We start from the raw sequence: 56,663 nt of genomic DNA, 5'->3' as shown, positions 1-56,663 counted from the left end.
AGGCCCTCGCGGTGATCGCCCTCCTCAACGGCAAGCAGAAGCCGCCGTCGGCATCGGTGGCGCGGCTGGCCGGACTCCAGTGCGAGGACGGCGGCTTCACCAGCATCCTCATCCGCTCCGGCGAGTGGTGCGACAGCGAGCCCGGGATCACCGGCCTGATCCTGCTGGCCCTCCACCGCGCCGGCGGACACGACGCCGTGGTCGCCAAGGGCCGCGAATACCTGACGAAGACCCAGCTCGCGGACGGAGGCTGGCCCGCCTCCGCCTACAGCACCGCCGGCAGCGCCCACGGCACCGGCTGGGCCGCCCAGGCGCTGCGGGTTCTGGGCGACCGCACCCGCGCGGACGCCGGAACCGCCTGGCTGTCGCGACAGCAACTGCCCAGCGGGGCCTTCTCCTTCGAGGACGGCTCCACCGATCCACTGCTGTACGCCACCGTCCCGGCCGTCATCGCCGGCGCCGGCACGGACATCCTCGCCCTCACCACCGAACCGCCCCCCAAGCCCGGAGAACCCGAGGAGCCGCAGGGCCCCGGAGAGCCCGCAGGCAAAAGCCCCGACCTGCGCAAGGCCACTTCCTACCTCACTCACCCCACCCGGCTGGTCCAGGGCCGCTACTACGAGAACGCCCCCGGCAGCGGCTTCGCCGACTACGGCCTGACCATCGACGGAGCCTTCGCGCTCGCCGCCACCGGACACGACGACAACGCCCTGCGTACCGTCGTCGACTTCCTCGACGGCGTCGGCAAGGACGGCACCGGACGGACCCTGCACGACTGGACCAGGCTCGGTACGAAGTACGCCGGCGGCGGATCGATCGCCAAGGCGGCCCTGCTCGCCGAAACGGTGGGCCGCGATCCCAGGGACTTCGGCGGTCGCGACCTGGTCGCCGGCCTCGGCACGGCCGTCTGCGCAGCCAAGTCGCCCGCGCCCGACCGCTCCTGCGCGGCCAAGGGTGCCTATACCAACGCCACTTCGGTGTTCTCCCAGTCCCTGGGCGTCATCGCCCAACTCCGGGCCGACGACAAGAAGGCGGCCGCCGAGCCGATCGCCTATCTGAAGAGTCTTCAGGAATCCTCCGGCGCCTGGCCCAGCCTGATCGGCGAGGCGAGCGAGGCGGAGGTGGACTCCACGGCCATGGCCGCCATGGCCCTCGACCTCCTGCCCGACGCCGACTCGCAGGCCGCGGTCGACCGGGCGCTGACCTGGCTGGCGGGCCGCCAGCTCCCGGACGGCGGCTTCCCCGGCGCCTCCGGGAACTCGGTGAACTCGGCCGGTCTGGCCGTGCAGGCGCTCTCCCTGGACGCCACCGCCCACCGCACGCCGATCGGCAAGGCGCGCGCTTTCCTCGCCTCCCAGCAGAACGCCGACGGCGGATTCAACGTCGCCAAGGGCGGCCAGCCCGGCTCTGACGTCCGCGCCTCCACCCAGGCCGCCGGCGGCGCGACCGGCATCTCCTTCGGCACCCTCACCCGCGGCCTCGACGGCACCACGCCCCGCCCGCCGGGACCCGGTTCGCCCGGGGGCGACCCCGGTGACAACCCGACCCCGCCCCGCATCGTCACCCCCGGCGAAGCCGACGGTGGCCTGCTGCCCCAGGGCTCGGACAGCGGCACGGGCGGTGGAGGAGGCCAGGGCGGACCTCTCGCCTCGACCGGTGTCCCGGGCACCCTGCTCGCCGCGGCGGCGGCTGCGCTGACGGCCGCCGGATGCGTGGTGACCCTCCTCGTCCGCAGGTACCGGGCCAGGACCGCCGCCGGGGGACCGTCATGACGGCGCGTCTCCTCCGGGCCGCCGTCCGGGGCACCGCCGCGCTGGGGCTGGCCGCCGCCGGTCTCGGCGCCGGTGCCGCCCCAGCGGCGGCGGCCCCCCAGCCCATCGGACAGTGCACCACCACCTCGGGCGTCGTCCTCGCCGTCGACTTCAGCCGCTGGGGAGGGCCCGTCTACCGGTCCTGCGGCACCACCCCCACCACCGGTTACGAACTGCTCAACCAGGGAGGCTGGCGCACCACCGGAACCGGGCACGACGGACCCGCGTTCATCTGCCGGATCGGCTACAGCGGTCACCGGGGCGGCAAGCAGTTCCCGCCACCGGAACAGGAGGACTGCGTACTGACCCCGCCCGCGTCCGCCTACTGGTCGTACTGGCACGCCGACCCGGGCAAGAACACCTGGACCTACAGCCAGCTCGGCGCCATGCTGTACCGGCCCAAGCCCGGCAGCGTGGACCTGTGGATCTTCGGCGGCACCGACATCGGCGGCACCAAGGGCCGTCCCACCGTCACGCCCGACCAGCTCCGCGCGCACAACACCCGGCCCACCGGCGGAGGGAAACCCGCGCCGAGGGACACCCGGACCGCGGCCCCGCCGCCACCGCGCACCGACACCGGCCCGGCCCCGGTCACGTCGCCGACCCGCACCCCCTCCGGCAGATCCCGGGAACCCGCGCCCACGCGCACCACGGCCGCACCGAGTCCCCCCGCCTCCGCCTCACCGCAGGCGTCCGCCTCGCGGGCACCGGCGAGCGCGACCAGCGACAGAGCCGTGGCCGCCCCCGGACCCGCCGTCGTGGACGCCGCTCCGGCCGCGTCCCCGGAGCCGGACCGGGGCACCTATCTGCCCGCGGCGGTCACCGGCGTACTGGTCCTGCTCATCGGCGCGGGAGCGTACGCCGCCCACCGCCGCAGACGCGCGGGGTAAGGGGTGGCCCGTACCACGACCGCGGCGAAGACGCCCGTGTCCGGCCGCGCGCCGGACACGGGCGGACGCCGGCTGCCGCGCACCCTGCACCCCGTCGCCTGGTGGATCTGGGCGCTCGCCCTGGCCACCGCCGCCAGCCGCACCAACAACCCTCTTCTGCTCCTGCTCGTCCTGGCCGTCCTCGGATACGTCGTCACCGCCAGGCGCACCGAGGCCCCCTGGGCGCGCGGCTTCGTGTACTACCTGTACCTGGCGCTGGCGGTGATCACGATCCGGGTCTTCTTCCGGGCCGTGTTCGGCACCGGCATCTCCCCGGACGACCACTTCATCCTCCAACTGCCGGAAATCCCCACCCCCGACTGGTACGCGGGCATCAGCATCGGCGGACCCGTCTCCCTGGAGGCACTGCTGTCAGCGGCGACGGAAGGGCTGAGGCTGGCGTGCATGCTGTGCTGCATCGGCGCGGCCAACACCCTCGCCAACCCCAAGCGGGCGCTGCGCGTCCTGCCCGGCGCCCTGTACGAGCTGGGCGTCGCGGTCACCGTGTCGATCAGCGTGGCCCCCCAACTGGTGCAGAGCGTCCAGCGCGTCAACCGTGCCCGACGCCTGCGGGCAGGCCGTACCAAGGGGTTCCGGGCCCTGCGGAGCATCGTCGTCCCCGTCCTGGAGGACGCCCTCGAACGCTCCCTGCGGCTCGCCGCCGCCATGGACTCCCGGGGCTACGGGCGCGCGGGCACCGCGACCCGCGCCTCCCGGCGGCTGACGGGCGCCCTGATGCTGCTCGGTATGTGCGGCCTGTGCGCCGGGGCGTACGGGCTCCTCGACCCCACCGCCCCGAAGCTGCTCGGTCTGCCCGCGATGGGGCTCGGCGCGCTGCTGTGCCTGGCCGGACTGCGGCTCGGCGGGCGGCGCGTCACCCGCACCACCTACCGGCCCGACCCCTGGCGCCTCGCCGAATGGGCGGTCGCCGGCTGCGGGGTGCTCTCCGCGGTGATCCTCTTCGGCAACACGGGCTTCGACCCGGCCCAGCTCAACCCTTCGCTGTACCCGCTCGGCTGGCCCGCGCTGCCTGCCGTGCCCGCCGCGGCGATCCTGCTCGCCGGCGCCGCCGGCTTCCTCTCCCCGCCACCTGCCCCACGCCCGACCACCGCACCCGTCGCGAACCCCGAGGAAGCCACGTGATCACTTTCGACCGGGTCACCGTCCAGTACGACGACGGGACCGAGCCGGTGCTGCGGGACGTCGACCTGACCGTGGAGGAAGGCGAACTCTGCCTCGTCGTCGGCCACACCGGCACCGGCAAGTCCACCCTCCTCGGCACGGTCAACGGGCTGGTGCCCCATTTCACCGGCGGCACCCTCCACGGGCGGGTGCTCGTCGACGGCCGCGACACCGCGACCCACCCGCCCCGGGAACTCGCCGACGTCGTGGGCGTCGTCGGTCAGGACCCGCTCGACGGATTCGTCACCGACACCGTCGAGGAGGAACTCGCCTACGCCATGGAGCAGCTCGCCGTCCCGGCGGACGTCATGCGCAAACGCGTGGAGGAGACCCTCGACCTCCTCGGCCTCGCCGACCTGCGCCACCGCGCCCTGTACGAACTCTCCGGCGGCCAGCAGCAGCGGGTCGCCATCGGCTCCGTGCTGACCGCGCATCCCCGGGTGCTGGTACTGGACGAGCCCACCTCGGCACTCGACCCGACCGCCGCCGAGGAGGTCCTCGCCGCCGTCACCCGCCTGGTCCACGACCTCGGCGTCACCGTCCTCCTCGCCGAACACCGCCTCGAACGCGTCGTCCAGTACGCCGACCGCGTCGTCCACCTCCCCGGCGACGGCCGGGTACTCTCCGGACCGCCCGCCGAGACCTTCCGTACCACGACCGTCGCCCCGCCCGTCGTCGAACTCGGCCGCGCCGCCGGCTGGTCCCCGCTGCCCCTCTCGGTCCGCGACGCCCGCCGCGCCGCCGCCCCGCTGCGGGCCCGGCTGGCGGGACACGAGCCCGCACCCGCCCGGCCGGCACTGCCCGACGGCCTTCCCGCGCTGCTCACCGCCACCTCCGTCACCGTCACCTACGGCGGCATCCCCGCGGTGCGGGAGGTCGATCTGACCCTGCGCGGCGGCGAGGTCACCGCCCTGATGGGCCGGAACGGCTGCGGCAAATCGTCCCTGCTGTGGGCACTCCAAGGCTCCGGCACCCGCACCCGGGGCTCGGTGCGCGTCGCCGCGGGAACCGACGGCGGCGCTTCGGCGTCCGACCCCGGGAAAGCGACGGCGGGGCGCGCCCGGAGACTGGTCGGACTGGTCCCACAGACACCGGCCGACCTGCTGTACCTGGAGTCCGTCGCCCAGGAACTCGGCGAAGCCGACACCGAGTCCGCCCGGTACGGGAACGGCGTGGACGCCCGGACCCTGCTGGACCGGCTCGCACCCGGCATCCCGGACGACATCCATCCGCGCGACCTGTCGGAGGGGCAGAAACTGGCCCTGGTCCTCGCCATCCAGCTCTCCGCGGCCCCCGGTGTCCTGCTGCTGGACGAGCCCACCCGCGGGCTCGACTACCGGGCCAAGGAGCAGCTGATCGAAGCCGTCGACGCACTGGCGGCGGAAGGACGCGCGGTCGTGGTCTCCACCCACGACGTGGAGTTCGCCGCGCGGGCGGCGGACCGCGTGGTGGTCATGGCCGAGGGCGACATCGTCGCGGACGGCCCGACCGCCGACGTCATCACCGCCTCGCCCGTCTTCGCCCCGCAGACCGCCAAGATCCTCGCCCCCCACCGCTACCTGACGGTACGGCAGGTCCAAGCCGCCCTCGAAGCGACCACCGGAGCCGGAGAACCGGTGTCATGACCAGACCCACCCCCGCCATCCGCGTTGGCCACCGCGCCCGCGCCGTCGTCGCACTCGCCGCCCTGCTCGGCGTCGTCGCCTTCTTCTGGCCCTTCCTGGTGGCACCGGGGGCCTTCGGCTCGCGTTACGCCCCGCCCCTGATCTTCGGCGCCCTCCTGCTGATCATCCTGGGCGTCGTCGTCTCCGAGATCGCCGAAGGCGGCATCGACTCCAAGGCGCTCGCGATGCTCGGCGTGCTCTCGGCCGTCAACGCCGCCCTGCGCCCCCTCGGCGCCGGGACCGCGGGCATCGAGACGGTCTTCTTCCTGCTCGTACTGGCCGGCCGAGTGTACGGACCGGGGTTCGGCTTCACCCTCGGATGCACCTCTCTCTTCGCCTCCGCCCTGATCACCGGCGGAGTCGGCCCCTGGATGCCGTACCAGATGTTCGGCTGCGCCTTCGTCGGCATGCTCGCCGGACTGCTCCCGCGTGCCACCGGACGGCGCGAGGTGCTGATGCTCGCCGTGTACGGCTCCGTCTCCGGCTACCTCTTCGGCTTCCTGCTCAACCTCTCCTTCTGGCCCTTCTTCCTCGACCCGAACAGCTCCATCGCCTACCTCCCCGGGCTGCCCTTCACCGAGCAGTTCCAGCGCTACCTCGCCTTCGACCTCGCCACCTCCCTCGGCTGGGACACCGGCCGCGCCGTCACCAACCTCATCTGCATCACCGTCGCCGGCCCCGCAGTCCTCACCGTCCTGCGCCGCGCCGCCCGCCGCGCCCGCTTCGGCGCAACCGTCCGCTTCCGACCCGCACCCCGGACCGGTGACGGGGATCGCGCGGCCCGGCCGGTGAAGGACGACCGGAAGGCTCGCTGACCCTCCGGGTCCGTCCAGCCAACGGCCCTGTCTCACATGCGGTGGTGACGGTAGGCAGTCGCCGTGGCTTGCAGCAACGCTCCCAGACCAGCAAAGGTGCCGCGAACGTCGATACCGTGTGTGCAGGTAGTTCCCCCGACGCTCACTCCTGGGGGTCAAGGGGTCGCAGGTTCGAATCCTGCCGTCCCGACCAGCGTCTTCGCAGGTCGCAGGCGGTATCGGAGGAATCCGGTATCGCCTTTCGATGTGCCGGGACCGACGATTCCGTCGATCGGCCCTGCACCCGACTGCTCCCGCCCCCGCTCCGGGCGGTGTCCGGGGACGAGCTCAGGGCCTGCACGCACCCGTGCGATGACCCGGTGGTGTCACGGGCGCTCGGGCGCCGAGTTCACTGTCGGCTCCTGTCGTGCGGCGATCGATGGGGGTCGGTGTGTACGTGCGCTCGCATCCCTTGCGGGCCGAAGAGGATGAGAAGCTCGACCGCGCCTCCGTCGGCGCTGCCCAGCCAGTGGGGCAGGGAGGTGTCGAACTCGGCTGCCTCACCGGGCGGCAGTGTCAGGTCGCGTTCGCCTACCTCCGGACCTCGATCGCCGCGAAGGTCGACGGCGCCCCCGAACCGCAGGTGCGAACGGCCGCGGTGCCCTCGGGTACGAACCTGCTCGGCCTGCTCAACCACCTGACGTCCGTCGAACGCTCGATGTTTCTCGGGGCCACGTCACCGACTGGCAGGCGACGTTCCAGGCCGCACCGGCGGACAGCGTGGCCGATGTCGTCGCCCGCTACCGGGACGCGGTCAAGCGCGCCAACGACGTCCTCGACGGATGCCCCGATCCGGGCACACCCGTCCCCCGACCGCGTCCGGACAGCCCCGCCCCCAGCATCCGCTGGGCACTCACCCACATGATCGAGGAGACCGCCCGACACGCGGGCCACGCGGACATCCTCCGCGAACTCGCCGACGGCACGACCGGCCGCTGATCCACGACTGTGCGGCGCTGTCTTGTGCCGCTGGTCTTCCGGGCGGCCGGCCGGTCTGCTGCCGGGCCCGCTGAGGCGGCGGGCGGGGTGCGTTGTGCTCGGACTCGGTCGACGACGTGCACTCGCGACGTATGTGTGTGGCCCGGGGATTCTCTCGGCTCGCCTCATGTGGGTAGCGCTGCCGTGGGCTTGTCGGGTGTCCTTCGGGGCCGGGGAGTTGTCGGGTCCGGTTGTGGTGGGGCGGATTGTCAGAACGGGGGTGGATCGGGTTGGAGGGGCGTGCGGTTGGCGCCCTTCAGGAGACTGATGACGCGTTCGTGGGTGTCCCCAACCCGGTCGACGACGTGGATCCGGCAGAAGACGTCTTCGGCCTGCCTCATCGCCTCCGCCGTGAACCAGCCCAGGAACATCAGCTGTTGTCCGGGGATCGGCCGGCCTGGGCCTATGAGGTCGAGGGCGAAGTCGCTCCTGTCGAGCAGGCCGCAGCCTGCCAGCGAGGCCACAGCCTCTTGCTGAGTCACCCAGTTCGGCGAGTCGGTCGCTCCCCGTGCCCTGGCGGCGGCCGTGTAGGTGACCCGGTAGCTCACGTGCGCTGTCACCGCCACGTCCTGGCCGCCGTTGAACAAGTGACAGACCCAGGCCAGGCGATCGTCCGGAGCGATGCCTGCCATGACCCGTCCGAAGTAGCCGAGAGCGGGCCGAATGGTGCGCGCGTACTGAGCGCGGGCCAGGTATGCACCGCCTGTGGCGATGACGGCTGTCACAGCCCCTTGGAGGTCCAGGAGCTTGAGTTTCCACGGCCAGTCGCGGGTCACCGACTGCGGCAGGTTCTCCCGGACCAGTGCGTAGCACAGGAAGAACGTGGCCAACCCGACGAGCGTCAGCAGAAACCTTGAGAAGAGCCGGTCCCGGTGTATTACGCGCTGTGCGGTCTCCAAACCAGTGCCCCCGTCCCTCTGTTCCGTTGCTCAAACCTTAGGGATTGATCACGAAGGGAGACAGTGGGTGGGGAGACGAGATTTGGGTCCGCGCACTGCCGCCCTCGAGGCTCTGTGTGATCGGCGGGTAGCACTGACAGGCCGTTGCGACCGGGCCCCAGTACCGCGTACAGCCCGATCGCCCCGCACCCGCGTGCGACAGCCGTCCGTGCGGACCGATCTGACGTCCCCACAGCGGCGGCCCCCCCCGCACGGTCACCGCGACCGCACCGACGCGGGGCCTCGCACAGCCGCTCACGACCAGCTCAGGAACACCGTGTGCGAGTCCAGCTCCTTGTCGGTGAGATCGGTCGCTGTTCCTCCCCGTGTGGCCGGCACTACCCGGAGGTCGGGCGCTTGGTACCCATAGTCGGGGTCCTGCTCGGCATCGGGCCGGTGGACGGAGACGATGAACTCTGTCCCGTCGGGCGACACCAGCATCCCCTCCGCGACGGTGCCGTCCTGCGGGCCGGCCACGCGGCCGACGGCACCGGCGCGCACGACGACCTGCCCGGCCCAGAGGACCTGCTGCGCGCGGAGCTCGCCGAGCAGCGGGCGGTCCGGTTCGCCCGGGATCACGACCGCACCCGGGGCGTCGCCGAACTGGACCTGGCGGCTGAGCTGTTCGACCGGATCGGGATGCCCTGGCACGCGCTCTCCGCACGCTCCCGCGCCCTCTCATGGGCGGTCGTCCTCGACGACGCCGGAGACGGCGGTGCCGCACAGGACGTCCACGGCACAGAACCCGCCACCGGGCGGCCGGACCCGCCCGGCGTCATGTCCGGGCACGGACGGCACCACGCCAGGGCACGGACGGCGACCAGCGGAAGCCCCGCGGTCCGACCCGTACGCTTCACAACGCCCGGCGCGGTCCCGGCCCGGGTGGGCAACGCGTCGGCGATCACCACGACCGGTGTGCGGCTGCCCGCTGCCGTGGATGGGGAGCGAGTGTCACGGGCTGTGGTCGTGTCCGTCGCGTGGGGCGAAGGCGGCGAGGGCGTCGGCGTCGGTCGCGCGAGCGTGCGGGAAGTAGTCGGCCCACTCGGCGATGTCGGGGTAGGACGAGTCCTGGCTGAGCCGGGTGGCCGCGGCCTGGAGGTCGAGGTGTGTGGTGCGGAGTTCGACGCCCGGGCCCAGGAGGGCCCAGTGCGCTCCGGCGCGTCCGTAGGGCATACCGATGCTGCCGGGGTTGATGACGAGCCGGCCGTGAGCGAGGCGGACGAACGGCATGTGGGTATGGCCGCAGACCACGGTGCGGATGTCGGTATCGAGTCCGCTGAAGACCTCCTTCCAGCGGTCGAGGGGGGAGTCGACCAGGACGACCTCCTCGTCGTCGCGAGGGGTGGCATGGCAGAACAGCACCTTTCCCAGGCCGTTCACGGACAGGCAGAGCGATCGTGGCAGCGAGCCGAGAAGGTCGAGATGGTCCTCGCGGAGCTGTGCGGCCGCCCAGAGAGCCATCGGATCGGGGATCGTGTCGCGCTGCCCCCGGCGGTACTCGAGGAGTTCGCGGTCGGCGTTGCCGCTGATCCAGATGACGCGGTCACCGAGGCTGGTCAGCAGGTCGAGAACCCGGGTCGGTTGCGGGCCGGCGGCGATATCGCCGGTGAGCACGATGTGGTCGGCGGTGCCGACGTCCGGTTCGGCGAGCACTGCCTCCAGGGCCGGCAGGACTCCGTGGATGTCGGACAGGACGGCTACTCGGTTCGGCATGGTCACCACTGTGGGGCGCAGGCGACAGAGTGGTGGGATCCTTCGCCTGGCGCGTAGTTCAAGGGGCGCCGTTCGACGTCGGGAGCGATGGAGCGTTCACGGTGTCGTCAGAAGGTCGGTCATGTACGGAAGACCTGGTCGAGAACGCTGAACGGGGCCGCTTGGCCGAGAGCATCGAACGCGCCCTCTTCTGCGATGTCTTCAGCGGCACTGATGAAGGCGCTCCAGGCCACGCGGGCGAGGGAGGATCCCGTCGAAATCCGGCGGACTCCCAGATCGGCCAGACGGGCGGCAGGAAGCGCCGGATTGCTCGAGGCCAGGACGTTGACCGGCTTCGGAGCGACCGCTTTGACAATCGCCGCGATTTCCTCCCGTTTCTCGAGTCCTGGAGCGAAGAGGCAATCGGCTCCTGCTTCGGCGAAGGCGACCAGCCGTTCGATCGCCACTTGGGCGGCATCCGGGTACCCGACCAGCCCGGCCTCGCATCGCGCGGTCAGAACGACCGGAATCCCCGAGGAGTCGATCGCCTGGCGAGCGGCTCGAACACGTCTAACGGCCAGCTTGCTCTCATAGAGTGGCTTCGCCCTGTCGCCCGTTGCGTCCTCGATCGACAGACCGGCGATTCCCGTCTCGATACAGAGGCCGACATTCTCGGCCACATCTTCGGGCTCGTGCGCGTACCCTGACTGAAAGTCGGCGTTGACGGGCAGCGGTGTCGCCGCGACGATGTCCCGGATGTGGGAGAGCATCACATCCCGTGGCACGGCCCAGACCTCATCAGGCATCCCCTTCGTGAAGGCAAAGCCCGCGGAAGTGGTGGCAAGGGCACGGAATCCAAGGTGCTCCAAGTACACCGCCGACCCCTCGTCCCACGGGTTGGGCAGGATGAAGCACCCGGACTCGTGCAGTGCACGGAATTGGTTGACAGCAGCCGACTGAGGCGGGTCCGTATCTCTCATCAAGCCAATCTATCGAGTCGCCAACCCTGTACCAGGGCGACGGGCATCGAGTATCCGGCCACGGTGATCACCATCGCACTGCCTTCTCTGCCTCGTCATTGGCGGTAGGGAGGGTCGGCCGCACACGGGCGACGACCGCCACGGGCACCTCGTAGGTGATCCCGGCCGCGTCCAGCGGGTTGGGGCGGGACTTGATGGGCTTGTGGGGGCCTTGGCGGGGAGCCATGAGTGTTCCTTCGGGGATGGGGATGAGTCCGGGCTGACGCGTGGCTCAGGTCCAGGCGACGGGGGAGGTGGGAGTCGAACGCGGTCGGCGGGCGCTTCCACGCCTCGGGTCCTGCGGCGTACTCGGCACCGGCGGACAGACAGGACTCCAGGAGTCGTGCGAGCCCGTGGCGATCGAGTCCGGGCGAAGCGAGGGGCCGTCAGTTCGCCCCGCGTCGGCCGTAGCGGCGCTCGAACCGCTCGACCCGCCCGGCGGTGTCCAGTACGCGGGCGGTCCCCGTGTAGAAGGGGTGGCTCGCGTTCGAGATCTCGACGTCGACCACCGGGTAGGTGTTGCCGTCCTCCCAGTCGATCGTCTTGTCGCTGGTCATGGTGGAGCGTGTGAGGAACGCGTAGTTCGCGGCACGGTCGCGGAAGACGACGGGACCGTACGCGGGGTGGATTCCAGGCTTCATGGCGGGGTTCCTTCGGGTCGGGACGGGCCGGTGGCAGGAGGGTGTGGTCCGCGGGTCAGCGTTCCTTGCGGAAGTCGACGTGGCGCCGGGCGACGGGGTCGTACGTGCGCAGGACCAGGCGATCGGGGTTGTTGCGGCGGTTCTCGCGGGTGACGTACGTGTAGTCGGTTCCCGCGGTGGAGCGCAGCGTGATGATCGGGCGTACCTCGGTGCGAGCCATGCGAGTACTATATGGGAATGGTTTCCATTATCAATAAGTAGCGTCCGACGAGAGGCAGGTAAGACCTTGTCCGCCCACTGCCAACTGACCGGTGCTCGACCGGGCTTCGGCAACACCATCTCCCACTCGCACCGGCGCACATCGCGCCGTTTCGACCCCAACATCCAGCGCAAGCGCTACTGGCTGCCGAGTGAGGGCCGGTATGTCCGGCTGACGCTCAGCGCGAAGGCGATCAAGACCGTCGACAGCATCGGAATCGAGGCCGCCGTGGCCCGCATCCGCGCTCGGGGAGTGAAGGTCTGATGGCCAAGAAGAGCAAGGTCGCGCAGAACGAGAAGCGCAAGGCGATCGTCGAGAGGTACGCGGCCCGGCGGGCCGAGCTGAAGGAGATCATCCGTCGGCCGTCCTCCACCGACGCCGAACGCCGGGCCGCCGTGGAGGAACTCCGGCGGCAGCCTCGTGACGCCAGTGCGACCCGGGTGCGCAACCGGGACAGCGTGGACGGGCGGCCGCGAGGCCACCTGCGGAAGTTCGGCCTGTCACGTGTCCGCGTGCGTGAGCAGGCCCACGCCGGCTTCCTTCCCGGGGTCACCAAGTCGTCCTGGTAGCTCTGGCGCCCTCGCGGTGGACGGAGCGTCCGGCCGTGACCCGGCGGGGTCACGGCCGGGACCTCGTCCGGGGCGTGACCCTCTTCGGGTGTCAGGTCGGTGACGCCCTCGCGGGTCCGCCGGGCCACACGCCGGCTCATAACCCGACGGGGGCGCCGGGTCGCAGGGCGAAGGAAGCCTCGCCGTGGTGGGTGCGGGAGCCGGGTGGGCGGGTATCGGGTTCTCGATGCGGTCGAGCGGGCTGAACCATGTGCGGGCGGCGCGTAGTCCCGGCCCGCTGGCCGGGCTGGGTGCGGGCAGCCGTCAGATGGTGACGACGAGCTTGCCCCGGGGGTGGCCCTGCCGCAGGTGGCGGATGGCGGCGGGTGCCTCGGCGAGGGGGTAGGTGCGGTCGACGACCGGGGTGATCCGGTCCTTCTCGGCGAGGTCCTTCAGGGTCAGGAGGTCCTCGCGGCGGGTGAGGGAGACGAGGTTGCGGAGGTTCTGGGCGACGAAGGGGGAGAGCAGGACGGCTCGGAGATCACGGCTCATACCGCCGAGGAAGCCGCTCCCGCCCTCGCCGCCGACGATGACGAGCGTGCCGCGTGGTGTGAGGGCTCGGCGGAGTACGGGCAGTGGCCGAAGCCCCGCGTTGTCGACGATGACGTCATAGCGGTGCGGGCCGTCGGTGATGTCCCCGCGCGTGTAGTCGATGACGTGGGTGGCGCCCAGGGACCGGACGAGGTCCGCGCCTGCGGGACCGCAGACGCCGGTGACCTCGGCGCCGTACATCGTGGCGAGCTGGACGGCGTACGTTCCCACGCCGCCGGACGCGCCGATGACGAGGACCCGCTGACCGGGCTGGGGGCGGGACTTGCCGCTGAGGGCCTGGAGGGCGGTCATGCCGGAGACGGGGAGGGCGGCGGCCTGCTCGAACGTGAGGTTGGCGGGCTTGAGCACAACCCGGTCGGCCTTGGCGCGCGCATACTCGGCGAAGGACCCCTCGCAGTTGCCGAACACTTCGTCGCCCGGCTTGAAGTCGGTCACCTTCGCGCCGACGGCCTCGACCCGCCCGGCCCCGTCCCAGCCCCGGACGGGGTTCTTGGGCCTGCGAAGTCCGAGGGCGACCCGGGCCACGTACGGCTTGCCCGTCATCAGGTGCCACACTTCGGGCCCCACACCTGCGGCACGTACCTCGACGAGCACCTCGTCGTCGCCTGGTACGGGCCGGTCGATGTCCCGCAGGTTCAGCAGATCCTCCGACCCGTACGCATCCTGAACGATCGCCCTCATGGCCGTAGCCCCCCTTGACGGTCTCCGCCACCGTGACACCCCGGGTTGCGCTGAGCATCCCGCGTCCGAGTATCCCGACGGATCGCACGTCTGACCAGATTCCTGAGCATGCTCTGGGGGCCGGCCGAATCTCCAACGGCGGGAGTTTCCGGTCAACGTCCCTGTCTGACCTCCGGTGGTGACTGAGCGTCGTGAGATGTGTTGCCGCTCGGAGTGGTCGAGGGGGGACGAAGTGTCCACGGCTTCGGGCGTCGACCGGCCGACGGACTTTCGTACGCGGACGTCGGGTCCGGGCGGGAATCGGCTGGTCGAGGGGAGTTCAGGTGTAGGCGTCCTCGACAGCGACTCGTCGCACGGTACGCAGCGTCGACCGGAGACTGTCCAGATCGGCCGAGCCCAGAGCGAGGCGGATCGCCTGCGGCGTGTGCGTCGTGGTGGTGAACGGCTCCGCCGTGGTCACCGAGATGTGCAGGCGTGCGAGGGTGGCGGTCAGGCGATCGGCGCGTGCGTCGTCGGGCAGCGGCAGCCAGGCGAAGTAGGACGAGGGGTGGCTGATGAGTTGTAGGCCGGCCAGCTCTTGTCCGGCGAGTGCCTGGCGGGCCTTGGCGTCGTCTCGTTTCTGCGCCTCCAGGTGGTCCGCCGTGCCGTCGTCGAGCCAGCGGCAGGCGATCGCGGTGGTGAGGGCGGGGGTGTTCCACGTAGTCGCCCGGATCGCGCGTTCGAGTGAGGGCACCACAGCAGGCGGTGCGACGACTAAGCCGACCCGCAGGCCGGTGGCGACGCTCTTGGACAGCCCCGAGACGTAGACGGTCATGTCCGGCACGCTTGCGGCCAGAGGCGGTGGAGGGTCCTCGACCAGGTAGGCGTAGGAGGCGTCTTCGACGATGAGCGAACCGTGCTGTCGAGCGATCTCGATAAGGCGGGTTCGGTCGGTTGCCGACATGACCCAGCCCAGAGGGTTGTGCAAGGTGGGCATGGTGTAGATCGCGCGCACGGGGCGGGTCGCGCACAGCTTCTCCAAGGCATCGAGATTCGGGCCGTTGGTGGTTTTCGGTATGGGCTCCAGGTCGAGATGAAAGGCATGCGCGAGCACCTTGAAACCGGGGTAGGTGAGTGCGTCGACCGCGACGACGTCGCCGGCGTTGAGCGCGGCCATGACGGTGATGGCGAGGCCGTGCTGCGCGCCGTTGGTGATGAGGATCCGATCCGCGTCTGTGGTGATTCCTCGACGTCTCAGGTGTCGTGCGATCGAGGCTCTGTCCTGGGGACGTCCTCGATGTGGTTGGTAGCGCAGCAGTGAGTCGAGTTCACCGGAAGTGGCCACCTCTCGCAGGGCCTGCCGTAGGAGATCGGCTTGGCCGGGCAGCGACGGATAGTTGAAGTTGAGGTCGACCGCATCCGCCGCGACGACCTGCTGATCGATGCCGTGACCGGCGGGAACCGCGATGTCGCGTACGAATGTGCCGCGGCCCTGTTCCCGGCTCACCAGACCCATCGCTTCCAGCTCGGCGTACACCCGAGTCGCGGTCACCACGGCGATGCCCTCGCGGGCGGCGAGCCCGCGGTGTGTCGGCAGCCGCACACCTGCGGCGATCCGCCCGGTCCGGATGTCGGATGCGAGCGCGTCGACCAGGATTTTGTATCGCGAGGCCGCCATGCGCCGGATTGTACCCATGACAATTCTTTGACCGTCCTGTTCGCGGGTCCTTACCGTCGAGACCCGACTCATCCAGGAAGGACTGCCACCGTGCATATCGCCATCCTCACCTTCGAGGGCTACAACGAGCTCGACTCCCTGATCGCGCTCGGTGTGCTCAACCGCATCAAGACCGACGACTGGCGCGTCACCATCGCCACCCCCAGCCCCAAGGTGACGTCGATGAACGGGTTGGTCATCGAGCAGATGTCCACTCTTGAGGAGGCGTGCGCCGCTGACGCCGTCATCGTCGGCAGTGGCATCGCCACCCGCGAGGTCGTCGAGGACTCGGCGATCATGAACATCCTGCGGGGGCTGGACCCCTCGCGCCAGCTCATCGCGGCGCAGTGCTCCGGCGCGCTCGTGCTGGCCAAGCTCGGCCTGCTCGACGACATCCCCGCCTGCACCGACCTGATCAGCAAGCCGTGGGTCATCGCCGCCGGCGTCGAGGTGCTCAACCAGCCCTTCTACGCCAAGGGCAACATCGCCACCGCAGGCGGATGCCTGGCCTCGCACTACCTCGCCGCCTGGATCATCGCCCGCCTTGAGGGCAACGAAGCCGCCGCAGGCGCGCTGCACTATGTCGCCCCGGTCGGCGAGAAGGATGAGTACGTCGAGCGCGCCTGGCGCAACATCTCTCCCTACCTGCCCGCTCCCGCACCGGCGCTCGTCTGACCGACCAGTCGCGAGCAGCGACCGGCCAGGAAGCCGCGCCCCCTGTTCCACGAACACTTCGGCGACGGGATCACGACTCCGCCGCGCGGGGGAGGGGCGCGGTGCGGACGGGCGCGGATCGCGTTCCGCACAGCGAGGCCGGCCACCCTGGCGCGCTCGTACCGGGTGGCGGGCAGCCAGCCCCCTTTGCCTGCTGCCAGGCGTGGCCGAATACGCTGGAGTCCGGAACGAGGAGGTGCGGGCATTGGCGAGACCAATCGACTACGAGCGACGAGCGGAAGTGCTCGATCAGGTGATCGCGTACCTGGCGGCGAACGGGATCGCGAAGCTCTCGATCAGAAAGCTCGCCGAGGCGCTCGGGGTCAGCACATCGGTGATCACCCATCAGTTCGGGTCGAAGGAGACACTGATCCTCGAAGCCCTGAGGCGGGCACGCGAGGCCAACCTCTCCCGGTTTCAGAGCCTGCGTGAAGCGCGCCCGGACGCCAGCTTCGCGGACGCGTTCATGCAGATCTGGGACTGGTGGGTCGAAGACCCCGCCAGGATCGCGTTCAGCCGGTTCAACATCGAGGTGATGTTGATCGAGGGCCTGGTCGATGACGCCGCGCGCGACGACCTGACCACCTTCTGGCTCGACTACTGGAGCGAGTGGCTGGTGCGCGACGGCATGTCACCGGAGATTGCGCGCGTTCGGGCCACGCTGGCTATCTCTGTACTGAGCGGCGTGACAGTCGACCTGGTTTCGACCGGCCAGTTGGACCGTCTGAACGAGGCCGTCAAGGACTTCGCCCGGAACCTCCGGGTCTAGGTTCTGTGTGATGTGTTGTGATCAGTTACTGGCTTCTGCCTCCTTCGGGAGGTGGAGCCGGTAGGAACTGGTTGTGACGCGCGGGCAACTCGCCGGCGGTCAGTGGAAGTTCATCGAGCCGTACCTGCCGATCGGCGGGTACGGTCCGTACCCCGAGTGGCTGCGGGAACAGTTCGAGGGGTGATCTGGCGCCTTCCCCCTGGGTCTGGCGGCCCGAGAGGTACCCCCACCCTGGGTCTGGCGGCCCGGGGGTACCCCCACCCTGGGTCTGGCGGCCCGGGGGTACCCCCACCCTGGGCCTGACGGCCCGGGGGTACCCCCACCGCATGGACTCCCTCCTCCGCCTTGCGATCCACGGAACCAGACCCCCGCTCACCAACCCAGCCTGACCCATCGGAAACGACCTGGGCCGGGGCCGCGGGCCTGGCCGTTCCCTACCCTTCTCGGTAGGGCGCGATCAGGCGGTGGATGAGGGCGTTGATCTCCTCGTGCTTGTGGCCGATGCAGGAGGCGTGGCCGGCACCGGCGACGAGTGTGAAGTCGCTGTTCGGGGCGAGCCGGGCGACTTCCTCGCCCCACTTCGGCGGCGCCTGGACGTCCTGCTCGAACCCGACGACGTGCAGCGGAACGGTGCAGGTACGGAGGCTCTCCCTGCCGTCGTAGTCGTTGCACGCCTGCCACTGGCTGATGAGAGAGCCCTCAAGATCGCTCTCGTACTCGGGACTGGAGCTGTAGGCGAGCATCTCCTCGCAGAACCGGTCGTCGCTGAGCGCCGAAGCCGGGTAGAGCTGCGCGAGCGAGTGCGCGGCACCCATCGCTCCCGAGAGCCGGTTGCCGGCGCGCCGCCACTGGATCTCGGCGTCCATATAGGAGTAGACCCATCCGGTCGCCTTGGCGATCGTCCCCATGAGGACGGCGGCCCGGACCAGATCGGGGCGGCGCACGGCGAGTTCCTGAGTGATGATCGACCCCATGGACAGCCCGACGACGATCACGGGAGTCCGGCAGACGGCTTCGATCAGCGCCGCTGCGTCGTCCGCGAGTTGACCGATCGTCAGTGTTTCTTCGGCCGAGTCCGACGATGCTCCGACCCCGCGATTGTCGAAAGTGGTGTTCCGGTAGAGCGAGTCAAAGGCAGGGGTTTGGTAGAGCCGCCACTCGCTTCCGGGTGCGCCGCCGCCCGCGATCCAAACGAGGTCCGGGCCGCTGCCCGACTGCTCGTAGTGCATCGTTTTGCCGTTGATCCCGACCGAGGGCATGGCTGCTCCGTTCGTTGGTGGAAATCGGGGATTGCGCAATAGTGCAACGATCGTTACGGTAACCCTCCTGTCCGAGCCGGTGCAAGCCCCGGATGGTGGCGTGAAGGGGTTCGGGTAACGGTTTGAACTGCACGAAATCCGCTATGGACTCGTAGGGGGTGGTGCGGTAGCTTCCGTTAGTGAAACGAATGTTTTAGTAACGATTCGAGATTCGAGGGGGATTCTCCGATGTCCACTGAGGTCGACAAACCGAAGCTGTTCGCGGGACTTCCGCGCACGCTCTATCCTGTCGCGGGTCTCACCGTTTTCGACTCGACGACGTTTTTTGCGCTCCAATCTCTCCTTGTCTACTACATCTACTTCGCGACGGACGAGGGCGGGCTCGGTTTTTCCGTTGATCGTGCGATCAGCATCTCCGCCGCGTTCGGCGCCTGCGCCTATCTCGCCACGATCGTGCTGGGCTGGTTCGCCGACCGTGTGTTCGGTGCCGCCTTCGCGCTGCGCTGGGGCGCCTGGGTGGCGGCCCTCGGCTACTTCCTGCTCGCCGTCGTCCCCGGACCGGTCGGACTGGCGGTCGGTATCATCGTGGTGGTTCTCGGAGCCGCCTCCATGTGGGTCGGAGAATCCGCGACTGTCGGCGGCACTCTCGACGCCTTCCCCACGAAGCGGGAATCCGGATTCACGATCTACTACGTCGGAGGGGCGACGGGAGCGTTCGTCGGTGTCACGCTCGGCGGCGTGCTGGAGTCGAAGGTCGGGTTCAGCATCGGCTTCATCGTCTCCGCGCTCACGCTGGCCGTGGGACGTCTCCTGTACGGGCCGTTCCGGCGTGGCAGCGAAGCGACCGCTCCCAGAGTGGACCCGCAGAACCGCGCGACCCGGACGCAGATCCTCGGCGTGACCTCAGCCGTCCTCCTCTGCTTCGCCGTCCTGGTCGGGGCGGTCCTGCTCGGCTTCAATCCCGCGACGCTTCTCGGGGCCGCCGCCCTCGTCGTCGCCGTCGTCTTCTTCGTGCGACTGCTCAGAGACAAGTCGTTGACGCCGGAGGTGCGCAGAGGCGTGCTCGGATACCTGCCGTTCTTCGTCGCGACCATGGTGTTCAACGGCCTGTACCAGCAGCTGTACTCGACTGTGGCGGTGCACTCCGAGGAGTCGACGGATCGGGGCTTGTTCGGGTGGGAGGTCCCGCCTTCGACGCTTCTGGGAGCGGCGCCGCTGTGCTCGATCTTCCTCGCCCCGTTCCTTGCCACCTTGTGGGGAAAGCTCGGGGATCGACAGCCCCGACTCGGGACGAAGTTCGGCCTGTCTTTCTCGATCTGCTCGGTCGGGCTCCTGCTGCTCGCGGTGTTCTCGGCTGGGGACGCGCTGACTCCGATGTTCATCGTCGCGCTGATCGTATTCACTTTCGGAGCGGCAGACGTCGTGGTCACGCCGTCGGGGCTTGCCCTGGCGAGCCGGGTGGGTCCCGAGGGGTACAGCACTCGCATGATCGCGATCCAGTACCTCGGCATCGCGGGCGGGATCGCTCTCGCGGGCACGGCGGGCGAGTGGTTCGTTCCCGGCGAGAACGAGGCGCTCTACTTCGGCGCCTGCGCGGCCGTGGGTGCGGTGGTCGCGGTCGGCATGTTCGCGACCAAGGTCCTCGGGTCGAGGAATCAGCGCGGAGTTCAGAAAGAGCCGGCCGTCTTGTGACCTTGCCGGCGAGCGTAGAACGCCACCGGACCGTGCGGTCCTCTCCGCCTGGCGGAGTCCGGGCCCGGACGAGCCACCGGACTCCGCCGACGTGACGGAGCGCCTTCGAACGACACCACACACGGCATGCTCTGGGGTCGAGACAGCACCCGGATCACGATCTCCTGGAGCAACTGCGCCATCCCGGCAGTTCTCATGCTCGGACGGTCTCTCATGGATCGGGTCCGTCCAGCGGTAATCCAGAGCACCTCGCCGCCGGGGCCGACCGGGCCGGATCTCAGCCCGGTCCCGGCCGGCCCCGCACTTTGCGCGAACACCGCTTGTACGCGGTCCGGCCGGATCCGGGCGCACCCCGGTTCGGTACGGGCTCCGGCCCGTCGCCGGGCCGCCACAACGGCCCGGCGGATAGGCCGTATTCCGCGAGGATCCCCGCCTTGCACTCCGCGGTGCACCGGCGCGGACCTGTCGCGGTCTGCGGGCTCCGCAGTCGCAGGGGGCCGGTGTCGCCGCCGAGGCTGAGTCCGGAAGCCCGCCGACACTGCCCGTGTCGGCAAGCCTGGGAGGAGGCCGGCGTCATCCGGGAAAGCCGCGGTGTAGAAGACGACCCGGAGGAAGGCCGCGGCGGCAGAGACGCCCGGGAAGGCGGACGGAACGCCGCCGATGCGGGTCCGTGCTCGGTGATCTGATGCACAGTCATCTCACGGCCGGGCGGAGCCTCGTACGGCGCGGGAGATCGCACAGGCCGCTCGCGGAGGCCCACCCCGTCGCAACACGAGTGTCAGTCTGGTCCGTCACCGCAGCGTGGCACAGACTCCCGGAAGCCACCCGGCGGTCCCAGGTCCCGAGGCGGGCGCTCCTGGGGTGTGTATCGGAGTGGTCTAGGTTGGCTCATGTGGGTGTGCGGGGGCGGAGTTATCGATATGTCGGACCAGTCGAGCTGAAGACCGCGGTCCGGCTTGGCAGTGGCGGGCGCCGGATCAGCTCGGCGGCTGACTTCGAGGACTGGGTTGCCGAGCGATCGACGGCGGAGTTGGGCGAACCGTTCACCTTCGTGGTCGGCACGGACGGTGTGCTTCGGCTGGCACCGCGGCGAAGTGAGCATGTGGCATGTGCCGGTGGAGCCATGGTTCTGAGTGCCGGCGAGATCAGCTTCGTACGCGAGGCGGGCCGGTGGGCCGTGGGCGAGGTCAGCAATCAGTCCACCGGGTACTGCCCGGACGTCACCTCTTGGCCGGAAGTCGCTCGTGCTTTGGACGATGTAGGGCTCGGGCGGCCCTCCGGCTTCACCCATGAGGTGGTGTTTCGGCGGTGCCCCGGCTGCCAGGAGCACAACATCGTGCGCGAGGACGACTTCGTCTGCGTCTTCTGTGGTAGCGATCTGCCGGAGAGGTGGAATGTGGATCCCACCGTGTGATGGCCGCGGGTCACAGCCACTTGTCGATGGCCGCTACGAGGGCGGTCGCCACATAGCGGACCACCGGCGTTTGGTGGTCGACTCCGAAGCCGACTCCACGTATCGGTGGGGAGGTCGCGCCAAAGGTCTGCGGCGTAGGTGCGGCGATGCCGCCGGGGTAGAGCTGGGTGCCAGATCATCGCCTTCGTCCCCGCCGACAGCGCCGCCCCGGCCAGTCGCTCCCGCAGCTACCACCTGGCCGCCGACGGCCCCCCGGCCGCCAGGCCCCACACCCTCCTGCACCGCGCCCTCCAGAGCTCCTCCCACATGACGGGGGCCACGGCCCGGAACTCGCCAGCAGTGACCCCTGTGCTGTTTAATGAATGAACGAACATTTATTAATGAAGGGCGGCAGTGGTGGGACGTCCCCGAGGGGTCGAGGATGCGGTGATCCTGCGTGCGGCGGCGCAAGTGATGGGACGGGTGGGTCCCGCGGGTCTCACGCTGGCCGCCGTGGCGCGCGAGGTCGGGTTGGTGCCGGCAACTCTGGTGCAGCGATTCGGTTCCAAGCGTGGTCTGCTTCTGGCACTCGCCGACCTGTCCGAGAAGGACGCGAGCGAGACGGCTGGGCGAGTGCGTCTGTCGCACGATTCGGCGCTTGGGGCGTTGGCGGCGCTGACGGTGGGGTCGGCGGCCACGATGGCCACGCCGGAGAGCTTCGCCCATCATCTGGCGTTCTTGTGCATGGATCTTGGTGATCCGCAGCTCTACGAGCGTGCGCTGGCCATTCACCGTACTCAGAAGCGGGCGATCGAGGACCTGCTGACGGAGGCGACCGGTGCGGGCGAGCTCCGCGTCGGAACCGATGCCGCGGCGCTGGCCCGCACCGTACAGGCGATCACCGCCGGTGCGGGCCTGACCTGGGCACTCGAACGCGAAGGCACCCTTGAACAGCGGCTCCGGCAAGAACTCGACAACGTGCTGTCCCCGCACCGTCCGCCCCGACACAGCCACGACCCGGAGGAATCATGACGACTGACGCACGCCCGCTGGCCGGAAAGGTGGCTCTGGTCGCCGGCGGTACCCGGGGCGGCGGACGCGGCATCGCCGTCGAGCTCGGCGCCGCCGGCGCGACGGTGTACGTCACCGGACGCAGCAGCACCGGTGGGCGCTCCGAGCTGGACCGCCCGGAAACCATCGAGCAGACCGCCGAGAAGATCACCGCCGCAGGCGGCCTGGGCATTCCCGTCCGAACCGACCACGGCCGACCCGACGAGGTCCAGGCCCTCGTCGACAAGATCGCCGCAGAACAGGACGGACGGCTCGACATCCTGGTCAACTCCGTATGGGGCGGAGATCCGCTGACCGACTGGGAACACCCTTTGTGGGAGCAGGATCTGGACACCGGTCTACGGCTGCTGCGGCAGGCGGTGGAGACCCACATCATCACCAGCCGGTTCGCGCTTCCCCTCATGGTCGCCCGCAAGAGCGGCCTGGTCGTGGAGGTCACCGACGGCAACACCGCCCGCTACCGCGGCACATTCTTCTACGACCTGGCGAAGTCCGCGGTCATCCGCCTCGCCGTCGCCCAGGCCGCCGAGCTCAAGCCCCATGGCGTCGCGGCCGTGGCCATCACACCCGGCTTCCTACGCTCGGAGGCCATGCTGGAACACTTCGGTGTCACCGAGGCCAACTGGCGCGAGGGCGCGGCCCAAGACCCGAACTTCGCCCACTCCGAGACCCCGGCCTACCTCGGCCGGGCCGTCGCGGCGCTGGCCGCCGACCCCGAGATCATGGCCAAGACCGGACGGGCCCTGGCCACTTGGGGCCTGTACCAGGAGTACGGCTTCACCGATGCCGACGGCACACAACCGGACTTCGCCGCCCACTGGGCCAAGAACCTGGAAGAGCAGTACGGACCACTTGGAGACCCGCTGTAACCCTGGCCGGCAAGGGCAAGGGCAAGGGCAAGGGCAAGGGCAAAGGGCAAGGGACAGCTGCCGTATGCCGCCGGCGGCATACTCCTCTTCGGTGTCCTCCTCGTCGGAGACGTCCGGGTCGCGCAGCGGACCCTGGCCCGGGCCACCGGCCCTGATGTTGAACAGGTAGATGTTGAACAGGTAGTGGTCCAGGAAGTCGATGTGCCGGTCCTTCAGCGGGGAGAGGCGGCACCGGGCTGATCCTCACTGCCGGCAAGACACCTGACGGCTGCGCTACCGACCAGAACCGCCGCTGGTTCCAGCACAACCCGAACGGGCCGGCTGCGGTGTGTTCGGCTCGTCGGAGCCGGCAGGCAGTACGCAGCAGCCGGGTACTGGCCGTGGGTGCACACCCTGGCAGCCGCCCCCACCCCCACAGGACGCGTAACCGCCCTGGCCGGCTCGGCGTTACTGCGGCATGACCGACCTGTCAGACCTCCTCGACGTCCTGATCGACCAGCCCGGCGAGCGCCTCCCCATCCTCACCGCTGGTGAGGCGCGCGCCGTCGTGGTCCTGCTCGGGCTCCTCGCGCAGGCGGGGACGGATGAGGGCGAGGTGGCTGCTGAGCTGCGGGACCGGCTCGCGTCCAGGACGCCCGGCCCTTGACCCCAGGCGCGACAATGCCGCCCCCGCCAGGCGCAACCGCAGTCGGCGGGGCTCCCAGAGCCTCGCATGGCCGGTCAGGGCGAGCATCGGCGTCCCGAGCATCGGCATCCAGGCCGGCAGGAAGAGCGCGATCTTGGCGACCTCCAGCCAGACCTCCGGGTTCCGACGGTCGACGGAACCGGCCGGCCGGCCGATCGATGAGTTTCGGGTCGTGCGGAGGTCACAGCTTGCAGGACCGCTGGCAGACTGACGCGCTTGTACCCGAAGGAGACGCATGGCAAAGCTCATCTACTCGATGATTACCTCGCTCGACGGCTACGCCGAGGCGGCGGAGGGCGACCTCGGCACCGGGGCCGACGACCAGGAGGTGCATACCTTCGTCAACGACCTCTTCCGCCCCGTCGGCACGTACCTCTACGGCCGAAGGATGTACGAGACGATGGTCTTCTGGGAGACCGCGCACACCGAGCCCGACCATCCGCCGCATATCCTGCAATACGCCCGCGACTGGCAGGCCGCGGAGAAGATCGTGTACTCCACGACGCTCGAGTCGGTGTCCAGTGCGAAGACCAGGATCGAGCGGACCTTCGACCCGGACGCGGTGCGCAAGCTCAAGGCCGAGGCCGATCACGACCTCACGGTCGACGGCCCGAACCTCGCGGCCCAGGCGATCGCGGCCGGCCTGGTGGACGAGTACCACCTGTTCATCACCACCAGCGTGGTCGGCGGCGGCAAGCGGTTCTTCCCCGACGGAGTGCGCCTCGATCTCGAGCTGGTCGAGGAGCGTGCATTCGACAGCGGACTGATCTACGCGCGCTACCGGACCCGCTGAGCCGCACCGGTCGGTCTCCTGCCGCAGGGGAGCTGTCCGGCGTCGACCTCGCCCAGGTCGCCGCCACCACTCCCGCCGGTAACACGCAGCTTATGCAGAGCGAATTCCGGGCCCCGTAATCTGCAAGCATCTGGAGGGTGCTGTACCGGACAGGAGTTCACTTGCTACGACTTCACGCGGTGAGCAAGCGCTATGGTCGTGGCGATTGGATTCTGAGAGACGTCGACGTGGAGGCTCCGGCCGGCGAAGTCGTGGCGTTCACGGGCGGGAACGGGTCGGGTAAGTCGACCCTGCTGCGGATCGCGGTGGGCCTGTCCCGGCCGACGCGGGGCACGGTGGCCGCGCGGCCACCGGTCGTCGGCTACGTCCCCGACCGCTTTTCCCCGAACGAACGTATGTCGGCCGTGGCATACCTGACCCACATGGGCCGCATACGCGGGCTGCCCACCTCGGTCGCCTCGACTCGGGCCGGCCGACTGCTGGACCGGCTGGCCCTGAGAGGCGGCGAACAGACCCCCCTGCGGAACCTGTCGAAGGGCAACGCGCAGAAGGTCGCGTTGGCGCAGGCCCTGCTGGTCCAACCCGGTCTGCTCGTCCTGGACGAGCCGTGGTCCGGGCTGGACGCAGACGCCCACGACGTGCTGGCCGAGATCTTTACCGAGGTCGCCGACTCCGGAGGCACGGTCGTCTTCACCGACCACCGCGAGTCGGTGACCAGGGCCCGAGCCACCCGGACCTACACGGTCGGCAAGGGCCATGTGGCGTTGCGGACGCCGGAGCCCGGGGCCACCGAGTACCGGCTCTCGTCCGAGGTCGTCCTGACCATGCGCCAGGACGACCGCGTGCCGCGGGACCTGGCCTGGGAGAAACTGGACGGTGTGCTGGCGGTGAGCCGGCAGGCGTCCGGAATCAGGGTGAGAGTGGCCCGTGAGTCCACTGACGCCCTGCTGTTCACCGCGCTTCAGCACGGCTGGTCCGTCGAGCGGGTGACAGGGACGGTCATGGACCGCCGCCGTACGCCGGACGCCTCGACGAACGGAGACCGGGACCCGCGATGATCGCGCTCATCCGCTACACATTCGCCACCGTGCTCCACACACAGCGCTACCTCGCCCCACTGCTGCTGTTCATGGGCCTGATGGGCGTACTGACCGTCAACGGCAGCGGTCCGCTGCCCCCCGCCTACGCTTCCTCCGCCGGCGCGCTGTTCGTCTGCTCGACATGGCTGACCATCGCGCTGATGAGTCTGGACGACCCGTCGCAGCGGGCGATCGTCGTCGTCACCAGCGGCAGCCGGTCACTCACCGTCCTCCTCTCGGCGATCGGCACAGCTCTGCTGAGCTGTCTGGTCCTGATGGTTTTCGGCCTGCTCCTCCCGCTGTGGGTGGGCAACTACGCCGTCACAACGACCGATCTCCTGCTGGGACTCGAAGCACAGCTCACCTGCGCGCTCGTGGGCATCGCCATCGGTGTGCTGTGCTCACGGCTGGTCTTCAAACGACAGGGTTACGCACTGGTCGCCGCCCTCGTTCTGGTGATGAGCGCCCTCTTCGTCAAGGGCATGCCTCCGGTCAACCGGCTGTTCACCCTGATGGCCACAACCTCCGACGCGACGAAGCTGCTGGGGCCCACGAGCGGCATGCTGCTGCTCTCCGCTTTCATCCTGGCCGTGTTCACGGCCATCACGCAGTACATCGCCGGACGCAGGGAGTAGGCGCGCCGCTGCGAGCGTGCCCGCCACGAGCCGCTGGACAGGCCGGCCCCCCGGAAGACGGTCCAGGGTTGCGCAGTGCGTCCACCTCGCCGGACGGCGGCTTCGGGATCCGGAGCCGCTCAGTGGCTGTGTTCCACGTGTTCTTCCCGTCGGCGGCGAGGGCTGGGTCGGGGCGGGGTACGGGGCCGTAGTCGTCATCGGTGTGGGATTCCAGGCACAGGACGGCGTCGGCGTTCGCTGCGTGGCCCACGGCCCACCCGAGGAACTTGCCGCTGCAGAGAGCGGGGTCGGTCACCTCTGCATCGGGGTCCCGGAGGACTGCGGTATCGGCTTTGGCCAGGGCCGGGGGGAGTGCAGGCGTCCGAGGTGGATGACGCCGGCGTGGATCTGCTGATTGCTGATCTTCGAATCGGTCCTGCGCCGCTGGTGGGGCGAAGCGATGCTCGACACCGACCGTAGGCTGATCCCATGAGTTCTTCCCTGAGCCTCTACCTGCTCGACGTGGAAGCCACGCGCGCCCTGGTCGGATCCCGCGACGACCAATTGCTGAAGGTGATACGCGGGGAATTCGCGGACGACCTGGCCCGCGACGACGACTTTCACAGCTACGAGATCGAGCAGGGCGCCCCCACGGCGGAAGCGGCGCTGCACGCGGTCATTCACGGCGGGCCCTTCAGCAAGGACCCGAGCCACGCTTTCCAGTATGGCTACGCCTACGAGCGGTTGTGCTCGTTCACCGGCGCGTTCCTGCCCAACGACTGCTTTACACCGCACCGGGGCGACTGGCTGTCGGTCGTCGACGAGGGGCTCGGCGCGCTGGGCATCACCGCTGTGTCCGTGGAGACTTTCAGCCACGGCGGCCCGCCCGCTCCGCTGCCGTACACCTTCACACCGGGCTGTGGCGAGTGGACGCCCGATCGCATCGCCCAGGCTCTGGTGCAGTACGAGGTCACTACACGCAACGGCACCGAGCCGGAACGGACTCCGCCGCAGGAGCCGGAAGTCGTCCAGGCCGTCAAGCAGTGCCTCGACTGGATGCGGCGCGCGAAGGCGCTACCCGGCTTCGGCGTGATCGGCTTCCGTTCCTGAGCCCGAGGGCGAGGTGAGCGGAAAGCCGGTACGAACGCGGAATGACGCTCACCCGAGGTGGCTGCGTAGGTTCAAGTGAGAGCACTTGTCGGTGGATTTCGGCATCACGCAGCGACCGAAGGGCGCGTGAATGTTGGTGAGAAGTAGGAGCACCCCGGGCGCCGCGGGCTCGATCGTGCGTGCGGAGCGGGCTGCGGTCATGGCAGCATGACGGCATGTTGATCAGAAAGGGCGATGCCGCGTAGGCGCCCGAAGGCCGTCCGTGCCGAGCGCTGGCGGCCTCGCAGACACGTTGCAGTTCGGCGGATCCGGGGCGTATCAGCGAGGACTCGTGCAGCTGTTCGCCGCGTCGAGGACGAGCGGATGTGGCCTGGCGCAGTTGCTGACGCGCTCGCCCGTTTCGAGTGGGCGTTCAGGCAATCCGGCCGCTATCTGAACGCACCCCAGGTCTGGCAGCCCGGACTGGAGGTGGAGTATGCCCGCGATGATCTGGAAGAGGTCATGCTTCACCTCCCTCGCGGTGCCCGGCGCGATCTCGGCCGGCTGGTTGCTCGTATCGACGATGAGTTCGAGGGTCGCACTCTGCCGAATCCTGGGCCGGTGAACGCCTTCACGGTGGGCGGCTGGTGGTGGTCAAGGATCCGTGAGCGCTGAGGATGCTCACGAAGCCTCATGTGCTGCGAGTCGGCGACTGGAGCGGGCGGTGTCGACGGCTCGAGCCAGTCCAGTGCGGGGGTCCGCTTGCCTGCGGACGATTCCGAAGCCGGCTGTCAGCTACTCACTATCTGAGCCGACCTTGTCTGCACCGCCCTGACCTGGGACTTTACGCTGAACCGAATTCCTCTGCTTGAAGCCGTGAAGCAAGTCAAGCCTTACTTGCCGAGGTGCTTTCCTCTATGTTGGAGATCCGCGCGGCGCCCCCGGATCAATGTGACGGGCGGCTACCCAGTTTTCCGTAGCGGACTATTCCACGAGGCAGCGAGGGGAATTCGCCATGCGGCGGAACATCAGGGAAAATACGATCCAATGGCTACGGCATCTGGAAGCGTATGACTTCGACGGGATGCGCGCGATGTGTACCGAAACTGCCACCGTGTGGCACAACGACGGGAAGGGAGAGCAGTCGATCGACGAAAAGCTGGAGCAGCTCAAACCTCTTGTCTTCACAGTCGATTCGCTGCGGTATGAGATAGCCCGTCAGTTCCATAACCCGGACGAGGTCTTTCAGCAGCAGATCCTCCGTCTGACACTTGCCGACGGGTCCCACAGGGAGGTCCACGCCACTATGTACTTCCTGTTCGAGGGGGACCTCATCGACCGGGTGGAGGAGTATGTCTATGCCGTGCCGACCGACACGGAAATCCCCATGGACGGGCGGTAGCCGTGAGATCGGCCAACGTGAGGGAAGGCCGCGTCCCGGTGCCAGGAGGTAACGTCTGGTACCGCAGGAAGGGCAGCGGCGGCGTACCGCTCCTCCTGGTGCACGGTGGGCCCGGATATCCGAGTGACCTGCTGTTCGAGGCGTTTGAGCCGCTCGCCCGGGAGCGGGAAGTCATTTGGTACGACCAGCTCGGGGTGGGTCGTTCGGACCCGGTCGACGACATCTCGCTGCTGACGGTGGACCGATTCCTCGATGAACTCGGTGCGGTGGCCGAAGGTCTGGGCCTGGAACGGCCGCATGTCTACGGTCACTCCTGGGGAGCCATGCTCGGCCTGCAGTTCGCCGCGCAGCGCGCGCCGGAGTGGACGAGCCTCATCTGCGCCAATGGACTGGCGAGTGTGCCGCGGTTCGAGGAAGAGGTGCGGGACCTGTTGGCGAAGCTGCCCGGGAATGTGCTCGACCGCACCTATGGCCGCGAGCTGAGAGGTGAGACCGGCGATCCCGACTACATGGTCGCCCAAGGGGAATATCTGAGAGCGTGCGTGGTGCGTACCGCATCGGTGGCCCTCGACCCGGAACTCATGAGTGTGACGACCTTCCAGACGATGATCGGGCACGCTGACTATCATGTGACAGGAACTCTCAAGGACTGGGACATCTTCGCCGAACTCGAACGCATCCGAGTACCGACGCTCGTACTGGGCGGAGAGTTCGACGAATGCGTTCCCTCGCATCTCGCCGATATCGCCGCACACATTCCGGACTCCGAGCATGTCACGCAGCTCGGCGCGGCGCATATGGGCTATCTGGAGAAGGAACCGCTCCGCAGCGGGTACACCGAGATCATACGGGATTACATGGCCCGGATCGAAGCACGCCCATCTTGATCAGAAGCGCTTTGGGTTCTGGGTCTTGCATGGTGTGCGCGATTTGGTGGTGGGGAAATACGGAATCTGTCGTCGCCGACGCAGGAGGCCCTGCGGCAGTACCGGGCTGCCGTGTTCCCGGATTCGGAGGCGACCATCGCTTCAGCGGATGGTCGAATCGAGGTCCGGGGGAGTGCGCCCGTCATCCGAGCGGGACGGCTGGACCGGTCATGGCCGGAGGCGTACGGGCGAGGGACTGACCCGGGGGCGGATTCTCTGGTCGGAGTGCATGGGTCAGGGCCCGGCTTCGCCTTGGGCTGTGCCGGGCTCTGCCAGAGGCCGCAGGAGAGCGGGACGCCTGCCGTCCATGTACGGCCTCGGGACTGGTAGGCCCGCATGTTCAGGAGTCGCGTATTCGTCGAGGCTGTCGGCCGATCGTCACCCTGTGTCGGTGCTCTGCGGCATGATGATCGGCGTGGACACCGAGATACTGATAGACGTCTGGCAGCGGCTTCTCGCCGACCCTCGCAAGTCGTGGGTGTTGTTCGAGCATGGCACTTGTGTCGTGCTGACCGCTCCGGATGGTGAGCTTGCTGAAGAGGCAACCGACCTGCTGAAGAAGTTCGGCCCGGTGCATGCCGGATCTTCGGCAGGAGACTTTGGGGTCGTCGAGCCCAAGGACGTCGAGGGATGGGTCGTCACCGGGCATCACAACGACGTCCTTACCTATGTCGGCCCCGATGAGCCTCAGGATCAGTCGCAGTTTGCTGTCGGGCTGTTCGGACGTTCCAAGCGCCACCGGGACGGCACCGAGCTCCACGTCGTCCACGTTGAGGACAAGCGAGATTCAGCGGCCCCAGCGTAAGCAGCCGCGCTTCACCGCTGGTGGTCGCCTGGGGCGTTTCGGCTCCAGGTCCCGCCGGCTTCGGTGACCAGGCGGGTGGCGGTCTTGTCGTGGTAACCGAGCGCCTTCGCGATGACGGGAGCCGGGGCCTGGAGGACGAGCTGGCGAATGGCGGAGGTCCTGCCGCGCTGCGGAGGGACGCCGATCTCCCGCAGCTGGACTTGGAGGCTGACCGGGTTCATGGGCTGTCCCGGCTGGCGGCCGGGGAAGAGCCACTGTGAGCTCCTGCTGCTGGCGTAGGGCAGGTGTCGCCGGGACTGGATGTAGGCTCGGATCAGGTCGGCGACGGGCAGCGGCCTGATCGGGCGTGAGGTCCATGGCGGCAGTCCCCGGATGGTCGGGGAAACCGCGACCCAATAGAGCTGGGGCGACTTGACGGCTACAGGCCCGCCCGGGTCAGCAGCCACTCCATGCGGTCGACGGGGAGGGATGGAGAGGCGCCGGCGGCTTCCGCGACGCGCTCCGAGGAGTCAGCGAGGAGTCGGAACAGGGATGGGCGCGGGAGGTTGCGGTGGGGCGCGACCGCCCAACGGACGCGATCTTCCGGGTCTGAGGCCAGCTTTTCGGCGAGTTCCGAGGGCAGATTCGGATCGCGGGGTGCGAAGGAGCGGAGCCGGGGCTCAGAGTCGGTGGCGAAGCGGCGTAGGGTTTCTGGGGGGAACGTCAAGACCTTCTCCTTGTCCCACCAGAACGTGAACTTGTCCCGTCGGCGGTAGCGGCGCTCGATGCCCTCGGCGGTCGCGGGATCCACCAGGTGCGGGGCGGTACTTGCCATGGTGAGGCGAACCATCTCCTCTTCGTCGTCGAGCAGTCGGGCCACCGCGTTGGCGGGAAGGGCCTTGCTGGCGGCCGCTGAGACTCGGAAGCCGACGTAGGGCGAGTCGATGTGCGGCAGCGGATCGGCCGTGACCCATGGCAGCCGCAGGATCCGCAGTTCTGTGGGCGCGAATTCGTTCTGAAACCACTGCAGGACCGTTTCGTCGTCCGCGTCAGGGTCCGGATCGGCCGTCGAACGCGAAAGCTCGTGGACCGAGGCGTGGATCTGCGCCCGCACGTGCTCTGGCGTGTCAGGCCGGGCGAAGACCTTCACCCGGACGCTCAAGGCCGGATCGACGGCAAGGACGTCGCGAACCGGCGGTGGTAGGTCGGGATGCCGGGCGAGCTCTCCGCGCACCTGGCTGTCCGGATCTGCGGCGAGCCGCTGGAGAGTGTCCGCGTCGAGAACGGCGTGCATGACCGCACCCGCCCGAGTCACAGGGTCCGCCAGCAGCGTCGGCAGCAGGTCCGAGGGCGGTATCGGATGCGGCCGGTGCGCGTAGTAAGTCGAACAGGCCGCGGCGCGGACCTTGGCCTCGGGGTCGGTCAGGAGGATCCGGCGGATCGATTCCGGGGCCTGTACCCAGTGCTTCGCCAGCGCGGCGCGGATCGCGGGGTCGGAGTCGGTGGTGAGGCGCGCCCGGAGGTCGGACGGCGTGTGGTGGCCTTGTGCGAGGCGTTCGCGGACCTGTGGATCGGGATCGTCGATGAGTTGCTCCAGCATCTCCCTCGGTGCGGTCGCGGCGTGGATGACGAGCGCGGACCGCACCGCCTTGTCTCGGTGGGCGGCCAGTCGGATGCGGAATCGGCCCGGCAGTCGGTCGTTGAGCGCCAGGCTGTGCAGGAGCCAGTGGTCGTCGATCGCGATGATCTCGGTGAGCATGTCCTCGCTGAGGTCTGGACGTTTCGCCACCTTCCCCCCGCCTCGCCGCCATGCGAACAGTCGCCGGATCATGGGAGCGGGCAAGGCCGGATTCATCGCCAACCCGTCCATCACCTTGTCGAGGTGAACCGGAGTCAGGGCGTCAGTGTCCATGCGGCCAGGATGCCAGGGGGCTTCGATACGACGATGCCGGACTGCGGTCGGCACCGATCAAGACTCGCTCAACGGATGAGAGGCGGCGGTGTACCGACTAGGCAGAGCTATTTGCCACTTCGCGGTAGCTCCGGGAGTACACGGCCTCGAAACACGGACCAACGGCAACCGAACCTGAGACACCAGCCGGCAACCCCACCTGCGCGGCAACGAGAGGTGAGACCAGTAAGGCCACTCGGTGTCCCATCCGTTGCATCGGCCCAGTTCAGGCGCGCCCTGTGCACCAGCCGCGAGGCTCACACTGTCCGGGAGGTATCGGGCCGTCAGCGGTGCGCGTCAGACGCAAGGTCAGGGTGCGCGCCACCGTCGAGCCCTGGGGAGAGGTCTCGAAACCTACGGGGCCGACGGCGGCTGACGCGAGCGCTTCGTTCAGAGCAGGCCGTGGTCGCGGGCGTACAGGGCGGCCTGGGTGCGGTCGCGGAGGTTGAGGCGGCCGAGGATGCGGGAGATGTGGTTCTTGACGGTGCCTTCGCTGAGGAAGAGCCGGGAGGCGATCTCCCGGTTGGTCGAGCCGCGCGCGATCAGGCGCAGTACGTCCACCTCGCGTCCGGTCAGCGCCTCGTCCGGGCCCGCGCCCTGGGGGCCGGGTGACTGCTCCGGGGTGGGACCGGGAGCCGCCGGACCGGGGGCCGTCAGCGCGGTGGCGAGGCGGGCCACCACCGTGGCGTCGAGCGGGGCGACACCGGCGTGGACGAGGCGTACGGAGCGGGCGAGTTCGGCGGAGGGGAGGTTCTTGAGCAGGTAGCCGACGGCGCCGGCCGCGAGCGCGCGGGCGACGTAATCCTGGTCGTCGAAGGTGGTCAGCATGACGACCCGGCACGAGGGCACCCGGGTGGCGAGGACGGCGGTGGTGTCGATGCCGTCCATGCCCGGCATCCGGACGTCGACCAGGGCGACATCCGGCCGGTGGGTGACGGCGGCCTCGACGGCCCGCGGTCCGTCGCACGCGGTGGCGACGACGGCGATGCCCGGCTGGATGCCCAGCAGCGAGGCGATCCCCTCCCGTACGAGCTCCTGATCGTCGACGATCAGGACGCGGACCGGCTCACCGGGATCCTCGGGACCGTTCATCCGGCGCTCCCCGCGAGCAGCGGGCTGCGCGGGACGGTGACGGTGACCACCGCTCCGTCGGCTGCCCGGAGGTCCGAGCGGTCGTCGATGTCGACGCGTCCGCCGAGGAGTTCGACCCGCTCGCGCATACCGCGGATCCCGAAGCCGGTGCCACTCGGACGCGCGGCCGCGCCGGCGGTGAAGCCCCGCCCGTTGTCGGCGACGACCAGCCGGGCCGTGGACTCACCGTAGGCGGCTGTGACGTCGATGCGGGTCGCCCGCCCGTGCCGGTGGGCGTTGGTGAGCGCCTCCTGGGCGGCCCGGTACAGGGCGGTGAGCGACGCGGCGTCGTACCCGGCTTCGTCCCCGGTGACGTGGAGGGTCACGGTCAGCCGGTCGTCGCCGAGGTGGCGGACCAGGTCGGCGAGCGCACGGGTGAGGGAGAAGGGCCGGGCGTCGCGCAGCGCGCTCACGGACTCGCGGACCTCCGTGAGCGCACGCCCGGCGGACCAGCGGGCGTCCGACACCGCTTTGGCCGAGGCCCGCGGGTCGAGTTCCCGGAACGCCTCGGCCTTCTCCAACTGGATGGTGACGGCGGTGAGATGGTGCCCGAGACTGTCGTGGATCTCCCGGGCGACCCGGTTGCGTTCGTCGGCCGTGGACAGCTCCGCCACCCGCAGGGCGTACTGGGACAGCCGCTCGTGGGAGTTCTCCAGCTCGGCCAGGACGCCTTCCAGCCGCGACCGCCCCTGCTGCTCCCGTACGGCGACGGCTGCCATCGACACCGCCAGCGCCAGCCCCAGGCCGAACATCAGCAGGTCGGAGACGTACTCCGCCCGCACCCACCACCGGGGCACCCACAGCGTGTAGCCGGTGACCAGCAGGACGACGCAGCCCGCGCCGCAGGCCAGCCCCGCCCGTCGGCCGAAAGCGAGGCAGGCGGTGAACGGCACCAGGACGAACAGGGCCCGCGAGACACCCGAGCCGTCCAGCACGGCCACGGCCGAGAACAGCGCGAGGCGGGCGGCCAGCAGGGCCGCCGCCGGACGGACGGGGGTGCTCGGCGACCAGCGGCGTCGTTCGACGAGATCGAGGGCGATGAGCAGGACCAGCCCCGCCACGAAGCCCGCGGTGCGCCCGAGGTGCACGGGGTCGTCCGAAACGGCGGCGTGGTAGATGCCACCGGCCAGGACCGCCGTGTACAGCACGGGCGGTATCCACGGTACGGCGGTCGGCGGCGAGGCCATCCGTCCCCCCTCCAGGCAGCTCTTCACCGGGGACGATACGGGACCGCGGCCGCTGGGTGCGGGCCTTGCCCGAAGTGTGGCCACAGGTCATGTGCCGATGGGCACGGGGGCGGCCGCCGATGGGGTGCCGGATGCCGGGAGAAGTGGCCGTCCGGCACTCCTCGGCATCCGGCCGCGCGGCCTACGGTCCGTCTGTCCCTGTCACCGCACCACTCATCCCACGAAGGAGTGTTGGAATCATGTCCCGCCCGATGTACCGACGTCGGCGCCTCCTGGCCGCCCTCGTACCAGCCCTGCTGGCGGTCGGCCTCCTCCCCGCGGCCGGGGCGAACGCCGCCGGGGCGAGCGCCGCCGAACCGGCCTGCGAAGGGGAGCGGCTGCGCGTCCCCGGCGCGGAGCGCCTGGTCAGCCACTGCGTGGACGACCTGACCACGACCGGCACCCGTCCACTGGGCCTCACCAACCCGCAGGACTACGCCGGGCTTCAGGCCCTGAACACCGTCAACCCCTCGAACGTGCCCGGCATCCAGCTCGACGGCTACTTCCCGGACACCTCCCGCACCAACACCAACAATGGCTGGAACCACGACAGCCAGTTCGTGATCCGGCTGCCCGACAACTGGAACGGCGGCCTGGTCGTCGCCGGCCCGCCCGGCCTCCGGCGCCAGTACGCCAACGACCAGATCATCAGCGACCAGGTGCTGGCGAAGGGCTTCGCGTACGCCGCCACCGACAAGGGCAACACCGGCCCCGAGATGTACAAGGACGGCGCGAAACCGGGTGACGCGGTCATGGAGTGGCATATGCGGCTCACTCAGCTGACCGTCGCCGCCAAGCAGGTGGCCGCCAAGCATTACGGCAAGCAGCCCGCCCGGACGTACGCCGCCGGCCTCTCCGCCGCCGGCTACCTGGTGCGCTGGCAGCTCGAGCACTTCCCGCGGCTCTATTCGGGTGGCATCGACTGGAACGGCCTGCTGGTCACCCGGGACAAGCCCAACCTGCTGACCAACCTGCCCCCGGCACTGCGTGCCTTCCCCCGCTGGGAGCGGGGCGAGCCCGGCGCGGCCGAGGCCATGTACGCCGAGGGGTACCCCAAGGGCACCGAGCCTCTGTGGAAGGCCCACTACCTGAACCAGTGGGACTTGCTGCAGCGCGTCATCCGCGAGGAGTTCGACCCCGGCTACGACGGCGCCACCCAGGCCGGCACGCCGTTCTGCGCCGAGGGGACGGGCGTCGGCTGCGACACCGACTACGACTACGCCTCCAGGCCCGACAGCGTCCACGACGCGGTCGAGCGGGTCTCGCTGACCGGCCGTATCACCCGGCCGCTGATCACCATCCAGGGCACCTTGGACGTCCAGCTGCCGATCACCCGGACCGGCGACCTGTACGACCCGATGGTGAAGGACTCGGGCCGCGGCAAGCTGCACAGGTACTACCGGATCGACGGCGGCACCCACGCCGACGGCTTCCGCGACCTCGCGCCGAAGGTCGTCCGGCCGATGCAGCCGTGCTTCAACGCGGCCTTCGACGAACTGGTGGCGTGGACACAGAGCGGAGTCGCCCCGCCGCCCAGCCACACCGTGCCCCGGCCCACCGGCGACGACACCACCGGCTGCACCCTCTGAACCACCGGGCCGCGCGGGCAGCGGCCTGAACCCTGATGACGCGGCGTCACCCTGACAAGCCGAAGTCGGCAGTCGCCGTACGTGTGGTGATCCGGGCGGCGCGCACTCCTGGGGCTCAAGGGCTCAAGGGCTCAAGGGTCAAGGGGCCGCAGGGCAGGTTCGAATCGTGTCGTCCCGACCAGCGTTCTCGAAGGCCAAGGGCGGTATCGGAGGGATCCGATACCGCCCTTCGGTTTTTCTCCGGGACGGGTTGGGGACCAGAGGGTCCGGGTCGTGTCGTGCGGATCTTACGAAGAGGCCGAGGACTTGACCGAGGTGGACGTAGGGGTGGTCCCGGCTGCGAAGCCGGTGGCTGCCTCTCCCCCCGAGGCCGCCACCCACCACGGGGATCGGATCACAGCTTGGACAGGCCCAGCTCCTCAAGGACTCCCTGGACCCGGGTGTTCTCCACCTTGAGCCACTCCTCGAACTCGTCACCGGCGAGGTAGTTGTCGTTCCAGCCGTTCTTCTTGGCGATGTCCTTCCAGGGCTGCGACTCCTGCATCCGCTTGAGCGCCTCTATGTGCCGGGCTTTGAGTGAGCCGTCCATGCCACCGGGGCCCATCATCGACCGCCAGTTCTGGAACTCCAGAGCCTGGTCGACATCGGCGGCTGTCTGGGCGAACTGGACCCCCTGAACGGGTTCCATCGACGAGACGAGGAGGCCCGTCATCTTGCCCTCCTGGATGTGGGAGGCGAACTCGCTGAGCCCCGAGACACCGGCCTGGACCTTGCCGCTGAGGACCGCTTTGGCCGCCTCTCCGCCGCCGCTGTAGGGCACGTAGTTGATGTCGGCGGGCCTGACGCCGAAAGTCCGGGCGAGCAGCCCGACGAAGATGTGGTCGGCGCTACCCAAGGAGCCGCCCGCGATGGTGACCGACTTGGGGTTCTTCTCGATCGCCGCGAAGAGCTCCTCGACCGATTTGTAGGGCGAGCCCTCGGGCGTGACGATGACCTCGTACTCGCCCATGAGGCGAGCCAGAGGGGTGAGGTCGTCGAGCTTGGTGCTGGTCCCGTTGCTGATGACGCCGCCCATCATGGCCAGCCCCGAGGCGATCCAGAGGTCTTCCTTGTCCTTCTGAGGCGCGACCTGCGCGAGGGCGACGGTGCCCGAGTCCCCCGGAACGTTCTTGACCTCCGCGGACTTCGCGAGGCCGGTGGATCTCAGCACGTCCTGGGATGCGCGGGCGACCTGGTCCCAGCCGCTGCCGGGCGCGGCCGGCGCGATGATCTCTATTCGGTCAAGCGCCTTGAACTGCTCGCCGGTCTGGGCGTCATCGCCCGAGGATCCACCGCCGCAAGCGCTGAGCGCGAGGGCGGCGGCCGCTACTGCGGCGGCGATGCGGGTGATCTTCATGGAGACGTCCTCGTCCCGTGGAATGTGGTGTCTTGGGAGAGGGAATGTATGCAGACTGGAGAAGGCTCACAAGGGTTTGTTCATCTTGTGCTCACCTCGTGACCAGCGAACCGGCCAATGTATACACTCCGGCCATGCTGGCAACTCCCCCCACTGCCGCAGGACGTGCCTACACGCAGCTGCGCTCCGAGATCCTCGACGGCGCCTTGCCGCAGGGCGCCCCTCTTCTGGAGGTGGAGCAGTCCGCGCGTCTCGGGGTCTCCCGCACACCCGTACGCGAGGCCCTGCGGCGTCTCGTCGCGGAGGGCCTCGTCGAGACGTCGGGAAGACGGGGCCTCGTGGTCACGAGGGTCGGCGACCGTGAGGTGCGGAGCCTCTTCGAACTGCGTGCCTGCCTTGAGGCCCAGGCCGCCCAGTTGGCCGCCGCTCGTGGAGAATCCGCGGTCTTCGAGGCGTTCGGCGACCACTTCTCATGGTGGCACGACCTCTTCCGCGGTCCGGCGGTCTCCGACGAGCAGGTGAGTGACTACTTCGCGTTCATCCAGCTCTTCGACGCGGCGATCAGCGAGGCGACCGAGAACTCCTTCCTCGTCGACGCGATGGCGAACCTCAAGACCCATGTCGTGCGCGTGCGCAGGATGGCGGGCCACTCCCAGGGCAGGCTCGAGGCGTCCGCCACGGAGCACTCCCTGATCGCGCGGGCCATCGCTCAGGGCGACGTGGCACTCGCCCTCCACGCCACCCATGTGCACCTGCACAACGGCTTCGCGCACCTCCGCCGGTCCTTGCGCCCCACCGAGAGGGACACCTGCGAGGAACACGGCCCGACCGGAGCGGCGACCCGGACGCCTCGATGAGGTCCTTGTCGTCGGCACCCACCGAAGTGCCGCGAGTTCGGCGCCGGCCTCCAGGCAGCACACGCATCCCGCTCCGCACGCGCGGGAACTCGGACGGCCACCGGCTCGCCGTCGGCCGCGACACTCCCGCGGTCAGGGCGCCACGGGTGTGCGTGAGCCGTTGAGGAATGCGGCGAGCCCGGTGGCGAAGTCCATGGTGGAGGGGACGAACAGGACTGTCTCGTCAGGCGCGATGTATACCTTGCCGCCACCGCGGGCGGGATTGACGACGCACACTCCCGCGCCGTCTGCCAGCTCGATGACGGTTGTGTCCGAGCCTGGTGTGATCTTGCCGAGAAACGCTCTGCCGACCTCGGCCAGATTCTCCCTACCGGTCCTCGTCACGCCTTCGCGCGTACGTGCCGCGTCGCGGCCGTCCGTGTCGGGGCCGTCCGTCCCGGGCGGAAGCGGAAGGGGTACGTCAGATGCGAACGGTGTGAGGTCCTTGGCTTTGCATGCGCACTCGCGCACGGGCCGGGCGTGCGGGCTTGCCGCCCCCTGCTCCGGGAAACAGGCGGTCTCTGCACTGTCGACGTGGAACTGCCCGAGGCACGGCGGGCCGCCCGCTGCCGGCGGGCCGCACATGATGTCCTGCCCACAGTGAACGCACCGCAAGGTTTCTCTTCGCTCCTCCGCCGATTCCATGGCCAACTCCTCAGGTCCCTGTGATGCCGCGGGCGGCGAGGAGTTCCCACTTGTCCGGTGCGACCAGAGTGCCGTCGTCCACGGCGATGATCCGCCTGAGGTTGGGGAGCAGGGCGAGGTCGTCCAGTGAGCGGACGTCGAAGAGGTCGTCCTCGCCGTCCCAGGCCGGCGCACAGTGCCAGTAGATGTCCAAGCCGGCGTCGAAGCAGAGTTTGTCGACGCCGGCCAGCAACTCGTCGCTGATCTCCAGCTCCTCGAAAAAGGCGCGTGACTCGTCGAGGACATCCTCGTCCAGCTCGTTCTGGACCACGTACACCGCAGGAATGTCGATTCCCCGCGCCAGCATGCGTTCACCGAGATCGTAGGCGGGAGTGAGGACCCGCCGCCGGTACATGAGTTCGTCGATGACGACCAGCTTGAAGTTGAAGTCCCGAAATTCGACCATGTGAAAGGCGTATCACGGCCTCCGGGAGGCCCTGAAGGCGGGAAACCGGGTAGTCGGAAGAAGGTGTTCGACGGGGGAGCGGTGCCCACGAACGTCACACTCCTCCGGGCCTCGGTCAAATCAAACTCACGGTCGAGAACTCGGTCGTCGTCCTCATCGACCACCAGCCGGCCGTCGCGCTCATGACCGCCCCGACCTCGCAGACCGAACTGATCAACAACGTCGCTGGGTTGGCGCGCACGGCCAAAGCCCTCGATGTACCGACCGTCCTCACCACGGTCGGAGCGACCGGCAGTGTGCTGGCCGACCCGATCTTCAAAGAGATCAGCGAGGTGTTCCCGGACAACGAGCCGATCGACCGCGTGTCCACGAACGCCTGGTCCCACCCCGACGTACGGGCGGCGGTCGAGGTCACCGGCCGCCGCGAACTGGTGATGGCCGACCTGTCCACCGAAGTCTGCCTCGCGCAGACCGTCCTCAGCGCGCTCACTACGACCGGGCGCTCGCGATGGTCTCCGAGGCCGTCGGCGACTCTCCCGGATTGCGCGTCTCTCGCTGCGGGCGCTGCCCGAACGGATCGAAGCCGCCGTACGCACCGGACGGCCCGAGTCGGCCCGTGACCCTGGACGCGCTGACGCGCAGCACACAGGCCAGTGGCACCGATCTCGGACTCGGCATCGAGGCGCCCTCGCGCGCCCTCCTGAGTACGGGCGACGACGCCGAGAGCCTGTATCGCGAGGCGATCGACCGGCTCGGCCGCACCACGCTCCGGCCCGAACTCGCCCGCGCCCACTTCCTGTACGGTGCATGGCTGCGCCGCGAGAACCGCCGCGCGGACGCGCGCGCCGAACTGCGCACCGCCGACGAGACGATGGCCGCCCTCGGTATGGAGGCGTTCGCCGAACGAGCCGGCGTGAACTCGTGGCCCTCGGGCGCACGCGCCCGAACACGTACCGTTGGGACGGTCACGCCTCCACCGGCCAGGAAGCGCCCATCGCCCGGCTCGCCCGCGACGGGCGCACCCACCCCGAGATCGGCACCGGAACGGAGCGTGATCGGTCGGGATCCGCTTCTCGCGACGGCCCGCGCGGATCCCGACACCACCGAAACCGTCTCCAAACTCCATCCGGGCCGAGTTCATCGCTTCGAGGGAGGAACTACTCCCAATGGTGGTTCGTCGGGGCGGGCGAACCCTACTGTTCTCCAGGACCTGGACGGGAGAACTCCAGGTGTCGCCCCCGCTCCCCGGTGCCCTGCGTGTACGCCGAGCGCCGCCTTCGCAAAGGAGAGCCCTGCCCGATGACCGTGGACACCAGCCCGGAACCGCAGCAAGGCGCCCGCCCGCAGACCAGTCTCGGCACGGCGGCCGCCCGCAACCTCGCCACCACGACCAAATCCGTCCCCCAGATGCAGGAGATCACCTCCCGCTGGCTGCTCCGGACGCTTCCCTGGGTGGAGGTGCCCGGCGGTACCTACCGGGTGAACCGGCGTCTGACCTACACCGTCGGGGACGGGCGTATCGAGTTCGTCCAGGAAGGCGCCCAGGTGCGGGTGATCCCTCGCGAGTTAGGCGAACTGGCACTGCTGCGCGGCTTCGACGACGAGCAGGTGCTGACCGCCATCGCCGACCGGTGCGTTCAGCGTGACTTCCGGGCCGGGGAAGTGCTGGTGGAACGCGGAGCCCCCGCCGAGCAGGTCCATCTGATCGCCCACGGCCGGATCAGCCGTACCTCTGTCGGCAAGTACGGCGACGAGGCCGTGATCGCCGTACTCGCCGACGGGGACCAGTTCGGCCAGGCGGCCCTGCTGGACGCCGACTCCCTCTGGGACGGCACCGCAGTCGCCGAGACGGCCGGTACCCTGCTGACTCTCTCCCGGTCCGATTTCGCCGCGGTACTGGCGACCTCGCCCGAACTCCAGGCTCACATCGCCGAGTTCAGCGCGCTGCCGACGCAGCGGCAGAACCGCAAGGGTGAGGCGGAGATCGCGCTGTCCGCCGGTCACACCGGGGAGGCGGAGTTGCCCGGGGCCTTCGCGGACTACGAACTCAACCCCCGAGAGTACGAACTCTCCCTCGCCCAGACCGTGCTGAAGGTGCACACCAGGGTCGCCGATCTCTACAACCAGCCGATGGACCAGACGGAGCAGCAGCTCAGGCTCACCATCGAGGCGCTGCGCGAGCGCCAGGAGCACGAACTGGTCAACAACCGCGAGTTCGGGCTTCTGCACAACGCCGCCTTCGATCAGCGCATCCAGCCGCACTCCGGCCCGCCCACCCCGGACGACCTCGACGAATTGCTGTGCCGCCGACGCGGCTCGAAACTCTTCTTCGCCCACCCCAGGGCCATCGCCGCGATCGGCCGCGAGTTCAACGCCCGCGGTCTCTACCCGGATCACGTCGACCTCGGTGGACAGCAGGTTCCCGCCTGGCGCGGTGTACCGATCCTGCCGTGCAACAAGATCCCCATCAGCAAGGAGAACACCAGCTCCATTCTGGTGATGCGAACCGGCGAGGACAACCAGGGCGTCATCGGCCTGCACCGGACCGGACTACCCGAGGAGTACGAGCCCGGCGTGTCGGTGCGTTTCATGGGCATCGACGAAACGGCGATCATCTCCTACCTCGTCACCACGTACTTCTCCGCGGCTGTCCTGGTGCCCGACGCGCTCGGTGTGTTGGAGAACGTCCAGATCGCCCGAACACCGGGCTGAGAATCGCCTTACCTCCGGGCCGAGCGGACCTGACCCCGACGAAGCACTCCGTGCGCGGAGTTCCGTCGCCCCGCCGTGCCCCCGCTGCCGCGCGCCCGGCCGTGCCCCGGAGCCGGTGAACCCGGAGTCCGCCGCCGAGGACGTACGCCGATTCGGCTCCACCGCACCCCTGAGCGGGCCGCGAGTCCGCTCGTCGTCTTCCCGTACGGCCCGAGTCCTTCGGCGACGGCCGGGCGCGCCCGCACAGGACCACCTCACCCAAGGAGTCGTGGATGCCCCCACCCGAGCCGTTCCCCGTACAGCCGCCGAATCCACCACCGCAAAGCGCTCTGCCGCTGACGGGCAGAGTGCCACAGCCGTCGGGGAACGGGGCCGCCCCGGCGTCCGTGCAGCACCTCGGCGCGGGCTTCGTCGGGACCCCGGGCCCGACGGCGGCGGTGCCGACGCGGGAGCCCGGTGGTCCGGCCCCCTTACCCGCGGCGGCCTCCAAACCCGCCATGGTTCCCGAACCCGCAGCGGTCCCGTATCCCGCGGCGGCCCCCAACCTCCAGTGCGTCGCGAACACCACAGCGGCCCCGGAGCGTGACGTCGTCACCCCCGACGCGGTCGTGGACGCCGAAGTCCTGCGACGCGTCCTGAGTGGCCCGAGCGGGCTGGGCACACAGGCCCTGCGCCCTGCGCGACGCGAGGAACCACCGGGGGACGGCAGTCCCATCCCCGGCCTCTACCACCATCCGGTGGCACGGCCCGACCCGGCGAGGGTGGCCGAGGTCAGCCGCAGGATCAAGGCGTGGGCGGTGGACGAGGTCCAGCTGTATCCCCCCGAATGGGAGGACCAGTTCGACGGCTTCGTCCTCGGCCGCTACATGGTCGCCTGTCACCCCGACGCACCCACCGTCGATCACCTGATGATCGCCGCTCGGCTGATGGCCGCGGAGAACGCGGTCGACGACTACTACTGCGAGGACCACGGCGGCTCGCCCGTCGGTCTCGGCGGACGCCTCCTGCTGGCGCACACCGCCCTCGACCCACTGCACACCACACAGGAACACCAGCCGCAGTGGGAGCGGTCGCTCCACTCGGACGCCCCCCGACGGGCCTACCGGTCGGCCATGGACTACTTCCTCCGTTCGGCCACCCCCTCCCAGGCGGACCGGTTCCGCCACGACATGGCCCGACTGCACCTGGGCTACCTGGCCGAGGCCGCCTGGGACCAGACGGACCACATCCCCGAGGTGTGGGAGTACCTGGCGATGCGCCAGTTCAACAACTTCCGCCCCTGCCCCACCATCACCGACACCGTCGGCGGCTACGAACTGCCCGCCGACCTCCACGCCCAGCCGGCCGTCCAGCGGGTCATCGCGCTCGCCTCCAACGCCACCACCATCGTCAACGATCTGTACTCCTACACCAAGGAGCTCGACAGCCCCGGTCTCCATCTGAACCTTCCGGTGGTGATCGCCGAACGTGAGGGTTCCTCCCCTCGTGAGGCGTACCTGAAGGCGGTCGACGTCCACAACGACCTCATGCGCACCTTCGAGGCCGAAGCCGCCGCCCTGGCCGCCGCGTGTCCCGTGCCCACCCTGGTGCGCTTCCTGCGCGGTGTGGCCACCTGGGTCGACGGCAACCACCACTGGCACCGGACCAACACCTACCGCTACAGCCTGCCCGATTTCTGGTAGGCCCCCTTTCCGCCGATACCGCATTCCGGCAAGGCCCGACTTCAAGCAACGAAGGAGCTAGTCCACCCATGTCCGTGCCCCAGACCACCACGGTCCGCGACACCGCGATCATCCCCGCCCCCGCCACGCCGTACCAGGGGGACATCGCCCGCTACTGGGACCACGAGGCCCGGCCCGTCAACCTGCGGCTCGGTGATGTCGACGGCCTCTACCACCATCACTACGGCATCGGCGACATCGACCACCCCGCGCTCGGGGAGTCCGGCGACACCGACCGCGAGAAGAAGCTGATCGCCGAACTGCACCGGTTGGAGTCGGCACAGGCCGATCTGCTCCTGGACCACATCGGCCCGATCGGGCGGGACGATGTCGTGGTGGACGCCGGCTGCGGTCGCGGTGGCTCCATGGTCATGGCCCACCAACGGTTCGGCTGCCAGGTCGAGGGCGTCACCCTGTCGACCCAACAAGCCGACTTCGCCAACGGCCGAGCCCGGGAACTGGGCATCGAGAGGTCGGTCCGTGCGCAGGTCTGCAATATGCTCGACACCCCCTTCACCAGCGGCCAGGCCGCCGCCTCGTGGAACAACGAGTCGAGCATGTACGTCGACCTGCACGACCTCTTCGCCGAACACGCCCGCATCCTCGCCGTCGGCGGCCGGTATGTGACCATCACCGGCTGCTGGAACCCGGTCTACGGGCAGCCCTCGAAGTGGGTCTCGCAGATCAACGCGCACTTCGAGTGCAACATCCACTCCCGTCGCGAGTACATGCGCTCCCTGGCCGACAACCGCCTCGTCCCCCAGACCGTCATCGATCTGACGGCCGCGACTCTGCCCTATTGGGAACTGCGGGCCACCTCCTCCCTCACCACGGGAATCGAGGAGGCGTTCCTCAACTCCTACAAGGACGGCTCCTTCCAATATCTCCTGATCGCGGCCGACCGCGTCTGACGGGCCGGCCCGCGAGACGTGCGGCCCGATCGGGCCCGGCGGTATGCCTGACAGCGCCCGCCCCGCTGTCAGGCGTCCACCACCCGCATACCGACGGCCGATGACGGCGATGACGGCGAGGAGGCTGACCAAGGTCCGGTTCAGCGCACTCAGCGGCTGGGCGGGTGTGAGACCGGTGTGCGTTGTGTTCATGCCTCCAAGAATCCGGGCAGAACCCGCCCCACCGCGTCGGCCCACGGCTGACATCTGGCATACCCCAGCGGTTGCGGGCCGGAATTTCTCCGTACTCCCACAGTTGCGAAACGGCGGCGGCGACTTCCATCGCACGAGGGAAGGAACAGGTCACACCGCGACCCTAGGCTGACTCCATGTCTACTGGTGCTGCCGTTTCACGGTTCTGGCTCCGGTTCCGGCTCCCGCCCCGGCTCCGGTTCCGGCTCCCGCTCCCGCTCCCGCCCGGCCGCAGAGGCGACGCCGCGGTGACCGCCGGGGTCTTCGTGCTGGTGGCCATCGGAGGTCTGAGGCCGTTCCTCATGCCGCGGCAGGAGCCGTGGGCGGCCTCCGTCATCGGCTGGATGCTGTCGGCGACCGTCTGCGCGGCCCTGTGCTTCCGGCGCCGGTATCCGGTCGCCGTCGCCGTCGTCGCGCTGGTCGGCTCAGCCGCGTACTACCTGATCAGCGAGTACGACGGGCCCCTGTTGGTCGCGTTGGTCGTCGCGCTGTACGCGGTGGCGGCCGACGGGCGTCTCCAGGCCGCGGTCGGCCTGGCCTCGCTGACGCTGATCGCCGTCGGGGCGGGCACGCTCTCCGGAAACCGCGATGTCAACGGCATCGCGCTGTTCATGCTCTCCGGCTGGCTCGTCGGCGTCGTCGCGCTCGGCTGGGTCCGCCACAGCAGGCGGGCGTATGCGCGGGAGGCGGAGCAGCGGGCGGTAAGTGAGGAGCGGCTGCGGATCGCACGCGAACTCCACGACGCCATCGGGCACCACATCTCCCTCGTACATGTGCAGTCCGCGGCAGCCCTGCGCCGCCTGGGCAAGGACCCCGTCGCGGGCGCGGCCCTGGCCGAGGAGGCCCTCGGCGCGATCAAGGACTCCAGCCGCGAGGCGCTGCGGGAGCTGCGTGCCACCCTCGGCGTGCTGCGCCGGGCCGACGAGGCCGCGCCGACCGCACCCCTGCCCGGCCTGAACCGCATCGACGACCTCGTCGTCTCCGCGCGGCTCGCCGGAATCGATGTGCGGACCCTGTTCAGCGGGGAGCGGCGGGATCTGCCGACCGAGGTCGAACTGGCCGTGTACCGCATCGTCCAAGAGTCCCTGACGAATGTGACCCGTCATGCCGCTCGCGCCACAGCGGCCACCATTCGTGTTGACTACGGGGTACGGGAGTTGACCGTCGAGATCACGGACGACGGGCACGGCGGCTCTCTTCCCGCCGCCGACGCCCCAGGCAGCGGTGTCACCGGGATGCGCGAGCGCGCCCGAGCACTGGGCGGTGAGCTGACGGCGGGCCCTCGTCCGCTGGGCTTCGGTGTACGAGCATGTCTGCCGTACGAGTGCCACGGCGGCTCTCATCGGGAGCCCTACCGGAACGGAGCGTCCCCACCGCCATGATCAAAGTCCTGCTCGTGGACGATCAGCGCCTTGTGCGCGCCGGATTCCGCTCGATCCTGGAGGACGAGGACGACATCGAGGTCGTCGGCGAGGCCGGCGACGGAGGCGCGGCCGTCACCGCATGCCACGAACTGAGCCCCGACGTGGTCCTCATGGACATCCGCATGCCCGGCGTCGACGGCTTGGAGGCGTCCCGCCGTATCGCAGCCGATCGCCGTCTCGACCAGGTCAAGGTCGTCATTCTCACCACCTTCGACATCGACGACTATGTCTATGGCGCGCTGCGCGCCGGGGCGAGCGGGTTTCTGGTCAAGGACACGGAGACGGAGGAACTGCTCACGGCGATCAGGGTCGCCGCGCGTGGCGACGCCCTCATCACCCCCGGCATCACCCGCCGCCTGATCACCGAGTTCGCCGCCCGCATCAAGGAGCCCGAGCCGGATCCCCGTCTGAACGCGCTCACCGAGCGCGAGCGCGAGGTGATGCTCCTGGTGGCCGAGGGCCTGACGAACGACGAGATCGCGGTACGTCTGGTCCTCAGCCCCGCGACGGCCAAGACGCACGTCAGCCGCATCATGAGCAAACTGCGCGTGCGCGACCGCGCCCAACTGGTGGTGCTGGCATACGAGTCGGGCATGGTCAGGCCGGGCTGGCTGAGCAGATAGCCCGCGCCGACACCTCCGTCCTCCGGCGCAGTGCGAGTGGCTGAGCCCCGTTGGCCCCGGCGCGGGGCCGATTTTGTGCGGGTCCGGCAGCCGACAGCGGCCTGCGCCCGGCAGCCGAACGGCAGACTGTGCCGGGCAGTCCGCAACTTCCGGTGTACGCGACGCGCTTGACCCGCGACCGGCGTAGTACGAGAGGTGTCAGCCGCAGGGGGACGCCCACGGGCACACCTCGGCCCGACGCTCAAGGCATGAGTACACAAGCCCACTTCCCGCGAGGCACAGCAGCCGCCTCGGTCCTTGTCGGAACGCTGGCCGGAGGAGCCGCGGGGCTCCTCCTGGCCGAGACCGTCACCGCGTTCCTCGTGTTCCTCGTCGGAGAGGATCCCGAGGCGAGCAGTCCCCTCGTGCCCACCGCGCTCTTCCTCACCATGCCGGTCGTCTGCGCGGCTGTGGGCGCCCTGATGGGCTCACGGCGGGCACGGGGCGGGCGGTCGGCATGACAGAGGCGGACAGGCCCCTCACCGCCCCTCCGACGGGCGCGACACCGGCATCGGGCCTCCTCGCGCGGCTCGCGTCCTGGTCGCAGCGCCGTCGCCGGGCCGCGCTGCTCCTCTGGCTGATCGTGGTCGCGGCCATCACCTTCGGCTCCCAGGCCGTCGGCAGCGCCTATCAGAACGACTTCTCCCTCCCCGGCACGGACTCCCAGACCGCCACCGACCTGCTGAAGGAGCACGGTTCGCTCCAGGCGGGCGACAGCGTGCAGATCGTCTTCAAGAGCGAGCAGGGCCTGGTGGGCGAGCGCGAGGTCATCGAGAAGACCCTCGCCACCGTGCGCGGGCTCCCCGGCGTCGCTGACGTCCGCAGCCCGTACGCGGACCGCGCCGCCCTGTCCGAGGGCGGGACGGTCGGGTATGCCACGGTCACGCTCGACGGCAAGGCCGAGGCCGTGCCGAAGGAGCGGGTCAGAGAGATCATCGAGACCGCGCGGGGAGCCGCGGCGGACGGGCTGGACGTCCAACTCGGTGGGGAAGCCGTCCGTGGGTCCGAGGAGGAGTCGGGCGGAGCGGCCGAAGGCGCGGGGATGCTCGCGGCCCCCGTCATCCTGGTGCTGCTGTTCGGATCGCTTCTCGCGGCCGCCTTGCCGCTGGTGACAGCGCTGTTCGCCGTGGGCGGCGCCATCGGCCTGATCACCCTGGCGTCCCATGTCTTCACCGTCGCCGACTTCACTCCGCCGATCATGATGCTCGTCGGCTTCGGCGTCGGCGTGGACTATGCGCTGCTCATCTTCTACCGGTACCGCCACGAGCTGATCAGGGGCGGCGACCCGCGGACCGCCGCCCTCACCGCACTCGACGCCGCGGGCCGTACCGTCTTCTTCGCGGGGTGCACGGTCATCATCGCGTTGCTGGGCCTGGTCGCCCTGGGCCTCGGCTCCTTGCAGGGCGTCGCACTGGCCGTCGCGGTGACCGTTCTCGTCACCATGGCGGCGTCGCTGACGCTGTTGCCCGCGCTGCTCGCGGTCTTCGGGCCCCGTATTCAGAGGCATGTGCTCAGGAGCTCGGCCAAGGCGCGGGTCAACGGCAGGCAGGAGGGGAGCCGTTGGCGGGCTCTGGCCTCCGCCGTGCAGCGCAACCCCCTGCCCGCGCTGGTCGCCGCCGTCGCGGCGCTGCTGGCGCTCTCGGCTCCGGCTCTCGGCCTGCGGCTGGGGTTCGCCGATGCGGGTAACGACGCTCCCGCGTCGACCAGCCGGAAAGCGTACGACCTGCTGGCCGAGGGCTTCGGACCCGGGTTCAGCGGTCCGCTCGTCGTCGTGAGCCAGGGCGACCGGGTCGCCGCCGAGCGACTGCGGTCCGCTCTGGACCGGACGGACGGCATCGCCGCCACCACCCCGTCACTGCCCACCAAGGACGGTGCGGTGTCCACGGTCATCGCCTACCCGGCGACCGCGCCGCAGGACGAGGGCACGACCGATCTGGTCCGTACACTGCGGGAGGACGTGCTGCCGCCCCTGAGCCGGGAGACGGGAGCCGAGTATCTGGTCGGCGGGGCGACGGCCGCGACACAGGACTTCGCGGACGCCGTCTCCGCCCGGCTGCCGCTGTTCGTGGGCATCGTGGTGGGACTGTCCACACTGCTGCTGATGGCGGTGTTCCGGTCCCTGCTGATCCCTTTGAAGGCCGCCCTGCTCAATCTGCTGTCCGTCGCGGCGGCGCTCGGCGCGATCACCCTTGTCTTCCAGCACGGATGGTTCGGTGTACAGCCCGGCCCCATCGAGGCGTTCATTCCGGTGATGATCTTCGCGATCGTGTTCGGGCTCTCCATGGACTACGAGGTGTTCCTCATATCCCGTATTCACGAGGAGTGGGAGCGCACCAGGGACCACTCCCATGCGGTGCGGGAGGGACTGGCCGAGACCGGGAAGGTCATCACGGCGGCTGCGGCCATCATGATCGTGGTGTTCGCCGCGTTCGTCCTGAGCCCGACCCGGATGCTCCAGCAGTTCGGGCTCGGCCTGGCGGTCGCGATCCTGCTGGACGCCCTGGTCATCCGCTGCCTGATCGTCCCGGCGGTCATGCAACTGCTGGGCCCACGCGCCTGGTGGCTGCCGGCTCCGTTGGCGAGGCTGCTGCCGAGGGTGGCGCTGGAACGGCCCGCCGAAGCATGATCCCCGTCCGGCGTCCCGTCGGCGGAAGCACCTGTTTGCTGCCGGAGTCGTTGGCGGGGAGATGACGAGGACTGAGCCCCGGGGCGTCGGTGGGCAGCGCGTCGGGTCCGGCGGGCGCGGCCAGGGCGGGGAAAGTCCGCTGGCCGCGGCCGTCGGGCGGTCAGGGAGACGACGGACACCGTCTCCCTGACCATATCCAAGGCACGACGGGCACCCGCGGTCCCGCCGAGAGGTTCTGCGTCCGGTGAGGAGAAAATGGTGGAAGGTATGACCATAGGCGTGGTTACGATGCCCTCATGGTGTCCACCGACCGACTGCTCGCCTTCGCGGCCATGTCATTCCTGCTGATCGTGATTCCCGGCCCGAGCGTGCTGTTCGTCATCGGGCGAGCCCTGGCTCACGGCCGTCGCGCCGCGCTGACCACGGTCGTGGGCAACACACTGGGCGCCTATGTGCTCGTCGTGGCCGTGGCGCTCGGCGTCGGAGCCGTCGTGGAGCGCTCGGTCGTCATCTTCACGACACTGAAGCTCGTGGGAGCCGCGTACCTGGTGTATCTGGGGGTCAAGGCAGTGCGCCAACGCGGGTCGCTGCAGGCCGCTTTCACCGGTGACGCTCCCGCGCGTGACGGACTGCGCACCTTGTGGGACGGGTTCGTGGTCGGTGTGGCCAATCCCAAGACCATCGTCTTCTTCGCCGCCGTGCTCCCGCAGTTCGTCGACCGCGACCAGGGGCACGTGCCCCTGCAGATGCTGCTGCTCGGCTTGGTCTTCAATGCCATCGCGGTGGCATGTGACAGCACCTGGGGGCTGGCCGCGGCCACCGCGCGAGGCTGGTTCGCACGCTCACCGCGTCGGCTCGCTCTGGTGGGCGGGGCCGGCGGGTTCGCGATGATCGGGCTCGGCGTCAGTATCGCCGTGACGAGCAACAAGGAGTAGGCGGGCCCGGCGGGGTGCGCTTGAGTACCGACGCCGTCGGCCCCGGTCGCCGGCATCGCCCAGCAGGACCGGCAGCCGGATCCGCCGTAGCCTCCGGGCTCGGATTCCGGCCCATGTCTCGTCGACCACGCCCGCCCTCAGCCGCAGGGTGAATTGGCCGTCGGCGAGCCCGCCCAAGACGCGGACGAACCGGCCCCCGACCGTCGTCCGTGCACCGAACCGCGACGCCCGAGCGCGACGCCGGAACGCTCCACCTGGCACGGGGTGCCCCGCCCGAACGGAACTGGTTCAACGCCTCTGGTGACAGCAGGCACCGCTGATGTTCCGCCCGGCCGCTCTCGGCACGCACCGGCTCCGTACGGGCCCAGCCGTTCCGTATTCGCCGACGCCGCCCCGGTGTCCGGTGCCGTCGACATTCCCGCATCGCCCGCCCCCGGCGTTTTTGAGCCTCCGGCGCTCGGCCGCGGTCGACCGCCGTCGGCCGATCCGGCCTCCGTTGGGACGGAGACCTCCAGGGCCGCCGACAGGGCCGCCGACGGGAGCGAAGAGGCGCTGTAGCCGCGATCCGTACCGCTCAGGTCATCCGTCGCACCATCGAACCCCCACAGCCGCCGGTGGGAAACGACGGCCCATCGAAGCAGCTCACCGGGGTCCGGGACGGGCGGCGGAGCGCCGGCTCCGCCGGGCGTGGTGTTTCGGCCGGGGGCCGCATCAGCCCAACTGATCACCGGTGCAACACTTGCCGCGCAGCGCGCCGACGATGAGACGACCCACGGGCATCCGTCGCCGCCCTTCGGGTGAGGGGGAGCCCCCGCGACACCCCCCGGGGCGCGCTGGGACGCAAGCCCGATCGACGAGGAGGAAGACCTTGATCCGTGTCCCGCGCATGGCGACCGCCGCCATGGCGCTACTGGCCCTGGTGCTGGGGTCGCCGGGACTGGCGTATGCGTCGCCGCCGCAGGCGCACGCGCAGAGATCCGCCGAACCCATACCGTCCGTACCACCCCGAGGTTCCGCCTTATCGGGGAGCCCCGACAGCCGGTTGCCGCAGGGCTGGCGGATATCCGGCACGGGGCCCGCGAAGCATCTGGTGTGGACGTCGCCCGACCCGGTCCCCATGGGCGATGCCCGTGTCGAGTTCTACACCGGGGACAGGCTCCTCGGCAGGCCGGTGGCCGAGCAGGACCGGCATACGTTCCGCCTGGGACTCGACGGTGTGCGCACCGGACCGATGACAGACCTTCAGGTGAGGGCCGGCGGACGCCGCCTCGACCTCGCGGAGGCAGCCGCCGCCTCGGACGCGCCGCGTCTCATCCCGCCGTCACTTCCGGCGGTTCCCGCTCCCGCGAACAGCGTCGATCCCGGTGTCCCCGGCCCCTATCGCACGGTCGGCGACGAATACGCCCTGAAGCCGGTACGGCTGCCGGGCCTCCCCGCCCCGGTGGAGATGCAGGCCATGGTGGTCGCACCGGTCGGCGCGCCGGGACGCCGGCCGCTGGCGCTCTTCCTGCACGGCCGTCACTACACCTGTTTCAATGACCTGGGTGACCAGAGCGGCTTCTGGCCCTGCGCGGCCGGCACCCGGCCGGTGCCGAGCCACCGAGGCTATCTGCGCGCCCAGGAACTCCTGGCCTCCCAGGGCTATGTGACGGTGTCCATCTCCGCCAACGGCGTCAACGGGCAGGACCAGAGATTGGACGACGGCGGCGCGCAGGCCCGTTCGTCCCTGGTGCGGCTGCACCTCGCCCAGTGGGCGCGGTGGGCCGCCGACCGGTCCGGGGCACCGGCGGCCGTCCGCGCCGCGTCACCCGCAGACCTGTCCCGCGTGCTGCTGGTCGGCCACTCACGGGGTGGCGAAGGCGTCAACCTGGCAGCGCTCGACAGCATCTACCGGCCGCCCGCCGAGGATGACGGCCACGGCGGCCCGGCGCGCTGGAGGATCAGAGGCACCGTCCTGATCGCCCCCACGGCCTTCGGGCAGAACCCCGCGCCCGACGTGCCCTCCATGACCATCCTGCCGGGCTGCGACGGCGACGTGACCGACCTTCAGGGCGAGATGTACGTCGACGGCACACGCGGCATCAGCCGCGGGACCGCACTGCACAGCGCGGTCTACGTGATCGGCGCCAACCACAACTTCTTCAACAGCGAGTGGACGCCCGGGCAGGCGGAGGCACCGGCCGACGACGACTTCTGGTCCGATGACGCACCGGACCCGGTATGCGCGCCGGGCACCGGAACCCGCCTGACCGCCACGCGGCAACAGGCCGCCGGCGCCGCGTACATCGCCGCGGCGGCCCGGCTGTTCGTCGCGGGCGACGACCGGGTACGCCCCCTGCTGGACGGCTCGAACCGGCGCGCGCCCTCGGCGGGCCCCGCGCGGGTGCTGACCCACGCCGTCGGCGCGAACCGAACGCCGGCGTTCCTGCCGGACGCCACCGTCGCCGTCGACGGCGGACGGCTGTGCGCGCAGGTGCATCCCGACCCGGCCCAGGCATGCCTGCCGTCCGAGGGGGGCGGGGCGTCGCCGCACTTCGCCGCCTGGAAGACGCCGCAGGAGCCCGGCCGCCACGCGGTCGCGATGCAGTGGTCGCAGCCGGGTTCCGCGGTCCGGGTGCGCCCCGCGCGCCCGGTCTCCCTGGCCGGCGCCGAGAGCATGGCCCTACGGATGATCGTGCCCCCCAACACCACCGGCACCCGGATCGACGTCACGGTCGCCGACGCCTCGGGCCGGCGGGCGACGCTCGGCCGGGTCACCGTCGACGGACTGCCCGGCACCGACCGGACCACGTCCTACTGGGGACGTGAGGTCCGGGTACCGCTCTACGCCGCCCTCCGGGCCGGACTGGACCTGAGACGTGTCCAAGCCCTGGAGCTGACCCCGCGCGACGCGTCGGGCCGGGCGTGGCTGATGGACGCCTGGGGCTGGCGGCCCGGCACCCCGACGGCCCGCCCCGCCCCCCTGCCGCGCGTGGACGTCGGCCGGCTGATCGTGCAGGAAGGAGACTCCGGGGTCCGGACCTACCGCATTCCGGTACGCCTCTCCGGGCACGGCAGCGGCCAGGTGCGGCTGTTCACCACCCGGCCGGACACGGGCGAGGCCACGTCCCGGACCGTGACGGTGCGTCCGGGAGACACCGTCATCGACGTGCCGGTCACGGTGCGGGGCAACCCCCGCTACGGCTTCGACGCCTCGTACAACATGTTCGTCAAGGCGATCCGCGGCGCGGTGATCGGTTCCCACTACGGCGGGGTGACCGTGGAGGACGACGACCCGATGCCCAGGATCACCGTGACGCCGGTGTCGGACCAGGTCACCGAGGGGCAGAACCTGGCCTGGCGGGTGTCGCTGTCCACGGTCGCCGATGTGGACATCCTTGAGGCCGAACTCCACATCCTGGAGGCCGGCGGCGACGTGGAACTCTCCACCGTGGACGTCGAACGGCGGTGGGTGGAGGACAACTTCTCCCACTCGCCGAGCCCGCCACGGCCGCTGTCGCGAGTGGTCGCCGGTCCCTACCTGCTGCTCAACGTGCCCGCGGGCGAAGTGAGCGCAGAGGTGATCGTGCCCACCGTCATCGACGGGGTGAGCGAACCGGAGGAGACACTGCAGATGCGGTTGATCACCTACGACCGGCCCTGGAATCCCCAGGACGGGCCGGTGTTCACCGGCAGGGTGCGGGACGCGTCGTAACGCGGGACCACGCCACACACGGTCCGAGAGGACTTGGCACCGGCCCGGCAGGGAGCCGGTGCCGCCCCGGAAAGAGTACGGCGTGCGGTCCGGCGTCTCCGTTCCAAGACGGCCCCCGAAGCCGCCCGAGTCCATGGGCGGACGGCCCTCGGGACGCCGGTCGGACGGTGTGCGTCACTTCAGCCGGGCAGCACGGCCGGATCGGTACGGGCGAGGGCGTCGTGCCCGTACACCCGGGCCAGTTGCTCGGTGAGGTCCTCGGGGGAGAGCCGGGCCAGCCGGTCAACGGCATCCGGGCCGCTCAGCAGCGCGCCCGTCGCCCGCGAGAGGGCCTGGAGCAGGGCGGTACGGGGCCGGCGCACTTCCTCGTAGCGGCGCAGGACCTCGGGCAGGCCCAGTCGATCGGCATCGCCGAGAAGGGCGGCGAGCGTGACGGCGTCCTCGACGGCCTGGCAGGCGCCCTGCGCCCGGTGGGGGAGCATGGCGTGGGCCGCGTCGCCGACGAGCGTCGTACGGCCGGTGCTCCAATGTGGCAGCGGCTCAAGGTCGTACAGGGGCTGCCGCCACACTTTCGGGCAGCCGCGGAGAACGCCGGTGGCGACGGGATCCCAGCCGCCGAAGGCCCGTGCCGCGACCGCGCCGGTCAGCGGGCCTCCCGTGGCGGGGCCCGCGTCCGCGACGGCGGACGGGAGGAGGGCGATCGTGTTCAGGGACCGTCCTCGGTCCACGGGGTAGCACAGTAGATGCCGGTCGGGGCCCAGCCACATCCGTACGCCGGGAGTTGCGCCGGGTGCGGCGGGCGCCAGCCCGCGGTAGGCGTCCATGCCCGACTGGACGGGGTGGGCGTCCGGTTGCGACAGGACGCGCACCGTCGAGCGGAGTCCGTCAGCGCCGACGACGAGATCCGCTTCTTCCGCCCGCGCCGTTCCGCCGGCGAGATGAACCCGCACACCGTCCGGGGACTCCTCGACGCCGGTGCAGCGCACCCCGAGGCGGACGGTCCCGGCCGGAAGCAGCCACTCCAGCGCCTTGTGCAGATCCCTGCGGCGCAGCACCAGCAGGTCCGCGCCGAAGCGCTGGGCGTAGCCGGGCCGGACGGGAACGCGCAGCAGGCGCGTGCCGTCGGCCCAGTGCAGGAAGTCGAGGCTCTCCGGCAGGCACGCGTTCGCGCGCAGCGCGGGCCCCGCGCCGAGTCGCTCCAGCAGTCCCACGGCGTTCGGCCCGAGTTGCAGGCCCGCGCCGCTCTCGCCGGGGCGGCGGGACCGTTCGAACACGGTCACCTCGAAACGCGGCAGGGTGCGGTGGACGGCCAGGGCCAGGGCGAGCCCGGCGATGCCTCCTCCGACCACGGCGATCCTGAACGGTCTCATGAAGGGTTTCCTCTCATGGGGCGGTGCCGATTCCGTACGCCGCCGGGCAGCGGACCGCCGCGGTGTACAGTCCGGCCGACGCGGGCCGGCCGCGGTCACCCGGGAGCACCGCTGACGAGCGCACACCGGTGTGGCGTGGGCGGCGCGGTCCTGGTGCGCGTGGACGAGGTCGTCGCCCACGGCACAGCAGATCAGCCTTGCGTACAGCGGTACGCCCGCCGGGTCGAAGCCGTCGGTGAGGACCACCCAGACGGTCGGCACATACCAGTTGATGGTGAAGCCGACCCGTACATGCGTGGACCAGCAGCAGGAGCGGCATCCGCAGGCCCGGAGGGAAGCGTGACGCCGTCACCACGGCGACCCAGCCGGGTAGGACGGCCGGCCCTGCCCCGGGCGGCCCTGCCCCGGGCGGTCCGGGCGCGTCGGCTTCGGATACGGTCTGGCCGCCTCGGGTG

53 protein-coding genes and 3 pseudogenes (1 of these 56 only partly in view) are annotated in these 56,663 nt (G+C 69.8%); 36 read left to right on the top strand and 20 right to left on the bottom strand.

Annotated features, from left to right (window positions below; genetic code table 11):
- The 5 genes in view from ACWEFL_RS05585 to ACWEFL_RS05565 are tightly spaced (at most 3 nt apart) and all read left to right on the top strand, a layout consistent with a single transcriptional unit that may run on beyond the window.
- Window positions 1–1,772, top strand: the 3' portion of a protein-coding gene (locus ACWEFL_RS05585) for a prenyltransferase/squalene oxidase repeat-containing protein (RefSeq protein WP_451707820.1). Its footprint begins 1,021 nt before the window's first position; only the last 1,772 of its 2,793 coding nucleotides appear in the window; its start codon lies beyond the left edge, outside the window; its stop codon occupies window positions 1,770–1,772.
- Window positions 1,769–2,701: a hypothetical protein gene (locus ACWEFL_RS05580; protein ID WP_451707818.1), complete on the top strand. Its 933-nt coding sequence runs from the start codon at window positions 1,769–1,771 to the stop codon at window positions 2,699–2,701. Before ACWEFL_RS05585 ends, ACWEFL_RS05580 begins: the two co-directional genes overlap by 4 nt.
- A gap of 3 nt (window positions 2,702–2,704) precedes the next feature.
- Complete coding sequence (locus tag ACWEFL_RS05575; protein ID WP_451707816.1) at window positions 2,705–3,883, top strand: energy-coupling factor transporter transmembrane component T; 1,179 nt, start codon at window positions 2,705–2,707, stop codon at window positions 3,881–3,883.
- Window positions 3,880–5,547, top strand: coding sequence for an ABC transporter ATP-binding protein (locus ACWEFL_RS05570; protein WP_451707813.1), 1,668 nt, complete (start codon window positions 3,880–3,882; stop codon window positions 5,545–5,547). Before ACWEFL_RS05575 ends, ACWEFL_RS05570 begins: the two co-directional genes overlap by 4 nt.
- Window positions 5,544–6,401: an ECF transporter S component gene (locus ACWEFL_RS05565; protein WP_451707811.1), complete on the top strand. Its 858-nt coding sequence runs from the start codon at window positions 5,544–5,546 to the stop codon at window positions 6,399–6,401. The genes ACWEFL_RS05570 and ACWEFL_RS05565 overlap by 4 nt, the downstream gene beginning before the upstream one ends.
- A 388-nt stretch (window positions 6,402–6,789) precedes the next feature.
- Here ACWEFL_RS05565 and ACWEFL_RS05560 read toward each other — a convergent pair.
- Window positions 6,790–6,975, bottom strand: a pseudogene (locus tag ACWEFL_RS05560) (XRE family transcriptional regulator); the annotation flags it as partial.
- On the opposite strand from ACWEFL_RS05560, the pseudogene ACWEFL_RS05555 reads away from it, so the two are divergent.
- A pseudogene (locus tag ACWEFL_RS05555) lies at window positions 6,910–7,379 on the top strand (DinB family protein). The pseudogenes ACWEFL_RS05560 and ACWEFL_RS05555 overlap by 66 nt on opposite strands.
- Before the next feature lie 248 nt (window positions 7,380–7,627).
- Here the strand turns inward: ACWEFL_RS05555 and ACWEFL_RS05550 are convergent.
- The 8 genes and pseudogenes from ACWEFL_RS05550 to rpmG form a co-directional block, all read right to left on the bottom strand.
- Complete coding sequence (locus ACWEFL_RS05550; protein WP_451707808.1) at window positions 7,628–8,248, bottom strand: hypothetical protein; 621 nt, start codon at window positions 8,246–8,248, stop codon at window positions 7,628–7,630.
- Window positions 8,249–8,611: 363 nt separating this feature from the next.
- Window positions 8,612–9,007: a hypothetical protein gene (locus tag ACWEFL_RS05545; RefSeq protein WP_451707806.1), complete on the bottom strand. Its 396-nt coding sequence runs from the start codon at window positions 9,005–9,007 to the stop codon at window positions 8,612–8,614.
- A 300-nt stretch (window positions 9,008–9,307) separates the two neighbouring features.
- Complete coding sequence (locus ACWEFL_RS05540) at window positions 9,308–10,069, bottom strand: metallophosphoesterase family protein (RefSeq protein WP_451707803.1); 762 nt, start codon at window positions 10,067–10,069, stop codon at window positions 9,308–9,310.
- Window positions 10,070–10,188: 119 nt separating this feature from the next.
- Window positions 10,189–11,028: an isocitrate lyase/PEP mutase family protein gene (locus ACWEFL_RS05535; RefSeq protein WP_451707800.1), complete on the bottom strand. Its 840-nt coding sequence runs from the start codon at window positions 11,026–11,028 to the stop codon at window positions 10,189–10,191.
- A gap of 67 nt (window positions 11,029–11,095) precedes the next feature.
- Window positions 11,096–11,254, bottom strand: a complete 159-nt coding sequence (locus tag ACWEFL_RS05530) for a hypothetical protein (protein WP_451707798.1) — start codon at window positions 11,252–11,254, stop codon at window positions 11,096–11,098.
- Window positions 11,255–11,318: 64 nt separating this feature from the next.
- A pseudogene (locus tag ACWEFL_RS05525) lies at window positions 11,319–11,441 on the bottom strand (cobalamin biosynthesis protein CobW); the annotation flags it as partial.
- A 12-nt stretch (window positions 11,442–11,453) separates the two neighbouring features.
- On the bottom strand, window positions 11,454–11,708 hold the full coding sequence (locus ACWEFL_RS05520) for a type B 50S ribosomal protein L31 (RefSeq protein ID WP_451707795.1): 255 nt from the start codon (window positions 11,706–11,708) through the stop codon (window positions 11,454–11,456).
- Window positions 11,709–11,763: 55 nt separating this feature from the next.
- Window positions 11,764–11,928, bottom strand: a complete 165-nt coding sequence (gene rpmG / locus ACWEFL_RS05515) for a 50S ribosomal protein L33 (protein ID WP_451707792.1) — start codon at window positions 11,926–11,928, stop codon at window positions 11,764–11,766.
- Between the two features lie 66 nt (window positions 11,929–11,994).
- Between rpmG and rpmB the strand changes: the two genes are divergently transcribed.
- Window positions 11,995–12,231, top strand: coding sequence for a 50S ribosomal protein L28 (gene rpmB, locus ACWEFL_RS05510; protein ID WP_451707790.1), 237 nt, complete (start codon window positions 11,995–11,997; stop codon window positions 12,229–12,231).
- Window positions 12,231–12,536, top strand: a complete 306-nt coding sequence (gene rpsN, locus ACWEFL_RS05505) for a 30S ribosomal protein S14 (RefSeq protein WP_451707788.1) — start codon at window positions 12,231–12,233, stop codon at window positions 12,534–12,536. Before rpmB ends, rpsN begins: the two co-directional genes overlap by 1 nt.
- 303 nt (window positions 12,537–12,839) lie before the next feature.
- Here the strand turns inward: rpsN and ACWEFL_RS05500 are convergent, their stop codons facing one another.
- Together ACWEFL_RS05500 and ACWEFL_RS05495 are read right to left on the bottom strand one after the other, a co-directional pair.
- On the bottom strand, window positions 12,840–13,808 hold the full coding sequence (locus ACWEFL_RS05500) for an NAD(P)-dependent alcohol dehydrogenase (protein ID WP_451707785.1): 969 nt from the start codon (window positions 13,806–13,808) through the stop codon (window positions 12,840–12,842).
- Between the two features lie 319 nt (window positions 13,809–14,127).
- Window positions 14,128–15,465, bottom strand: a complete 1,338-nt coding sequence (locus ACWEFL_RS05495; protein ID WP_451707782.1) for an aminotransferase-like domain-containing protein — start codon at window positions 15,463–15,465, stop codon at window positions 14,128–14,130.
- Window positions 15,466–15,555: 90 nt separating this feature from the next.
- Here ACWEFL_RS05495 and ACWEFL_RS05490 point away from each other — a divergent pair, with 90 nt between their 5' ends.
- Together ACWEFL_RS05490 and ACWEFL_RS05485 are read left to right on the top strand one after the other, a co-directional pair.
- Entirely contained in the window at window positions 15,556–16,179 is a 624-nt protein-coding gene (locus ACWEFL_RS05490; RefSeq protein WP_451707779.1) for a DJ-1/PfpI family protein, read from the top strand.
- A 280-nt stretch (window positions 16,180–16,459) separates the two neighbouring features.
- The gene (locus tag ACWEFL_RS05485) at window positions 16,460–16,987 is read left to right on the top strand and encodes a TetR/AcrR family transcriptional regulator (protein ID WP_451707776.1); all 528 of its coding nucleotides are present in this window, start codon (window positions 16,460–16,462) and stop codon (window positions 16,985–16,987) included.
- A 434-nt stretch (window positions 16,988–17,421) separates the two neighbouring features.
- On the opposite strand, the gene ACWEFL_RS05480 is transcribed toward ACWEFL_RS05485, so the two are convergent.
- Complete coding sequence (locus tag ACWEFL_RS05480) at window positions 17,422–18,246, bottom strand: alpha/beta fold hydrolase (RefSeq protein ID WP_451707773.1); 825 nt, start codon at window positions 18,244–18,246, stop codon at window positions 17,422–17,424.
- A 228-nt stretch (window positions 18,247–18,474) separates the two neighbouring features.
- Here ACWEFL_RS05480 and ACWEFL_RS05475 point away from each other — a divergent pair, with 228 nt between their 5' ends.
- The 13 genes from ACWEFL_RS05475 (at window position 18,475) to ACWEFL_RS05415 (ending at window position 30,664) form a co-directional block, all read left to right on the top strand.
- Window positions 18,475–19,938: an oligopeptide:H+ symporter gene (locus ACWEFL_RS05475; protein WP_451707770.1), complete on the top strand. Its 1,464-nt coding sequence runs from the start codon at window positions 18,475–18,477 to the stop codon at window positions 19,936–19,938.
- A gap of 892 nt (window positions 19,939–20,830) precedes the next feature.
- Window positions 20,831–21,352, top strand: a complete 522-nt coding sequence (locus ACWEFL_RS05470) for a hypothetical protein (protein WP_451707767.1) — start codon at window positions 20,831–20,833, stop codon at window positions 21,350–21,352.
- A gap of 426 nt (window positions 21,353–21,778) precedes the next feature.
- Window positions 21,779–22,363, top strand: a complete 585-nt coding sequence (locus ACWEFL_RS05465) for a TetR/AcrR family transcriptional regulator (protein ID WP_451707764.1) — start codon at window positions 21,779–21,781, stop codon at window positions 22,361–22,363.
- The gene (locus tag ACWEFL_RS05460) at window positions 22,360–23,271 is read left to right on the top strand and encodes an SDR family oxidoreductase (protein ID WP_451707761.1); all 912 of its coding nucleotides are present in this window, start codon (window positions 22,360–22,362) and stop codon (window positions 23,269–23,271) included. The genes ACWEFL_RS05465 and ACWEFL_RS05460 overlap by 4 nt, the downstream gene beginning before the upstream one ends.
- 457 nt (window positions 23,272–23,728) lie before the next feature.
- Window positions 23,729–23,917: a hypothetical protein gene (locus ACWEFL_RS05455; protein ID WP_451708128.1), complete on the top strand. Its 189-nt coding sequence runs from the start codon at window positions 23,729–23,731 to the stop codon at window positions 23,915–23,917.
- Window positions 23,918–24,191: 274 nt separating this feature from the next.
- Entirely contained in the window at window positions 24,192–24,749 is a 558-nt protein-coding gene (locus ACWEFL_RS05450; protein ID WP_451707758.1) for a dihydrofolate reductase family protein, read from the top strand.
- A 161-nt stretch (window positions 24,750–24,910) separates the two neighbouring features.
- Entirely contained in the window at window positions 24,911–25,807 is an 897-nt protein-coding gene (locus ACWEFL_RS05445; protein ID WP_451707755.1) for an ATP-binding cassette domain-containing protein, read from the top strand.
- Window positions 25,804–26,463: a hypothetical protein gene (locus ACWEFL_RS05440; protein ID WP_451707752.1), complete on the top strand. Its 660-nt coding sequence runs from the start codon at window positions 25,804–25,806 to the stop codon at window positions 26,461–26,463. Before ACWEFL_RS05445 ends, ACWEFL_RS05440 begins: the two co-directional genes overlap by 4 nt.
- Before the next feature lie 468 nt (window positions 26,464–26,931).
- Window positions 26,932–27,552: a DUF7691 family protein gene (locus ACWEFL_RS05435; protein ID WP_451707750.1), complete on the top strand. Its 621-nt coding sequence runs from the start codon at window positions 26,932–26,934 to the stop codon at window positions 27,550–27,552.
- A 363-nt stretch (window positions 27,553–27,915) separates the two neighbouring features.
- Window positions 27,916–28,206, top strand: coding sequence for a hypothetical protein (locus ACWEFL_RS05430; protein WP_451707747.1), 291 nt, complete (start codon window positions 27,916–27,918; stop codon window positions 28,204–28,206).
- Window positions 28,207–28,546: 340 nt separating this feature from the next.
- Window positions 28,547–28,933, top strand: coding sequence for a nuclear transport factor 2 family protein (locus ACWEFL_RS05425; RefSeq protein WP_451707745.1), 387 nt, complete (start codon window positions 28,547–28,549; stop codon window positions 28,931–28,933).
- A gap of 2 nt (window positions 28,934–28,935) precedes the next feature.
- A complete protein-coding gene (locus tag ACWEFL_RS05420; protein ID WP_451707742.1) occupies window positions 28,936–29,820 on the top strand; it encodes a proline iminopeptidase-family hydrolase in 885 nt (294 codons plus the stop codon).
- Window positions 29,821–30,262: 442 nt separating this feature from the next.
- Complete coding sequence (locus ACWEFL_RS05415) at window positions 30,263–30,664, top strand: hypothetical protein (protein WP_451708107.1); 402 nt, start codon at window positions 30,263–30,265, stop codon at window positions 30,662–30,664.
- 11 nt (window positions 30,665–30,675) lie between these two features.
- On the opposite strand, the gene ACWEFL_RS05410 is transcribed toward ACWEFL_RS05415, so the two are convergent.
- From ACWEFL_RS05410 to ACWEFL_RS05395, 4 genes are all read right to left on the bottom strand, one after another.
- Complete coding sequence (locus ACWEFL_RS05410) at window positions 30,676–30,885, bottom strand: hypothetical protein (protein WP_451707739.1); 210 nt, start codon at window positions 30,883–30,885, stop codon at window positions 30,676–30,678.
- 197 nt (window positions 30,886–31,082) lie between these two features.
- Window positions 31,083–32,555 (bottom strand): hypothetical protein, encoded by a 1,473-nt coding sequence (locus tag ACWEFL_RS05405; protein WP_451707736.1) that lies wholly within the window; start codon window positions 32,553–32,555, stop codon window positions 31,083–31,085.
- A 429-nt stretch (window positions 32,556–32,984) separates the two neighbouring features.
- The gene (locus ACWEFL_RS05400; RefSeq protein WP_451707733.1) at window positions 32,985–33,686 is read right to left on the bottom strand and encodes a response regulator; all 702 of its coding nucleotides are present in this window, start codon (window positions 33,684–33,686) and stop codon (window positions 32,985–32,987) included.
- The gene (locus tag ACWEFL_RS05395) at window positions 33,683–34,912 is read right to left on the bottom strand and encodes a sensor histidine kinase (RefSeq protein WP_451707730.1); all 1,230 of its coding nucleotides are present in this window, start codon (window positions 34,910–34,912) and stop codon (window positions 33,683–33,685) included. Before ACWEFL_RS05395 ends, ACWEFL_RS05400 begins: the two co-directional genes overlap by 4 nt.
- Window positions 34,913–35,151: 239 nt before the next feature.
- Here ACWEFL_RS05395 and ACWEFL_RS05390 point away from each other — a divergent pair, with 239 nt between their 5' ends.
- Complete coding sequence (locus ACWEFL_RS05390) at window positions 35,152–36,540, top strand: tannase/feruloyl esterase family alpha/beta hydrolase (RefSeq protein ID WP_451707728.1); 1,389 nt, start codon at window positions 35,152–35,154, stop codon at window positions 36,538–36,540.
- 394 nt (window positions 36,541–36,934) lie between these two features.
- Here the strand turns inward: ACWEFL_RS05390 and ACWEFL_RS05385 are convergent, their stop codons facing one another.
- Complete coding sequence (locus tag ACWEFL_RS05385) at window positions 36,935–37,936, bottom strand: Bug family tripartite tricarboxylate transporter substrate binding protein (RefSeq protein WP_451707725.1); 1,002 nt, start codon at window positions 37,934–37,936, stop codon at window positions 36,935–36,937.
- A 134-nt stretch (window positions 37,937–38,070) separates the two neighbouring features.
- Between ACWEFL_RS05385 and ACWEFL_RS05380 the strand changes: the two genes are divergently transcribed.
- A complete protein-coding gene (locus ACWEFL_RS05380; RefSeq protein ID WP_451707722.1) occupies window positions 38,071–38,793 on the top strand; it encodes a GntR family transcriptional regulator in 723 nt (240 codons plus the stop codon).
- 132 nt (window positions 38,794–38,925) lie between these two features.
- Here the strand turns inward: ACWEFL_RS05380 and ACWEFL_RS05375 are convergent, their stop codons facing one another.
- Window positions 38,926–39,177, bottom strand: a complete 252-nt coding sequence (locus ACWEFL_RS05375; protein ID WP_451707721.1) for a hypothetical protein — start codon at window positions 39,175–39,177, stop codon at window positions 38,926–38,928.
- Window positions 39,178–39,487: 310 nt separating this feature from the next.
- Window positions 39,488–39,922: a DUF6892 domain-containing protein gene (locus tag ACWEFL_RS05370; protein ID WP_451707719.1), complete on the bottom strand. Its 435-nt coding sequence runs from the start codon at window positions 39,920–39,922 to the stop codon at window positions 39,488–39,490.
- A 119-nt stretch (window positions 39,923–40,041) separates the two neighbouring features.
- On the opposite strand from ACWEFL_RS05370, the gene ACWEFL_RS05365 reads away from it, so the two are divergent.
- From ACWEFL_RS05365 to ACWEFL_RS05315, 11 genes are all read left to right on the top strand, one after another.
- On the top strand, window positions 40,042–40,542 hold the full coding sequence (locus ACWEFL_RS05365) for an isochorismatase family protein (RefSeq protein ID WP_451708104.1): 501 nt from the start codon (window positions 40,042–40,044) through the stop codon (window positions 40,540–40,542).
- The gene (locus ACWEFL_RS05360; RefSeq protein ID WP_451707717.1) at window positions 40,539–41,225 is read left to right on the top strand and encodes a hypothetical protein; all 687 of its coding nucleotides are present in this window, start codon (window positions 40,539–40,541) and stop codon (window positions 41,223–41,225) included. Before ACWEFL_RS05365 ends, ACWEFL_RS05360 begins: the two co-directional genes overlap by 4 nt.
- Window positions 41,222–42,634: a family 2B encapsulin nanocompartment shell protein gene (locus tag ACWEFL_RS05355; RefSeq protein WP_451707714.1), complete on the top strand. Its 1,413-nt coding sequence runs from the start codon at window positions 41,222–41,224 to the stop codon at window positions 42,632–42,634. The genes ACWEFL_RS05360 and ACWEFL_RS05355 overlap by 4 nt, the downstream gene beginning before the upstream one ends.
- 497 nt (window positions 42,635–43,131) lie before the next feature.
- Window positions 43,132–44,316 carry a family 2 encapsulin nanocompartment cargo protein terpene cyclase gene (locus ACWEFL_RS05350; RefSeq protein ID WP_451707711.1) on the top strand — a complete coding sequence of 395 codons (1,185 nt, stop codon included), beginning with the start codon at window positions 43,132–43,134 and terminating at the stop codon, window positions 44,314–44,316.
- A gap of 68 nt (window positions 44,317–44,384) precedes the next feature.
- Window positions 44,385–45,266: a geranyl diphosphate 2-C-methyltransferase gene (locus ACWEFL_RS05345; RefSeq protein ID WP_451707708.1), complete on the top strand. Its 882-nt coding sequence runs from the start codon at window positions 44,385–44,387 to the stop codon at window positions 45,264–45,266.
- A 368-nt stretch (window positions 45,267–45,634) separates the two neighbouring features.
- Complete coding sequence (locus tag ACWEFL_RS05340) at window positions 45,635–46,879, top strand: sensor histidine kinase (protein WP_451707705.1); 1,245 nt, start codon at window positions 45,635–45,637, stop codon at window positions 46,877–46,879.
- On the top strand, window positions 46,876–47,544 hold the full coding sequence (locus tag ACWEFL_RS05335; RefSeq protein ID WP_451707704.1) for a response regulator: 669 nt from the start codon (window positions 46,876–46,878) through the stop codon (window positions 47,542–47,544). The genes ACWEFL_RS05340 and ACWEFL_RS05335 overlap by 4 nt, the downstream gene beginning before the upstream one ends.
- Before the next feature lie 248 nt (window positions 47,545–47,792).
- Window positions 47,793–48,044, top strand: a complete 252-nt coding sequence (locus ACWEFL_RS05330; RefSeq protein WP_451707701.1) for a hypothetical protein — start codon at window positions 47,793–47,795, stop codon at window positions 48,042–48,044.
- On the top strand, window positions 48,041–50,209 hold the full coding sequence (locus ACWEFL_RS05325; protein WP_451707698.1) for an MMPL family transporter: 2,169 nt from the start codon (window positions 48,041–48,043) through the stop codon (window positions 50,207–50,209). The genes ACWEFL_RS05330 and ACWEFL_RS05325 overlap by 4 nt, the downstream gene beginning before the upstream one ends.
- 296 nt (window positions 50,210–50,505) lie before the next feature.
- A complete protein-coding gene (locus tag ACWEFL_RS05320; RefSeq protein WP_451707695.1) occupies window positions 50,506–51,144 on the top strand; it encodes a LysE family translocator in 639 nt (212 codons plus the stop codon).
- Window positions 51,145–52,030: 886 nt separating this feature from the next.
- A complete protein-coding gene (locus tag ACWEFL_RS05315) occupies window positions 52,031–54,838 on the top strand; it encodes a hypothetical protein (RefSeq protein ID WP_451708101.1) in 2,808 nt (935 codons plus the stop codon).
- 179 nt (window positions 54,839–55,017) lie between these two features.
- Here the strand turns inward: ACWEFL_RS05315 and ACWEFL_RS05310 are convergent, their stop codons facing one another.
- Entirely contained in the window at window positions 55,018–56,208 is a 1,191-nt protein-coding gene (locus ACWEFL_RS05310) for an FAD-dependent monooxygenase (protein WP_451707692.1), read from the bottom strand.
- Window positions 56,209–56,663: the final 455 nt, after the last annotated feature.

Source organism: Streptomyces sp. NPDC004838 (assembly GCF_053600955.1).
Note: the sequence above shows the minus strand (reverse complement) of the source record. Positions and strands in the feature narration are given on the sequence as shown.

Coding starts and splice junctions, on each gene's coding strand:
- ACWEFL_RS05435 (WP_451707750.1), top strand. CDS start 26,932: ATGAGTTCTTCCCTGAGCCTCTACCTGCTCGACGTGGAAGCCACGCGC.
- ACWEFL_RS05535 (WP_451707800.1), bottom strand. CDS start 11,028: ATGAGAGATACGGACCCGCCTCAGTCGGCTGCTGTCAACCAATTCCGT.
- ACWEFL_RS05380 (WP_451707722.1), top strand. CDS start 38,071: ATGCTGGCAACTCCCCCCACTGCCGCAGGACGTGCCTACACGCAGCTG.
- ACWEFL_RS05405 (WP_451707736.1), bottom strand. CDS start 32,555: ATGGACACTGACGCCCTGACTCCGGTTCACCTCGACAAGGTGATGGAC.
- rpsN (WP_451707788.1), top strand. CDS start 12,231: ATGGCCAAGAAGAGCAAGGTCGCGCAGAACGAGAAGCGCAAGGCGATC.
- ACWEFL_RS05410 (WP_451707739.1), bottom strand. CDS start 30,885: ATGAACCCGGTCAGCCTCCAAGTCCAGCTGCGGGAGATCGGCGTCCCT.
- ACWEFL_RS05340 (WP_451707705.1), top strand. CDS start 45,635: ATGTCTACTGGTGCTGCCGTTTCACGGTTCTGGCTCCGGTTCCGGCTC.
- ACWEFL_RS05460 (WP_451707761.1), top strand. CDS start 22,360: ATGACGACTGACGCACGCCCGCTGGCCGGAAAGGTGGCTCTGGTCGCC.
- ACWEFL_RS05475 (WP_451707770.1), top strand. CDS start 18,475: ATGTCCACTGAGGTCGACAAACCGAAGCTGTTCGCGGGACTTCCGCGC.
- ACWEFL_RS05450 (WP_451707758.1), top strand. CDS start 24,192: ATGGCAAAGCTCATCTACTCGATGATTACCTCGCTCGACGGCTACGCC.
- ACWEFL_RS05565 (WP_451707811.1), top strand. CDS start 5,544: ATGACCAGACCCACCCCCGCCATCCGCGTTGGCCACCGCGCCCGCGCC.
- rpmG (WP_451707792.1), bottom strand. CDS start 11,928: ATGGCTCGCACCGAGGTACGCCCGATCATCACGCTGCGCTCCACCGCG.
- ACWEFL_RS05500 (WP_451707785.1), bottom strand. CDS start 13,808: ATGAGGGCGATCGTTCAGGATGCGTACGGGTCGGAGGATCTGCTGAAC.
- ACWEFL_RS05400 (WP_451707733.1), bottom strand. CDS start 33,686: ATGAACGGTCCCGAGGATCCCGGTGAGCCGGTCCGCGTCCTGATCGTC.
- ACWEFL_RS05430 (WP_451707747.1), top strand. CDS start 27,916: ATGTGGCCTGGCGCAGTTGCTGACGCGCTCGCCCGTTTCGAGTGGGCG.
- ACWEFL_RS05370 (WP_451707719.1), bottom strand. CDS start 39,922: ATGGTCGAATTTCGGGACTTCAACTTCAAGCTGGTCGTCATCGACGAA.
- ACWEFL_RS05415 (WP_451708107.1), top strand. CDS start 30,263: ATGATGATCGGCGTGGACACCGAGATACTGATAGACGTCTGGCAGCGG.
- ACWEFL_RS05395 (WP_451707730.1), bottom strand. CDS start 34,912: ATGGCCTCGCCGCCGACCGCCGTACCGTGGATACCGCCCGTGCTGTAC.
- ACWEFL_RS05480 (WP_451707773.1), bottom strand. CDS start 18,246: ATGCCCTCGGTCGGGATCAACGGCAAAACGATGCACTACGAGCAGTCG.
- ACWEFL_RS05335 (WP_451707704.1), top strand. CDS start 46,876: ATGATCAAAGTCCTGCTCGTGGACGATCAGCGCCTTGTGCGCGCCGGA.
- ACWEFL_RS05530 (WP_451707798.1), bottom strand. CDS start 11,254: ATGGCTCCCCGCCAAGGCCCCCACAAGCCCATCAAGTCCCGCCCCAAC.
- ACWEFL_RS05345 (WP_451707708.1), top strand. CDS start 44,385: ATGTCCGTGCCCCAGACCACCACGGTCCGCGACACCGCGATCATCCCC.
- ACWEFL_RS05390 (WP_451707728.1), top strand. CDS start 35,152: ATGTCCCGCCCGATGTACCGACGTCGGCGCCTCCTGGCCGCCCTCGTA.
- ACWEFL_RS05495 (WP_451707782.1), bottom strand. CDS start 15,465: ATGGCGGCCTCGCGATACAAAATCCTGGTCGACGCGCTCGCATCCGAC.
- ACWEFL_RS05520 (WP_451707795.1), bottom strand. CDS start 11,708: ATGAAGCCTGGAATCCACCCCGCGTACGGTCCCGTCGTCTTCCGCGAC.
- ACWEFL_RS05310 (WP_451707692.1), bottom strand. CDS start 56,208: ATGAGACCGTTCAGGATCGCCGTGGTCGGAGGAGGCATCGCCGGGCTC.
- ACWEFL_RS05425 (WP_451707745.1), top strand. CDS start 28,547: ATGCGGCGGAACATCAGGGAAAATACGATCCAATGGCTACGGCATCTG.
- ACWEFL_RS05330 (WP_451707701.1), top strand. CDS start 47,793: ATGAGTACACAAGCCCACTTCCCGCGAGGCACAGCAGCCGCCTCGGTC.
- ACWEFL_RS05455 (WP_451708128.1), top strand. CDS start 23,729: ATGACCGACCTGTCAGACCTCCTCGACGTCCTGATCGACCAGCCCGGC.
- ACWEFL_RS05315 (WP_451708101.1), top strand. CDS start 52,031: ATGGCGACCGCCGCCATGGCGCTACTGGCCCTGGTGCTGGGGTCGCCG.
- ACWEFL_RS05540 (WP_451707803.1), bottom strand. CDS start 10,069: ATGCCGAACCGAGTAGCCGTCCTGTCCGACATCCACGGAGTCCTGCCG.
- ACWEFL_RS05440 (WP_451707752.1), top strand. CDS start 25,804: ATGATCGCGCTCATCCGCTACACATTCGCCACCGTGCTCCACACACAG.
- ACWEFL_RS05385 (WP_451707725.1), bottom strand. CDS start 37,936: ATGAAGATCACCCGCATCGCCGCCGCAGTAGCGGCCGCCGCCCTCGCG.
- ACWEFL_RS05320 (WP_451707695.1), top strand. CDS start 50,506: ATGGTGTCCACCGACCGACTGCTCGCCTTCGCGGCCATGTCATTCCTG.
- ACWEFL_RS05580 (WP_451707818.1), top strand. CDS start 1,769: ATGACGGCGCGTCTCCTCCGGGCCGCCGTCCGGGGCACCGCCGCGCTG.
- ACWEFL_RS05325 (WP_451707698.1), top strand. CDS start 48,041: ATGACAGAGGCGGACAGGCCCCTCACCGCCCCTCCGACGGGCGCGACA.
- ACWEFL_RS05355 (WP_451707714.1), top strand. CDS start 41,222: ATGACCGTGGACACCAGCCCGGAACCGCAGCAAGGCGCCCGCCCGCAG.
- ACWEFL_RS05350 (WP_451707711.1), top strand. CDS start 43,132: ATGGTTCCCGAACCCGCAGCGGTCCCGTATCCCGCGGCGGCCCCCAAC.